This window comes from Pseudomonas sp. Marseille-P9899 (assembly GCF_903166565.1).
Taxonomy (GTDB): Bacteria; Pseudomonadota; Gammaproteobacteria; order Pseudomonadales; family Pseudomonadaceae; genus Aquipseudomonas; species Aquipseudomonas huaxiensis.
This window is the reverse complement of the sequence record NZ_CAESCG010000001.1, coordinates 402,719-460,389: the sequence shown is the minus strand read 5'-3', so window position 1 is coordinate 460,389 and position 57,671 is coordinate 402,719. Positions and strand designations below refer to the sequence as shown.

At 63.9% G+C, this 57,671-nt stretch carries 45 protein-coding genes and 1 pseudogene (1 of these 46 cut by a window edge); 28 read left to right on the top strand and 18 right to left on the bottom strand.

Annotation, left to right across the window (positions count from 1 at the left end):
* The 3 genes from HWV67_RS02115 to HWV67_RS02105 all read left to right on the top strand — a co-directional run.
* Positions 1-211, top strand: the 3' end of a protein-coding gene (locus HWV67_RS02115) for an efflux RND transporter periplasmic adaptor subunit (RefSeq protein ID WP_175649708.1). The gene continues 1,121 nt to the left of window position 1, outside the view; only the last 211 of its 1,332 coding nucleotides appear in the window; the start codon falls outside the window, past its left edge; it ends in the stop codon at positions 209-211.
* Positions 208-2,328: an HlyD family efflux transporter periplasmic adaptor subunit gene (locus HWV67_RS02110; RefSeq protein WP_175649707.1), complete on the top strand. Its 2,121-nt coding sequence runs from the start codon at positions 208-210 to the stop codon at positions 2,326-2,328. Before HWV67_RS02115 ends, HWV67_RS02110 begins: the two co-directional genes overlap by 4 nt.
* Positions 2,329-2,531: 203 nt before the next feature.
* Positions 2,532-3,131 carry a biliverdin-producing heme oxygenase gene (locus tag HWV67_RS02105; RefSeq protein ID WP_175649706.1) on the top strand — a complete coding sequence of 200 codons (600 nt, stop codon included), beginning with the start codon at positions 2,532-2,534 and terminating at the stop codon, positions 3,129-3,131.
* Positions 3,132-3,169: 38 nt separating this feature from the next.
* Here HWV67_RS02105 and glgB read toward each other — a convergent pair whose 3' ends face one another.
* Genes glgB through HWV67_RS02090 form a run of 3 tightly spaced genes read right to left on the bottom strand, consistent with a single transcriptional unit; the run spans position 3,170 to position 10,728 of the window.
* Entirely contained in the window at positions 3,170-5,374 is a 2,205-nt protein-coding gene (gene glgB / locus HWV67_RS02100; protein ID WP_175649705.1) for a 1,4-alpha-glucan branching protein GlgB, read from the bottom strand.
* Entirely contained in the window at positions 5,375-8,686 is a 3,312-nt protein-coding gene (treS, locus tag HWV67_RS02095) for a maltose alpha-D-glucosyltransferase (protein ID WP_175649704.1), read from the bottom strand. It lies immediately after the preceding gene.
* Positions 8,687-8,700: 14 nt separating this feature from the next.
* Positions 8,701-10,728 carry an alpha-1,4-glucan--maltose-1-phosphate maltosyltransferase gene (locus tag HWV67_RS02090; protein ID WP_175649703.1) on the bottom strand — a complete coding sequence of 676 codons (2,028 nt, stop codon included), beginning with the start codon at positions 10,726-10,728 and terminating at the stop codon, positions 8,701-8,703.
* Positions 10,729-10,867: 139 nt separating this feature from the next.
* Here HWV67_RS02090 and HWV67_RS02085 point away from each other — a divergent pair, with 139 nt between their 5' ends.
* Positions 10,868-11,035: a hypothetical protein gene (locus HWV67_RS02085; protein ID WP_175649702.1), complete on the top strand. Its 168-nt coding sequence runs from the start codon at positions 10,868-10,870 to the stop codon at positions 11,033-11,035.
* Positions 11,036-11,519: 484 nt separating this feature from the next.
* Here HWV67_RS02085 and HWV67_RS02080 read toward each other — a convergent pair whose 3' ends face one another.
* Positions 11,520-12,341, bottom strand: a complete 822-nt coding sequence (locus tag HWV67_RS02080) for an AraC family transcriptional regulator (protein ID WP_175649701.1) — start codon at positions 12,339-12,341, stop codon at positions 11,520-11,522.
* A gap of 118 nt (positions 12,342-12,459) precedes the next feature.
* Here HWV67_RS02080 and HWV67_RS02075 point away from each other — a divergent pair, with 118 nt between their 5' ends.
* Entirely contained in the window at positions 12,460-13,677 is a 1,218-nt protein-coding gene (locus HWV67_RS02075; RefSeq protein ID WP_175649700.1) for an MFS transporter, read from the top strand.
* A gap of 54 nt (positions 13,678-13,731) precedes the next feature.
* On the opposite strand, the gene HWV67_RS02070 is transcribed toward HWV67_RS02075, so the two are convergent.
* The 3 genes from HWV67_RS02070 to HWV67_RS02060 all read right to left on the bottom strand — a co-directional run bounded on the left by HWV67_RS02070 (position 13,732) and on the right by HWV67_RS02060 (position 16,720).
* The gene (locus HWV67_RS02070; RefSeq protein WP_175649699.1) at positions 13,732-15,402 is read right to left on the bottom strand and encodes an MFS transporter; all 1,671 of its coding nucleotides are present in this window, start codon (positions 15,400-15,402) and stop codon (positions 13,732-13,734) included.
* A 297-nt stretch (positions 15,403-15,699) separates the two neighbouring features.
* Positions 15,700-16,014, bottom strand: a complete 315-nt coding sequence (locus tag HWV67_RS02065; protein WP_175649698.1) for an AzlD family protein — start codon at positions 16,012-16,014, stop codon at positions 15,700-15,702.
* Positions 16,004-16,720, bottom strand: a complete 717-nt coding sequence (locus tag HWV67_RS02060) for an AzlC family ABC transporter permease (RefSeq protein ID WP_256679992.1) — start codon at positions 16,718-16,720, stop codon at positions 16,004-16,006. The genes HWV67_RS02065 and HWV67_RS02060 overlap by 11 nt, the downstream gene beginning before the upstream one ends.
* Positions 16,721-16,866: 146 nt before the next feature.
* Here HWV67_RS02060 and HWV67_RS02055 point away from each other — a divergent pair, with 146 nt between their 5' ends.
* Positions 16,867-17,730, top strand: coding sequence for a LysR family transcriptional regulator (locus HWV67_RS02055; protein WP_175649697.1), 864 nt, complete (start codon positions 16,867-16,869; stop codon positions 17,728-17,730).
* A 10-nt stretch (positions 17,731-17,740) separates the two neighbouring features.
* Here HWV67_RS02055 and HWV67_RS02050 read toward each other — a convergent pair whose 3' ends face one another.
* On the bottom strand, positions 17,741-18,196 hold the full coding sequence (locus HWV67_RS02050; protein WP_175649696.1) for an NUDIX hydrolase: 456 nt from the start codon (positions 18,194-18,196) through the stop codon (positions 17,741-17,743).
* 134 nt (positions 18,197-18,330) lie between these two features.
* Here HWV67_RS02050 and HWV67_RS02045 point away from each other — a divergent pair.
* Positions 18,331-19,009 (top strand): annotated as a pseudogene (locus HWV67_RS02045) (B3/B4 domain-containing protein).
* A gap of 9 nt (positions 19,010-19,018) precedes the next feature.
* Here HWV67_RS02045 and HWV67_RS02040 read toward each other — a convergent pair.
* Entirely contained in the window at positions 19,019-19,570 is a 552-nt protein-coding gene (locus HWV67_RS02040) for a hypothetical protein (RefSeq protein ID WP_175649694.1), read from the bottom strand.
* Between the two features lie 441 nt (positions 19,571-20,011).
* Here HWV67_RS02040 and HWV67_RS02035 point away from each other — a divergent pair, with 441 nt between their 5' ends.
* Positions 20,012-20,920 carry a DUF2167 domain-containing protein gene (locus HWV67_RS02035; RefSeq protein ID WP_175649693.1) on the top strand — a complete coding sequence of 303 codons (909 nt, stop codon included), beginning with the start codon at positions 20,012-20,014 and terminating at the stop codon, positions 20,918-20,920.
* A gap of 86 nt (positions 20,921-21,006) precedes the next feature.
* On the opposite strand, the gene HWV67_RS02030 is transcribed toward HWV67_RS02035, so the two are convergent.
* Positions 21,007-21,681 (bottom strand): hypothetical protein, encoded by a 675-nt coding sequence (locus tag HWV67_RS02030; protein ID WP_175649692.1) that lies wholly within the window; start codon positions 21,679-21,681, stop codon positions 21,007-21,009.
* 108 nt (positions 21,682-21,789) lie between these two features.
* On the opposite strand from HWV67_RS02030, the gene HWV67_RS02025 reads away from it, so the two are divergent.
* From HWV67_RS02025 to HWV67_RS02020, 3 genes are all read left to right on the top strand, one after another.
* Positions 21,790-22,602, top strand: a complete 813-nt coding sequence (locus HWV67_RS02025) for an NYN domain-containing protein (RefSeq protein ID WP_175649691.1) — start codon at positions 21,790-21,792, stop codon at positions 22,600-22,602.
* Positions 22,603-22,752: 150 nt separating this feature from the next.
* On the top strand, positions 22,753-25,731 hold the full coding sequence (locus HWV67_RS31585; RefSeq protein ID WP_256679991.1) for a dermonecrotic toxin domain-containing protein: 2,979 nt from the start codon (positions 22,753-22,755) through the stop codon (positions 25,729-25,731).
* Positions 25,614-28,376: an NEL domain-containing protein gene (locus HWV67_RS02020; protein ID WP_256680050.1), complete on the top strand. Its 2,763-nt coding sequence runs from the start codon at positions 25,614-25,616 to the stop codon at positions 28,374-28,376. Before HWV67_RS31585 ends, HWV67_RS02020 begins: the two co-directional genes overlap by 118 nt.
* A 7-nt stretch (positions 28,377-28,383) precedes the next feature.
* Here the strand turns inward: HWV67_RS02020 and HWV67_RS02015 are convergent, their stop codons facing one another.
* The gene (locus HWV67_RS02015; RefSeq protein WP_175649689.1) at positions 28,384-29,247 is read right to left on the bottom strand and encodes a TIGR03915 family putative DNA repair protein; all 864 of its coding nucleotides are present in this window, start codon (positions 29,245-29,247) and stop codon (positions 28,384-28,386) included.
* Entirely contained in the window at positions 29,244-30,464 is a 1,221-nt protein-coding gene (locus tag HWV67_RS02010; protein WP_175649688.1) for a putative DNA modification/repair radical SAM protein, read from the bottom strand. The genes HWV67_RS02015 and HWV67_RS02010 overlap by 4 nt, the downstream gene beginning before the upstream one ends.
* Positions 30,465-30,995: 531 nt before the next feature.
* On the opposite strand from HWV67_RS02010, the gene HWV67_RS02005 reads away from it, so the two are divergent.
* The gene (locus HWV67_RS02005) at positions 30,996-32,501 is read left to right on the top strand and encodes a tail fiber protein (protein WP_175649687.1); all 1,506 of its coding nucleotides are present in this window, start codon (positions 30,996-30,998) and stop codon (positions 32,499-32,501) included.
* A 74-nt stretch (positions 32,502-32,575) separates the two neighbouring features.
* On the opposite strand, the gene HWV67_RS02000 is transcribed toward HWV67_RS02005, so the two are convergent.
* Positions 32,576-33,352 carry an IclR family transcriptional regulator gene (locus HWV67_RS02000; protein WP_110970006.1) on the bottom strand — a complete coding sequence of 259 codons (777 nt, stop codon included), beginning with the start codon at positions 33,350-33,352 and terminating at the stop codon, positions 32,576-32,578.
* Between the two features lie 441 nt (positions 33,353-33,793).
* Here HWV67_RS02000 and HWV67_RS01995 point away from each other — a divergent pair, with 441 nt between their 5' ends.
* From HWV67_RS01995 to HWV67_RS01970, 6 genes are all read left to right on the top strand, one after another.
* Complete coding sequence (locus HWV67_RS01995; RefSeq protein ID WP_175649686.1) at positions 33,794-35,164, top strand: aminotransferase; 1,371 nt, start codon at positions 33,794-33,796, stop codon at positions 35,162-35,164.
* Positions 35,161-36,315, top strand: coding sequence for an ABC transporter ATP-binding protein (locus HWV67_RS01990; RefSeq protein WP_175649685.1), 1,155 nt, complete (start codon positions 35,161-35,163; stop codon positions 36,313-36,315). Before HWV67_RS01995 ends, HWV67_RS01990 begins: the two co-directional genes overlap by 4 nt.
* An 89-nt stretch (positions 36,316-36,404) precedes the next feature.
* Positions 36,405-37,454: an ABC transporter substrate-binding protein gene (locus HWV67_RS01985; protein WP_175649684.1), complete on the top strand. Its 1,050-nt coding sequence runs from the start codon at positions 36,405-36,407 to the stop codon at positions 37,452-37,454.
* 18 nt (positions 37,455-37,472) lie between these two features.
* Positions 37,473-38,690: an ABC transporter permease gene (locus tag HWV67_RS01980; protein WP_175649683.1), complete on the top strand. Its 1,218-nt coding sequence runs from the start codon at positions 37,473-37,475 to the stop codon at positions 38,688-38,690.
* Positions 38,690-39,487, top strand: coding sequence for an ABC transporter permease (locus HWV67_RS01975; RefSeq protein WP_371929280.1), 798 nt, complete (start codon positions 38,690-38,692; stop codon positions 39,485-39,487). The genes HWV67_RS01980 and HWV67_RS01975 overlap by 1 nt, the downstream gene beginning before the upstream one ends.
* A 280-nt stretch (positions 39,488-39,767) precedes the next feature.
* A complete protein-coding gene (locus HWV67_RS01970) occupies positions 39,768-40,985 on the top strand; it encodes an OprD family porin (protein ID WP_175649682.1) in 1,218 nt (405 codons plus the stop codon).
* A 189-nt stretch (positions 40,986-41,174) separates the two neighbouring features.
* Here the strand turns inward: HWV67_RS01970 and HWV67_RS01965 are convergent, their stop codons facing one another.
* The 4 genes from HWV67_RS01965 to HWV67_RS01950 all read right to left on the bottom strand — a co-directional run bounded on the left by HWV67_RS01965 (position 41,175) and on the right by HWV67_RS01950 (position 46,543).
* Positions 41,175-41,975, bottom strand: a complete 801-nt coding sequence (locus HWV67_RS01965) for an IclR family transcriptional regulator (protein ID WP_095158811.1) — start codon at positions 41,973-41,975, stop codon at positions 41,175-41,177.
* 74 nt (positions 41,976-42,049) lie between these two features.
* Entirely contained in the window at positions 42,050-43,390 is a 1,341-nt protein-coding gene (locus HWV67_RS01960; RefSeq protein WP_175649681.1) for an MFS transporter, read from the bottom strand.
* 46 nt (positions 43,391-43,436) lie between these two features.
* Complete coding sequence (locus tag HWV67_RS01955; RefSeq protein ID WP_175649680.1) at positions 43,437-45,023, bottom strand: GMC family oxidoreductase; 1,587 nt, start codon at positions 45,021-45,023, stop codon at positions 43,437-43,439.
* Between the two features lie 89 nt (positions 45,024-45,112).
* The gene (locus tag HWV67_RS01950) at positions 45,113-46,543 is read right to left on the bottom strand and encodes an NAD-dependent succinate-semialdehyde dehydrogenase (protein ID WP_175649679.1); all 1,431 of its coding nucleotides are present in this window, start codon (positions 46,541-46,543) and stop codon (positions 45,113-45,115) included.
* A gap of 189 nt (positions 46,544-46,732) precedes the next feature.
* Here HWV67_RS01950 and HWV67_RS01945 point away from each other — a divergent pair, with 189 nt between their 5' ends.
* The 10 genes from HWV67_RS01945 (at position 46,733) to HWV67_RS01900 (ending at position 56,023) form a co-directional block, all read left to right on the top strand.
* Positions 46,733-47,125, top strand: a complete 393-nt coding sequence (locus HWV67_RS01945; protein ID WP_110969996.1) for a cupin domain-containing protein — start codon at positions 46,733-46,735, stop codon at positions 47,123-47,125.
* A complete protein-coding gene (locus HWV67_RS01940) occupies positions 47,122-47,889 on the top strand; it encodes an HpcH/HpaI aldolase family protein (protein ID WP_175649678.1) in 768 nt (255 codons plus the stop codon). Before HWV67_RS01945 ends, HWV67_RS01940 begins: the two co-directional genes overlap by 4 nt.
* A gap of 33 nt (positions 47,890-47,922) precedes the next feature.
* Positions 47,923-48,855: a DUF6282 family protein gene (locus HWV67_RS01935; protein WP_175649677.1), complete on the top strand. Its 933-nt coding sequence runs from the start codon at positions 47,923-47,925 to the stop codon at positions 48,853-48,855.
* 11 nt (positions 48,856-48,866) lie between these two features.
* On the top strand, positions 48,867-49,910 hold the full coding sequence (locus tag HWV67_RS01930; RefSeq protein WP_175649676.1) for a dihydroorotate dehydrogenase: 1,044 nt from the start codon (positions 48,867-48,869) through the stop codon (positions 49,908-49,910).
* 225 nt (positions 49,911-50,135) lie between these two features.
* Positions 50,136-51,635, top strand: a complete 1,500-nt coding sequence (locus HWV67_RS01925; RefSeq protein WP_175649675.1) for an aldehyde dehydrogenase family protein — start codon at positions 50,136-50,138, stop codon at positions 51,633-51,635.
* Positions 51,636-51,637: 2 nt separating this feature from the next.
* On the top strand, positions 51,638-52,048 hold the full coding sequence (locus HWV67_RS01920) for a 5-carboxymethyl-2-hydroxymuconate isomerase (protein WP_175649674.1): 411 nt from the start codon (positions 51,638-51,640) through the stop codon (positions 52,046-52,048).
* 5 nt (positions 52,049-52,053) lie between these two features.
* Entirely contained in the window at positions 52,054-53,037 is a 984-nt protein-coding gene (locus HWV67_RS01915) for a fumarylacetoacetate hydrolase family protein (protein ID WP_175649673.1), read from the top strand.
* Between the two features lie 28 nt (positions 53,038-53,065).
* A complete protein-coding gene (locus tag HWV67_RS01910) occupies positions 53,066-53,617 on the top strand; it encodes a VOC family protein (RefSeq protein WP_175649672.1) in 552 nt (183 codons plus the stop codon).
* Positions 53,618-53,975: 358 nt separating this feature from the next.
* Entirely contained in the window at positions 53,976-55,340 is a 1,365-nt protein-coding gene (locus HWV67_RS01905; protein ID WP_175649671.1) for an aminotransferase class III-fold pyridoxal phosphate-dependent enzyme, read from the top strand.
* A 53-nt stretch (positions 55,341-55,393) separates the two neighbouring features.
* The gene (locus tag HWV67_RS01900) at positions 55,394-56,023 is read left to right on the top strand and encodes a malonic semialdehyde reductase (protein ID WP_256679990.1); all 630 of its coding nucleotides are present in this window, start codon (positions 55,394-55,396) and stop codon (positions 56,021-56,023) included.
* 67 nt (positions 56,024-56,090) lie between these two features.
* Here the strand turns inward: HWV67_RS01900 and HWV67_RS01895 are convergent, their stop codons facing one another.
* Entirely contained in the window at positions 56,091-57,491 is a 1,401-nt protein-coding gene (locus HWV67_RS01895; protein WP_175649670.1) for a purine-cytosine permease family protein, read from the bottom strand.
* Between the last annotated feature and the right edge of the window lie 180 nt (positions 57,492-57,671).

The window sequence follows — 57,671 nt, the reverse complement described above, 5'->3', positions numbered from 1 at the left end:
GCAAGGCAGCCTCAAGCGCCTCGGCTACCGCGCCACGGCCACCGCCGAAGGCGGCATGGCCTATCGGCTGAAAGCCGCGTTCAGCGAGGCCGACCCGCGCATCCGCATCGGCCTCAAAGGCACGGCCAAGGTCTACGGCGAACGCACCACGCTGTTCACCTACCTGTTGCGCCGCCCGCTGGCGACCCTGCGCATCTGGTTCGCCCTGTGACCGCCGCCAGCGCCACCCTCGGCGAACTGCGCGAAGAACTGCGCCTGCACCCCGGCCCGCGTGACGCCAGCGGCGCGCCCGGCTGGACCCTGGAAGACCCGGCCAGCGGGCAGTTCTTCCGCCTTGGCTGGGCTGAACTGGAGATCCTCAAGCGCTGGAGCCTGGGCTGCGCGCAACGCATCGCCGAGCAGGTCAGCGCCAGCACCACCCTGCAACTGGACACGCAAGACGTCGAACGCCTGCGCGCCTTCCTGCGCCACAACCATTTGCTGCAATGCCGCGACGACGAAGACCGCGGGCGCCTGCTCGAAGCCCTGCACAGCCGCAAGACCGGCTGGGCGCGCTGGCTGCTGAAAAACTACCTGTTCGTGCGCGTACCGCTGCTGCGCCCGGACGCCTTTCTGCAACGCACGCTGCCCTGGGTTGCGCCATTCTTCAGTCGCACCTTCCTGTTGCTGACCGTCGCCGCCGGCCTGCTCGGCCTGGCTTTGGTGCTGCGCCAGTGGGACACCTTCACCCACACCTTCCTGCACTTCTTCACCTTCCAGGGCGCGGCATTGGCCGGGCTGACCCTGATCCTCGCCAAGGTGCTCCACGAACTGGGCCACGCCTACACCTGCAAGCGCTACGGTGCGCGGGTGGCAACCATGGGCGTGGCGCTGCTGGTGATGTGGCCGGTGCTCTACACCGACACCTCCGGCGCCTGGCGCCTGGCCCGTCGTCGTCAGCGCCTGGCCATCGGCGCCGCCGGCATGGCCGCGGAACTGGCCCTGGCCTGCTGGGCCACGCTGCTGTGGAGTTTCCTGCAGGACGGCATGCTGCGCAGCGCCGTGTTCACCCTGGCCAGCACCACCTGGATTCTCACCCTGGCGGTCAACCTCAGCCCGTTCATGCGCTTCGACGGCTACTTCCTGTTGTCCGACTTGCTCGGCGTGCCCAACCTGCAACAACGGGCCTTCGCCCTGACCCGCTGGCGCCTGCGCGAAATGCTGTTCGGCTTCGGTGATGCCGCGCCGGAGCCGTTTCCCGCAGGCTTGCGCCGCCTGCTGATCGGCTACTCCATCGGCACCTGGATCTACCGGTTCTTCCTGTTTCTGGGCATCGCCCTGCTGGTCTACCACTTCGCCTTCAAGCTGCTCGGCCTGCTGCTGTTCGCGGTGGAGATCGGCTATTTCATCCTGATGCCATTGGTCAACGAAGCCCGCCAGTGGTACGCCCGCCGCAAGGACTACCGCATGAACCGCAACAGTGTGATCAGCCTGTCCGCCTGCCTGCTGGCGCTGGTGCTGCTGTGCCTGCCGTGGCGCAGCAGCGTCGAAGCCCCGGCGCTGCTCAAGGCCGCGCAGCAGAGCAGCCTGTACACACCGGTGGCCGGACGGCTGGCGCAGGTGCTGGTGCAACCCGGCGACCGGGTGCTGGCCGGGCAGCCGCTGTTCACGCTTGATGCGCCGGACCTGCGGCATGAACTGGACAGCGTCGAACGGCGCATCCTGATCCTGCAATGGCAGACCAGCTTCCAGTTGCTTGATCGTGAAAGCGCTGCAGGATTGGGCGTGGTGCGCCAGGAACTGACTGCCGCGCAACAGCGCCAGCAGGTGCTGCGCCAGCAATGGCAGGAACTCACCGTGCGTGCGGCGTTTGCAGGGGAAGTCCGCGAAGTGGCCGAACCGTTGGCGGTCGGCGAATGGCTGCCGGCGGGGCAATGGTTGGGCACGCTGGTGGGGGGAACTGGCCAACAGGTCGAGGCGTTTGTCGAAGAACACGACCTGCACCGCCTGCCACCGGACAGCCGCGGCTGGTTCTACCCCGAGACCTTCAGCCGCGCCGCGCGGCCGGTGCAACTCGAACACCTGGCGCAGACCGCCAGCCGCCGCCTCGGCTCGGCGCCAGAACTCGCCTCGCCCTACCAGGGCAGCATCGCCGCCAGCCTCGACGGCAACGAACCGCCCAAGCCCGAACAAGCGCTGTACCGGGCGACGTTGCGGGTGAGCGGTGATGCACCGGAGAACGCCATGGTTCTGCGGGGCACGGTGGTGCTGGAGGGAGAGCGGCAGAGTTTGTTGTGGCGGGGGGTGAATAATCTGGTGGCGGTGGTGATTCGGGAGTCGGCGTTCTGAGTTTTCAGTTGAGGGTGTTATGACCGCCTCGCGAGCAAGCTCGCTCCTACAGGGGCCTGAGCCGAGATCCATTGTAGGAGCGAGCTTGCTCGCGAGGCGGACCCAACCATCCGACCTTAAGCGATCTTAATAGAGCCACGATTGTCCCCCTCCCACCCCGCTGCGCATCATTCCCGGCACAGTCACCTTCGATGGAATGCCCGATGAATGCTCCCGCCGTTTCCGCCCCATCCCCCAGCCGTTGCAAGCGCCTGAAAGCCGCCAGCAGTAGCGACCACGACAGCGTTGACGCACTGGTCATGGCCGCGCAACCGTTCGCCAGCCGCGAGCGTTACGCGCTATTCCTGCACCTGCAACACCGTTTTCACGGCAGCCTGCTGGGGCTGTACCGCGACAGCGACCTGAACGCGCAACTGCCCGGCCTGGAACTGCTGTCGCGGTTCGCGGCGGTGGAATCGGACCTGCGTGACCTCGGTCTGGAAACGCCCGCCGCGCCGGCGTTGGTGGAACTGGCGCACCCCGCTGAAGCCCTGGGCTGGTTGTATTGCAGTGAAGGCTCGAACCTGGGTGCAGCGTTTCTGTTCAAAGAAACCCAGCGCCTGGGCCTGGACGGAGAGCAAGGCGCCCGCCACCTGGCCGCCCACCCGGACGGCCGCGCGCCACACTGGCGGCAGTTCGTGGCGCTGGTGGATGCGCTGGAGCTGAGTAGCGAGGAAGAGGCTCATGCGGTGAAGGGTGCGATCAATGCGTTCGATGCCTATCGCGGGCATTTGCGGGCGGTGTTTGGCCAAAACCCTGCCTAGAAAGAAAGCGGGACCGCAAGAGCGGTCCCGCAACGCGGTCAAGCCGGCCGCAAAATCAGCACCGCCAACGGCGGCAGGTTCAACGCCAGCGAAATCGGCTGGCCATGACTCGGCAACGCCTGCCCGACCACCGCCCCTTCATTGCCGTAGTTGGAACCGGCATAGCGCTGCGAATCGCTGTTGAACACCTCATCCCAACGCTCGCCGAACGGCACGCCAATCCGGTAGCCCTCGCGAGGAATCGGGGTGAAGTTGGCGACCACCAGCAGCGGCTCGCCACTGGCACTCCAGCGCAGCCACGCATAGACGCTGTTGTGCGCGTCATCACCAATCAGCCACTGGAAACCCTGGGGTACGCAATCCTGCTGGTGCAGGGCCGGCTCTTCGCGGTACAGGCGGTTGAGGTCACCGACCAGGCGCTGCACCCCAAGGTGCTCGCTGTACTGCAACAGGTACCAGTCCAGTTCGCTGTCGTGGTTCCACTCGCGCCACTGGCCAAACTCGCACCCCATGAACAACAGCTTCTTGCCCGGATGGCACCACATGAACGCCAGGTAGGCGCGCAGGTTGGCGAATTTCTGCCAGCGGTCGCCGGGCATCTTGTCGATCAGCGAGTGCTTGCCGTGCACCACTTCGTCGTGGGAAATCGGCAGGATGAAATGCTCGGAATAGGCATAGATCAGGCCGAAGCTCATTTCGTTGTGGTGGTGCTGGCGATGGATCGGGTCGTTCTGGATGTAGTGCAGCGTGTCGTGCATCCAGCCCATGTTCCATTTGTAGGAAAAGCCCAGCCCGCCCTGCTGCACCGGCTGGCTGACGCCGGGCCACGCAGTGGATTCCTCGGCGATGACCAGCGCACCCGGCACTTCGACCGCCACCACCTCGTTGAGGTGGCGCAGGAAGTCGATGGCTTCGAGGTTCTCGCGGCCGCCGTGGCGGTTCGGCACCCATTCGCCGGCCTTGCGCGAATAATCGCGGTAGAGCATCGAGGCCACCGCATCGACCCGCAGCCCGTCGATATGGAATTCCCGCAGCCAGTGCAGCGCCGAAGCGAGCATGAAGCCATGCACTTCGGTGCGGCCGAGGTTGTAGATCAGGGTGTCCCAGTCCTGGTGGAAGCCTTCCAGCGGGTTTTCGTATTCGTACAGCGCGGTGCCGTCGAAGCGGCTCAGGCCGTGGCTATCGGTGGGGAAATGCGCCGGCACCCAGTCGAGGATCACGCCGATGCTGGCCTGGTGGCAGGCATCGATGAATGCGGCGAAATCCTCCGCCGAGCCGTAACGCGCCGTGGGTGCAAACATCGACAGTGGCTGATAGCCCCACGAGCCGCCAAACGGGTGCTCCATGATCGGCATCAGTTCGATATGGGTGAAGCCCATTTCCTGGATGTAAGGCACCAGGCGCTCAGCCAGCTCACGCCAATTTAAGAACCGGCTGACCTCGCCGAGCTCGCACTGCCAGGAGCCGGCATGCAACTCGTAGATCGACAACGGCGCGTTGCTGCGCTGGCGCGCTTCTCGCTCCTGCAGCCATTGCTGGTCGCGCCATTCGTGCCCCAACGGACCGGCCACTTTCGAGGCGGTGCTGGGCGGCAATTCGGTGGCCCGGGCCAGCGGGTCGGCCTTGAGCGGCAGCACGCCGTCCTGGCCGAGCACTTCGTATTTGTAGGTTTCACCAGCGCCCAGGCGCGGAATGAACAACTCCCAGACCCCGCTGGCATGGCGCAGGCGCATCGGATGACGACGGCCATCCCAGTTGTTGAAGGCGCCCACCACCGAGACGCGCCGGGCATTCGGCGCCCACACCGAGAACCGCACGCCGTGCACGCCATTGGCCTCGATCGGCTGCGCGCCGAGGCGGTTGGCGAGGTCGCGGTGGTTGCCCTCGCTGAACAGGTAAAGGTCCATGTCGCCCAGTTGTGGACCAAAGTTGTAAGGGTCTTCGGTGACCTGCTCGCCCCCGGCCCAGCGGATGCGCCAGAGGTAATCGCCCGGTGGCTGGGTGAAGTGTGCGATGAACAGTCCTGGCACGCTTCCCTTCTCCAGCTCGGCGAGTTCCGCGCCATTGCCGCGGCTCAGCGCATGCACGCTCAGCGCATCGGGCAAATAGGCGCGCAACCAGGTGCCTCCCGCACCATCGCCGTGCGCACCGAGCACCGAAAATGGGTCGCTGTGCCGGGCATTCACCAGGTCATCGACATCGGTACGGCTCAGCCCGCCCTGTTCCCGCTTGTGCACGCTCATCTACTGCTCTCCCCAGGTACTGACAAGCCCGTGCAGACCATGCAAGGGCACGGCCAACCAGCTCGGGCGGTTTTCGGCTTCATAGGCAATTTCGTAGGCAGCCTTCTCCAGGCTGAACAGTTCCAGCGCCGCCTGCTCGCCGCCGTCTCGCGCCCAGGCATGGGGAAGACTGGCGGTGGCCAGGCCGTAGGCCTGGACAAAGGCGTGGCGTGACTGATGCAGGTAGCGGCGGGTGACGCGTTGTCGCGCCTGCAAATTGTCGGGCAGCGCACCGGCTCCCGCCGCGCCGCGCCGCGCCATCGCAGCAGCATAGTCGAAGGAACGCAGCACGCCGCTGACGTCCTTGTACGGGCTGTGCCGGGCCCGACGCTCGTCCAGCGGCCGCGCCGGCTCGCCCTCGAAATCGATCAGGTAGGCATCGCCCTGCACCACCAGCACCTGGCCCAGGTGCAGGTCACCGTGCACGCGCATCACCAGGCCGCCTTCGGCCTGCCTGGCCAGTTCGCCGACTTCGCGCAGCAGGCCTTCGCGCTGCTGTTCGAGGTCGGCGACCAGCGCCTGGCTATCGCCATCGAGCTGATCGCGGTGCTGCACCAGCAGGTCGAGCGCGGTGCGCAGTTGCTCGGCGATCTGCTCGCCCCAGCGCTGGCTGTCCTGAGCATCGCTGATGCGGGTCTGGAACGCCGGATCGTCGCTTGGCAGCGCCAGCGCCTGGTGCATTTCGCCCAGGCGCTGGCCGAGCAACGCGGCGAAGCCGGTGAGGTCTTCCAGCGCGTCGGCGTGGCCTTCACCGCCCAGTTGCGGGGCATCCATTTCATCGCGCACGGCGCGTTCGAGGTTGTTCTGGGTCCAGTCCCAGGCATCGCCCTGGTTGCTCAGGTAACCCTGGGCAATCGCCAGCAGGTGCGGTTCGCCGGACGCATCGACACGGCTCAACCAGCCCAACAACGGCGAGATATTGGCGAAGCCGGCGGCGGTCAGGTAAGCGCCCATTTCCAGTTCCGGGTGGATCCCGCCGTTGACCCGGCGAATCAGCTTGAGCACCAGCTTGCCGCCAACCACCACCGAGCTGTTGGACTGCTCGGCGGACAGGTAGCGCACCTCGGCGTCGGCACCCAGGTTCAGTTCCGCCAGTTGCGGGGTGGATTCGAATTGCAGCTCGCCGTCGCTGCCCGCCAGCCGGGTGTGCTGGGCGAAACCGTCGAGCAGGCCGCGAACGAAGGTCTCCAGGCTGAAGCCATCGGTGATGAAGCCGACCTGACGGCCACGGCGCACCCGCGCCAGCGCCAGTTGTTGCGGCAATGCGGTGTGAATCTGCTCTTCGCCGATCAGGCCGAACGGCAGGAAGTAACGACGCCGCTGACCACCGCGGTCCACCTCGATCTCGCTGAGCAGGACCGGGCTGGTGGGCGAGCCAAAACGCACGCCGTAGGCGATATGCACCTGCTCGATGGCCGCGTCCTTGCCGGCGAACCAGCGCCGTTTGGGCAGGTACTGCGGCAGGATGTTCTGTTCCAAAGTGCCGCGGGCCGGGGCGTCGAGCAGTTCCTCCATGCGTTGCTTCAGCACCAGGGTGGTGAACTCCGGCAGCGGTTGCGCGGCTTCCACGTGCCAACTGGGCATGCTGTCCTTCGGCGCCAGCAGGAACCAGTAGAAGCCGTAAGGCGCCAGGGTCAGCATGAACGGCAAGTGGCCGATCGGCGGGAAGGCACAGCCGCCGAGCATTTCCACCGGCACCCGGTCGACCCACGGTGCCAGGTCCAGCTCCACCGCCTGGGCGGCGCGGGACACGTTGGCCACGCACAGCACGGTTTCGCTGACACCATCGGGCCCGGTGAATTCACGCAGGTAGGCGAGGATGCGGCGGTTGTTCGGCGCGAGCATTTTCAAAGTGCCGCGACCGAAGGCCTTCTGCTGCTTGCGCACCGCCAGCAGGCGACGGTTCCAGTTCAGCAGCGAGTGCGGGTCTTCGATCTGCGATTCGACGTTGATGGTCTGGTAGCCGTACTGCGGGTCCATGATCGGCGGCAATACCAGCCGCGCCGGATCGGCACGGGAGAACCCGCCGTTGCGGTCCAGCGACCACTGCATCGGCGTGCGCACGCCATCGCGGTCGCCGAGGTAGATGTTGTCGCCCATGCCGATTTCGTCGCCGTAGTACAAGGTCGGCGTGCCGGGCATCGACAGCAGCAGGCTGGTCAGCAGTTCGACGCGGCGGCGGTCGCGCTGCATCAGCGGCGCCAGGCGCCGGCGGATGCCGAGGTTGATTCGCGCCCGGCGGTCCTCGGCGTAGTAGTTCCACAGGTAATCGCGCTCGCGGTCGGTGACCATTTCCAGGGTCAGCTCATCATGGTTGCGCAGGAAAATCGCCCACTGGCAGTTCTCCGGGATTTCCGGGGTCTGGCGCAGGATGTCGGTGATCGGGAAGCGGTCTTCCTGGGCCAGCGCCATGTACATGCGCGGCATCAGCGGGAAGTGGAAGGCCATGTGGCATTCATCGCCCTTGCCTTCGCCGAAATACAACTGGGTGTCTTCCGGCCACTGGTTGGCCTCGGCGAGGAGCATGCGGTCGGGGTAGTTGGCGTCGATTTCGGCGCGGATCTGCTTAAGGACCTGATGGGTTTCCGGCAGGTTCTCGTTGTTGGTGCCGTCACGCTCGATCAGGTACGGGATGGCGTCCAGGCGCAGGCCGTCGACACCGAGGTCGAGCCAGAAGCGCATGACGTCGATCACCGCCTTCATCACCTGCGGGTTGTCGAAGTTCAGGTCCGGCTGGTGCGAGTAGAAGCGGTGCCAGAAGTATTGGCCGGCGACCGGGTCCCAGGTCCAGTTGGACTTTTCCGTGTCGAGGAAGATGATCCGCGTGCCGTCGTATTTCTGGTCGCTGTCGGACCACACATAGAAATCCCGCGCCTTGGAGCCGCGCTTGGCATGCCGGGCGCGCTGGAACCACGGGTGCTGATCGGAGGTGTGGTTGATGACCAGCTCGGTGATCACCCGCAAGTTGCGTTTGTGCGCCTCGGCGATGAAGCGGCGCACGTCGGCCAGGGTGCCGTAGTCGCTGTGCACCGCCTTGTAGGCCGCGATGTCGTAACCGTCATCGCGCCGCGGCGAGGGGTAGAACGGCAGCAGCCAGAGGGTGTTCACCCCCAGGTCAGCGATGTAGTCCAGCTTGGCCAACAGGCCGGGAAAATCGCCGATACCGTCGTTGTTGGAGTCAAAAAAGGATTTGATGTGGATCTGGTAGATGATCGCGTCCTTGTACCAGAGGGGATCATCAATGAAGGCCGCGGGACGGTTTTTTCTCGCCATGGTCGGTTCCCTTTCTAGTTCGCTTTGTCCAGACGCCAGATACCGAACGGCAGGTGCCAGGGCTCGATACGCATCCACTGGGTCTTGCCGTGCCAGTTCCAGCGGTGGCCGGTCATCAGGTCTTCGCCGCGGGTGGTGGCGTTGTCATCCAGCCCCAGTTCCCATAGCGGCAATTCGAAGTGGGCTTCCTGGGCGTTGTGCGGATCGAGGCTGACCGCCACCAGAATGAAGCCCTCGCCATCGGGATCGGGCTTGCCGAAATAGACGATGTTGTCGTTCCAGGCGTTGTAGAAGCGCACGCCCAGGTGACTTTGCAGCGCCGGTTGCTGGCGGCGGATGCGGTTGAGCTGGGCGATCTCGGCAATGATGTTGCCGGGCTGGGTGAAGTCGCGCGGACGGATCTCGTATTTCTCCGAGTCCTGGTACTCCTCCTTGCCGGGGATCGGTGTCGCTTCGCACAGTTCAAAGCCCGAATACATGCCCCACACCCCCGAACCCATGGTCGCCAGGGCGGCGCGGATGAGGAAGCCGGCGCGCCCGCTGTGGTGCAGGAAGAACGGGTTGATATCCGGGGTGTTGACGAAGAAGTTGGGCCGGTAGCACAGCGACCACGGCGGCTGGTCGAGGGTCTGGAAATACTCCTCGATCTCGGCCTTGGTGTTGCGCCAGGTGAAATAGGTGTAGCTCTGGCTGAAACCGACCTTGCCCAGCCGCGCCATCATCCCCGGCTTGGTGAAGGCCTCGGCGAGGAAAATCACCTCCGGGTGACGGCCGCGAATATCGGCGATCAGCCATTGCCAGAACGGCAGCGGCTTGGTGTGCGGGTTATCGACGCGAAACTGCTTCACGCCCTCTTCCACCCAGCCCAGCACCACATCGCGCAGCGCCAGCCACAGCGAGGGAATGGCGTCGGGCGCATAGAAATCGACGTTGACGATGTCCTGGTACTTCTTCGGCGGGTTTTCCGCGTAACGAATGCTGCCGTCCGGGCGCCAGGAGAACCAGCCGGGATGCTCCTTGAGCCAGGGGTGGTCCTGGGAGCACTGGATGGCGAAGTCGAGGGCGATTTCCAGGCCATGCTCGGCGGCGGCGGCCACCAGCCGGCGGAAGTCTTCGCGGCTGCCCAGTTGCGGATGGATGGCGTCATGGCCGCCGTCGGCGCTGCCGATGGCATAGGGGCTGCCGGGGTCGTCCGCCCCGGCCTGCAATGCATTGTTGCGGCCCTTGCGAAACTGTTTGCCGATGGGATGGATGGGCGGGAAGTACAGCACGTCGAAGCCCATGTCGCGGATCATCGGCAGGCGTTCGTGCACGTCATTGAAGGTACCGTGGCGCTGCGGATCGTCGGTGATCGAGCGCGGGAACAGCTCGTACCAACTGGCGAACACCGCCCGCTCGCGCTCCACTTCCAGGGGGAATTCCGGGCTGCGGCTGAGGTAACTGCGCGGTTCGGCCTGGGCCATCAGCACCCGGGTCGGGGCGGCCATCAGCAGTTCCACCTGGGCCTGCGCCGGGAGCCCTTTGCGCAGGCGCTTGGCGATCGTCAGCAATTGCTCGCGCAGCGGGCCGGCGCTGCGTTCGGCGCCGTGCTCCAGGTGCAGGCGGCCTTCCTTCAGTTCCAGGGCGATGTCCACGCCGGCGCTGAATTTCTTCTCCAGATCGTGACAAAAGGTGGCATAGCCATCGATCCACGCCTCGATCAGGAACAGGTGCCGGCCCACCTCGTTGATGCTGAATGCCGCCTGCCAGCGGTCATTGCCCAGCGCCGCCATCGGAATGCTGTGCCAGCGCCGGCTGCGGGCCTGACGCCAGTTGAGGGTGACCGCGAGCACGTCATGGCCATCGGCGAACACCGAGCTGTTCACCGTCACCGTCTTGCCCACCTCGGTCTTGACCGGAAACAGCCCGGCGTCGAGCACGGGACTGGTGTTCTCGATCACCACACGCGGCAGCAACAAGGCCTGGGACAGGCTCAGGGGTTCGTCGGCGGGGCTGTCGCCACCGGCCATTCGCTCGGTTTCGAAAGGCTCATTGCGGGTCATCGAACATCGCTCCGTTACGGCTGGCGGTAATGGTTCAGAGCAATGGCTGGCGCGGGGGTTCAATAAAAAGTGAGCGATGCCGGGAGCGTGAGGTCGAAGCCTTGAACGCCGCAATCAACGTCCTTTAGAGGTAAGGCCAATGAATATCCCTATTCCGGCAGAAACGCCCGATCCGAATATCGACGACCCGAACCTGCCACCACCGGATCCGGTGCAGGAGCCCGAAGGCGTGCCGGTCAAGCCGACCGTTCCGCCTACCGTAGGCGACCCGCCCAATGAAGAGCCTCCGGTGAAAGGCCAAGCATAGACGGCTTGCGGGGCTCTGCTTGGGGATTTTGGTGGGAGGTTGGGTGGTTGGATTGGTAGGTTTTGGAGATCAGGGCTCGGTCGTTTTGGGCGTGGGTGTGTGGCTGTCTTTCGGTCATGTGATGGCGGTCATGTGCTAGCCGAGGGTTTTTCAGCGCCCTCGAGATCGAGCGCCGCCCGCGCGGCGCTTCGCGAGCAAGCTCGCTCCCACATTTGTTGCAACGAGCCTATGTCTGTCAGGCCATGGTTGACTGCCTTGTTGGCTCGACTCGATTTAAAGGTTGGCGCCCCCGCCGCCTAAAACGCTCCAGCCATGCACCAAGGCTGGCAACGCCTATCCCACAGGCCATGGCGCGTTGCAGCAAATGTGGGAGCGAGCTTGCTCGCGAAGCGCCGCGCGGGCGGCGCTCGATCTCGAGAGCGCTGAAAAATCGTCGACTAACACCCCGCCGCCGCTACTCGGTCCGTCGCCAAACACATCCCCCCTAACGAAAAAACTGACTCGGCGTCCGCCCGAAATGCTTCCTGAACATCGCCGTAAACGCACTCGGGCTGTCGTAACCCAACTCCCCCGCCACATCGATGATCTTCTCACCCACCGCAATCCGCTCCAGCGCCAGCAGCAACCGCGCTTGCTGCCGCCACTGGCCGAAGGTCATGCCGGTTTCCTTGCGAAACAGGCGCTGGATGGTTTTTTCATCAAGGCCCAGGTGCGCGCTCCAGTCGGCCAGGGTGGAGCTGTCACCGGGCTTGCGCTGCAGCGCCGCGCACACGGTACACAACCGCGGATCGCTGGGTTGCGGCAGGTTCAGCGGCAAGGTCGGGAGGATTTCCAGCTCATCAAGGATCAGGCGCATCACCCGGGCCTCGCGGGAGTTCGCTGCATGGGGATGACGCATGCCCACCGAAACCTTGATCAGCTCACTGAGCAAGGTCGAAACGCTCACCGCGCAGGTCTCGGCAGGCAGGTCGAGGTGCTCGCCGGGCTGGACGAACACGCTGCGCATCTTCACCGCGCCGACGCAGCGAATCGAATGCACCTCGCCCCTGGGCATCCAGATACCCCGGCTCGGCGGCACGGTCCACTGGCTGTGCGCCGAGCGCACCACCATAACGCCTTCGATGGCGTAGATCAGTTGGTGCTTTTCGTGGGCGTGCGGCGGGATCTGCCAGTTCTCCGGGTAATCGGTGGCGCTGCTGCTGACCATCCAGTCGGCCTGGTCGATGGCGCGGAGAAATTCATCCAGTGGTCTGATCATCTTGCCCTTTTCTCGACAGTCGTCTCCCGAATCGCGTGAGACAGGCATTCGCCCGGCGCCTAGCATAGCCCTCGCTCCACTCGATCCTGAACCCCCGTGAGCGCATTTCTTCGCCGGCCGCAGTGCCGGCAGCGAATGCGCCGCGCCTTGCCCCGGAAGGTCCAGCATGTCCACCAGTACCACCGCGTCATCCTTTTCCACCGCGTCGGTCGCGAGCCAGGCCAGCCCCCTGGTCATGCGCGTGATCGGCGCCTGCGCCCTCGCCCACCTGATCAACGACCTGATCCAGGCGGTGCTGCCGTCGATCTACCCGATCCTCAAGGCCAACTACGGCCTGAGCTTCACCCAGATCGGCCTGATCACCCTGACCTTCCAGCTCACCGCCTCGCTACTGCAACCCTGGGTCGGCTACCACACCGACCGCCATCCCAAGCCCTGGCTGCTGCCGACCGGTTCGATCTGCACGCTGATCGGCATCCTGTTGCTGGCCTTCGTCGGCAGTTTCGAGTCGATCCTGCTCGCCTCGGCGCTGGTCGGCATCGGCTCGTCGACCTTCCACCCGGAAGCTTCGCGCATCGCCCGGCTGGCTTCGGGTGGCCGCTACGGCCTGGCGCAGTCGACCTTCCAGGTCGGCGGTAATGCCGGCAGCGCCTTCGGCCCGTTGCTGGCGGCAGCGATCATCATTCCGTATGGCCAGGGCCACACCGCCTGGTTCGGCCTGTTCGCGCTGTTCGCCATCGGCGTGCTCTACGGCCTGAGCCGCTGGTACCGCGAGCACCTGACGCTGTTCAAGCTCAAGGCCGGCAGCCAGGCCACCCACGGCCTGTCGAAAAACCGGGTGACCTTCGCCCTGGTGGTGCTGGCGCTGCTGGTGTTCTCCAAATACTTCTACATGACCAGCTTCACCAGCTACTTCACCTTCTACCTGATCGAGAAATTCGACCTGTCGGTGGCCAGCTCGCAGCTCTATCTGTTCCTGTTCCTCGGCGCAGTCGCGGCGGGCACCTTCTTCGGCGGGCCGATCGGTGACCGCATCGGCCGCAAGGCGGTGATCTGGTTCTCGATCCTCGGCGCCGCGCCGTTCACCCTGGCGCTGCCCTACGTGGACCTGTTCTGGACCAGCGTGCTGAGCGTAGTAATCGGCTTCATCATGGCTTCGGCGTTCTCGGCCATCGTGGTGTATGCGCAGGAACTGGTGCCGGGCAATGTGGGGATGATTGCGGGAATTTTCTTCGGCCTGATGTTCGGCTTTGGCGGGATCGGCGCGGCGCTGCTGGGGTATCTGGCGGATATCCACGGCATCAATGAGGTGTACACCTTGTGCTCGTACCTGCCGTTGCTGGGGATCCTGACGATTCTGTTGCCGTCGACCAAAGGCGTGTGAAGCTTGCGGGCCTTATCGCAGCAGTTCTGCGCGATAAGGCCCGAAAACGTCAGTTCAAAGAATCTCGCGATCCTTGGTTTCCGGCAGGAAGAACGTGCCGAGGATCGCCGTCATCACCGCGATGACGATCGGGTACCACAGCCCGTAGTAGATATCACCGGTCGCCGCGACCATGGCGAAAGCCACGGTCGGCAGGAACCCGCCGAACCAGCCGTTGCCGATGTGGTACGGCAGTGACATCGAGGTGTAGCGGATCCGCGCCGGGAACAGCTCCACCAGCCAGGCGGCAATCGGTCCGTAGACCATGGTCACGTACAGCACCAGGATGGTCAGCAGCAACAGCACCATCGGGTAGTTGGTCTTGGCCGGGTCGGCTTTTTCCGGGTAGCCGGCGTCTTTCAGCGCGGTGCCGAGGGTGGCAGTGAAGGCGTCGTTGGTGGTCTTGAAGTCCGTCGCCGGCATGCCGGTGCCTTCGAAGCTGGAGATCACCTTGTCGCCAATACGGATCTGCGCCACCGTACCCGCCGCGGCTTTCTCGTTCACGTAGGGGATAGCTTTTTTCGCCAGCACGGTCTTGGCCAGGTCGCAGGAACTGGTGAAACGCGCCTTGCCCACCGGGTCGAACTGGAACGAGCACTGCGCGGGATCGGCGATCACCGTCACCGGGTTCTGCGCCTGAGCGCGGTAGATGTCGGGGTTACCGAACTCGGTCAGGCCCTTGAAGATCGGGAAGTAGGTCAGCGCCGCGAGGATGCAGCCGGCCATGATGATTTTCTTGCGGCCGATGCGGTCCGACAGACTGCCGAACAGAATGAAGAACGGCGTGCCGATCAGCAGCGAGCCGGCGATCAGCAGGTTGGCCGTCTGCGGGTCGATCTTGAGCATCTGCAGCAGGAAGAACAGCGCATAGAACTGCCCGGTGTACCAGACCACTGCCTGCCCTGCCGTACCGCCGAGCAGCGACATGATCACTACCTTCAGGTTGTCCCAACGGGCGAAGGATTCGGTCAGCGGCGCCTTGGACGCCTTGCCTTCAGCCTTCATCTTGTTGAACACCGGCGACTCGTGAAGCTGCATGCGGATGTACACCGAGACGATCAGCAGCAGAATCGACAACAGGAACGGAATCCGCCAGCCCCAGTCCTCGAAAGCCTCGGTACCGAGGATGGTGCGACAGGCAAGGATCACCAGCAGCGAGAGAAACAGGCCGAGGGTCGCGGTGGTCTGGATCCACGACGTGAAGAAACCGCGCTTGCCGGGTGGCGCGTGCTCCGCCACGTAGGTCGCCGCCCCACCATACTCGCCACCCAGCGCCAGGCCCTGCAACAGGCGCAGGGTGATCAGAATGATCGGCGCCGCCACGCCGATGGTGGAATAGCTGGGCAACAGCCCCACCACTGCGGTGGAGACGCCCATGATGACGATGGTGATGAGGAAGGTGTGTTTGCGCCCGATCATGTCGCCCAGGCGGCCGAAGAAGATCGCGCCGAACGGTCGCACGGCAAAGCCGGCGGCGAACGCCATCAGGGCGAAGATGAAGGCAGTGGTTTCATTGACGCCGGCGAAGAAATGCTTGGCGATGATCGCCGCGAGGGAGCCATAGAGATAAAAGTCGTACCACTCGAACACCGTACCGAGGGACGAGGCGAAGATCACCTTGCGTTCCTCTTTGGTTATACCGCGCCTGGGTTCGCTGCCAGGGGTCGTACTGTCGACTGCCGCCATGATGTTCTCCGTCTTGTTCTGGTAGGCCGGAGCTTTCCGCGATCCATTCGCACGCACTCTGGCCAAGAGAGGCTGATGACTTCGGATCACGGACTGCGCCGGGCCTTTGGAACAGGCGGCGGCCTCGCTTTTTTGCACGCACGCTTGAAGCATAATCAGGCTTGGCTAGATATCCAGTCGCCAGTATCGATGCGGGGCTTTGACTTGGGTTTGGGGGCTAGGCTTTGCGAGCTTTTCCATTGGATGTGGCGAGGCTGCCGGCCCCTTCCGCCCCGAAATACCGCGAAGAACCCTTTTTCAGCCCGCCAACTGACGAAACAGTGCCGCCGCAACAACCCCGGCAGCAATCGCCGGCAGCGGCTTCTTAACCAGCAGCATCACCAGGGCCGTGCTCGCCAGCGCCACCCGCGCGCCGTTGTCGCCACTCACCGCTAGAGGCGTCAGCACCGCCACCAGCACCGAGCCGGACATCGCGCCGATAAACTGCTGCACGCGGTGGCTGATGGGCACAAAGGACATCACGAACACTCCGCCCCAGCGTGTCGCCAGGGTCACCAGCGCCATGACCAGAATGATCAACAGCGGCCCGTCGCCGCTGGTTTCAATGTTCATTTTTCTTCTCCATCCACAGCGCCCCGACGATCCCGCCGGCCAGCGCACCGACCACCACATGACTGTTTTCCGGCAGATACCAGTAGGCCAACAGCGCAGAACCGGCAGCGATGGCCCAGATCAGCAGCATGCGCAGGTTCTTCTGCCCGCCCACCACCATCGCCAGCAGGAAGCAGCCCATGACCATGTCCAGGCCCCAGCTCACCGGGTCGCTCACCAGATTGCCGAAATACAGGCCCAGCCAGGTGCCGAGAATCCAGGTGCTCCACAGCGCGAGCCCGCCGCCCAGCAGAATGCCCAGTCCCGGTTTGCCGGCGGACAGCGCCTGCATCGACATCGCCCAGTTGGCGTCCGACACCACCAGCATCACCCCGTAGCGCCGCGCGCGCGGCAGTTCGCGCAGCCACGGGTACAGCGTGGCGCCCATCAGCAGGTGGCGGGCGTTGATGGCGAACACGGTGACGATCAACGGCACCAGCGGCACCTTATCGCCCCACAAATCCAGCGCGGCGAATTGCGACGCGCCGGCAAACACCAGGGTGCTCATCCACATGATCGAAACACCATCCAGCCCTGTCTGCGCCGCAGCCAGGCCAAAGGCCAGACCGAACACGACGACGAACATGGAAATGGGCAGCAGTTGTTTAAACCCGCCCCAGACTTCATTCAACCCCAGCTCCGTGGAGCCCTTGGCAACCGACAACACAACTACCTCCTCTGGCGATCTCTTGGATGGAACGCTACGTTCAAGCCTGTACGGACGCCGGCCACTATCCCCCAGACACACGTTCGCGAAAAGCGCATATTATTCGCCGCAGCTATTTGTTAATCGAATACGAGAGGCGGCCTCCCATGCAGGACCTGCAGATCGACTGGCTCAAATGCTTCGTCGCGGTGGTGGATACCGGTTCGCTGTCCAATGCCGCGCCCGAAGTGCACCGCTCGCAGTCGGCGGTGAGCATGCAATTGAAAAAACTCGAAGCCGCAGTGGGCCGACAACTGCTGGTGCGCGATTCGCGCCAGCAGCAACTGACGCCCGACGGCCAGGTGCTGCTGGGCTATGCCCGGCGCATCCTCGACCTGCACAGCGATGCCCAAAACGCTTTCAGCGGCGACGAACTGACCGGCCGGATCCGCCTCGGCGTCCCCGACGACTACGCGGCCAGGTACCTGACCCCGGTGCTCAAACGCTTCGCCCTGCGCTATGGCGCGGTGGACATCGAGCTGGACTGCGAACAGTCCACCGCGCTGATTCCCAGGGTGGAGAGCGGTGAGCTCGACCTCGCGCTGATCTCCCGCGATCACCCCCGCCGCGGCACTTTGTTGTTTCATGAACCGTTGGTGTGGGTCGGCTCGCCGCAATTCGACGTCTGGCGCCGCGATCCGTTGCCCATCGCCACCTACGAGAGCACCAACCTGGCGCGGCGCTGCGCCATTCACTCCCTGGCGTTGCAGGGCCGTGATTACCGGGTGGTCTACAACAGCTCCAACCTCGCCGGGCAGATTGCCGCGGTGGAAAGCGGCCTGGCGGTCGCCGTGCTGACCCGCTGCAGCGCGCCGGAGCACCTGGAAATCCTCGGCGCGGAGCACAACCTCGGACCGCTGGAACCGATGGAAGTGGCGGTGTACCGCAGCCGCAATTCGCAGGGGTCGAAGCCGGTGGACAGTCTTTATGGGCTGTTGATCAAGACGTTGAGGGCGGCGGTGATTGCCTGAGGCTGGCCGCTCAGCCGCCACGTTCCTGCGCCAGCGCCATCATCTCCAGCAATCTTTCCGGATAAACCGTCGCCTGAGTCGTGCGCAACTCTTCCTCCGACCACCAATGATGCTCCGCCATCACCCGTGTCTCATGCTCGGTCCAGCCCGCACGGGACAACTGCTGCGAAGACGCCCGCACGACAAAATACTGCTCCACGGAAATCACGTCCTCGCCACTGGGCAGGCGCATGACGAAGCGCCGATCACCCACCGGTTCGCCAACATCAATGACTTCGATACCGGTTTCTTCGAACAACTCGCGAATCGCCGCCTGCCGGAAGCTCTCGTCCTGCTCCAGGCCACCGCCGGGCGTGGCCCAGTGCTCCTTGCCGGCCAGGGCGTCGTCGGTATGGACGAACCTGAACAGCAGCACTTCCTGACCGGGGCTGATCACCAGCAACCGGGCCGACTTTCTTTCACGCATGACGGAATCTTCCTGAATCGTTATTAGAAAAACTGATTTCGCATTCGCGCTATTCATCATGGCTAATGCCGGCCGGTGGTAGAAATACCGGCCTGCTCTGCCCTATCAAGCGTTGCCCTGGAGAACCGAATTCGATGCTCTGCGTTATCCCTCAGGTGGCCCCCGACGTCACCGCCTCGCCCCGGTTTCCGCGCCCTGAGCATCACCGTCGAGGCTGCGCCGCTGATCAACCCCAACGCCGCCGACGCCGCCATGCAACGCGCCGCGCAAGTACTCGCCGGCAACGGCCCGGTCTGGGCCGACGCTCATCTCGCCGCCTGGGCTGAGGTGTTCCGCAGTTTCGGCGCCAAGCCGCAACGCACACCCTGCTCCGCCGAGGCGCTACGCAAGCGCTTTCAGCGGGACGGCAAACTGCCGAGCATCGACCCGCTTGTCAATCTGTACAACGCCATCAGCCTGGAGTACGCCATTCCCGTCGGCGGCGAGAACCTCGCCGCCTACAACGGTACGCCGCAGTTGGTGATCGCCGATGGCAGCGAGTCGTTCGACACGGTGAAGGACGGCCAGCCGTTCAACGAAGCCCCGGAGCCCGGCGAAGTGGTCTGGCGCGATGACAGCGGCGTCACCTGCCGCCGCTGGAACTGGCGTCAGGGTGTGCGCACGCGCCTGGATGAACAGGCCCGGCACATGTGGTTTATCCTCGAAAGCCTGCCGCAAATGCCGCTCGATGCCCTGCACGAAGCGGGCGAGCGGCTGGAGGAAGGGTTGCGTTCGATGATGCCGGGCGTGGTGATCGAGCGGGTGATGGTCTGAGCGAAGGACTCAACGACCCTTGGTGTGCGCGTCGAAGTCCTCGAGCACTTTGAAATGCTGGCGAACCCACTGCTGGCACTGCTTGCACAGCGGTTTGTACTGCACGGAATTGCCGATGATCTCGTAGGACGCGATGGTGATCACATTCGCCCGCACCCCGTTCATCATCAGGTACAGGGCCAGGTTGCCTTCGGCGCAGTTGTGGGTGGCCCAGGTTTCGGCGGAAACGATCGCAGGTCCGGTGAGCCGGCTGCGGTAGGTCACCAGATGCTGGTTGGCCATGGTGATGAGCCGGGCCTTGACGTCAGGCATGGTCAGGGCGCCGCCGCCGTGCCCTTCGGCGTTGAGCGTGGCGCACAACAGCTTGCGCCCGGTATCGCCGCTGATGCCGATATAGGTCTTGCGCTCCTGAGCGTCGCGGGTCCGCCCACTGGACTCGGTCCTGCCCAACGTAGAGACCCCGATGCAGACACAGGAAGGATTGCCGTGTTCGGCAAAGTTGGCCTTGGCCAGGTCCTTCATTTCCTTGATGACGTTCTTGCCGGTGATCGAGGTTTTCATACTGCGCGGTCCTTGAGGTGGCTATCCGATGCCCAACAGTGACGGCCCGTTCGCACCCGATACCGCAGCGCACCAAAAGCAGCCGCACAAGCGATTGGCAATCTAACCGTATGGCTAATTGCTAGCAATGCTTATCTTGGGGCCTGCTAGTGTGGTGTTTCGCAAGTAACGCTCATATTTTTTCGGCCTATTGCCTCGGCTGCCCGGCCGACGCTCGCCAAGAGGTCCTCGGCCTTTCGATACCAGCGAAGCGGTCGAGGGTTGGCGTTGCAAGTGGACAAGTAGCACTCAATCGAAGGCCCCGAAACCCCGGTGCTCATGAACTCCGTCGACGGCCCGGAGCTGTCGCCGCAGTAGCGCGCTAACACGAGACCCTGGCGATTTACCAGTCCCCTAAGCTATCCTGCGCGACCAAATTAATTCAAATTGTAAGGGATTACGATGAAATATCTGCGCCAGCTGTTGGCGGCAGTGTTGCTCTGCGCAACCACTTTGCCCGCCATCGCCGCCAGCACTCCCGCGTCTGCACCAACCGCCAGCGAACAACCGCAACAGACCGCCGAACAGTGGCTGGCCACGCTCAAGCCACAGCACGGCAACATCACCCTGCCCGGCGGCATCGCCAGCCTGCAACTCAACAACGAGTTCTACTACCTGTCGCCAGACGACACCGAGCGCCTGCTGACCGAAGCCTGGGGCAACCCACGGGGCTTCAAAACCCTCGGCATGATCATCCCGACCGCCGTCAGCCCACTGGAGGCAAACGGCTGGGGCGTGATCATCAGCTACAAGAACGACGGCCACATTTCCGACGATGACGCCGCCAAGATCGACTACGCCGACCTGCTCGAGCAGATGAAGGCCGATGACGAGGAAGATAACAAGGCGCGTCGCAAGGAAGGCTATGCCGGCCTGACACTGCTGGGCTGGGCCGAGCCGCCGAGCTACGACCAGGCTACCCACAAGATGTACTGGGCACGAGAGTTGAAGGCCGACGACGCCGAGCAGACCACGCTGAACTACAGTATCCGCGTGCTGGGCCGCGAAGGCGTGCTGGAACTCAACGCCGTGGCAGCGATGGCCGACCTGCAGACAATCAAGCAGGAAACGCCGAAGATCCTCGCCTTCACCAACTTCACCGACGGCAACCGCTACGCCGACTACGACGCCAAGACCGACAAGCTGGCGCCCTACGGCCTGGCCGCCATGGTCGCCGGTGGCATCGCCGCCAAGGCGGGCCTGTTCGCCAAGATCGGTGTTGCCTTGTTGGCGTTCAAGAAGTTCATCATCCTCGGCTTGGTGGCCATCGCCGGCGTCCTCGGCAAGCTGTTCAAGCGCAAGCAATCCTGATTCTGGTCTGGCTCAGCCTTGATGGGCGGGGCACCTACAACCAACGTGCCCAGGGTCTGTATGAAATGCCTTGCCTGACCTTCGTCTCAAGGCTTTTCATACAGAGCCTGGGGCTTGCAGCGAACCAGCGCCAGATAGATTCCCGAGGGTGCCTTGTCCGGATCGATGAAGTTCGCCGTCGCTGTCTCGCACACCAGTACCGGCTCCATCGCCAGCTCAAGACGTGGAGCACCGCCGTACCAAGGATCTTCGTCGTCCAGCGCTGCCGAGAACGCGCTCAACATGTCTTCGCGGGAATGAAATTCCGGGTGGTAGACGAAAGAGCCCGACTGGCCGTCATAGAAGCGCGAAAACACCAGCATGACGATGCCCCAGCGCTCCACGCTGTCATTGCAGGCAATACGCGGGATGGTCTTGGCAAGGTCGCGGCGAATCTCCAGAACCTTGGTAAAAGCGTTCTTGTTGTTGTGGACCACCTTGAATTCGATGGAAACCGACGGCTCTTCATCGCGCAGGTCCTGCACCCACACATCCACCTTGTAGCGTTCCGCAGCGATCAGCCAACGAGGCACATTGCTCCACTCGCCCAACCGCTCGCCCAGCCCGAACCGCTCGCGATTGATATCAAGCAATGCCGCAGACTCAAGACTGACCCAGAGTTCGGGAGCTACAGTGACAGCCAGCGAAGACAACATCCGCCGCCGCTCATCCTGTTGGAAATGGGTGATCAGGTAATCGAAAAACGCGGGAACGAATGGCATCGGCCAACTCCTGTATGGCAAACATCAAACCGCCACTATACGGCCTCACTCGAGAACAATGCAGGCCAGAATGTTCGGCACTGAAGACACCAGACCCAAGGATGATCCATGGCCATCACCCACGCTTCCCACAACCAAAAGCGTCTCGCCGTCCTGATCGACGCCGACAACGCTGCGGCGAGCATCGTCCAGGGGCTGTTCGAGGAAATCGCCAAATACGGCATTGCCAACGTCAAGCGCATCTACGGCGACTGGACAGGCCCGCAACTGGGAGGCTGGAAAAAGGTCCTGCTCGAACACTCCATCCAGCCCATCCAGCAGTTCGCCTACACTAAGGGCAAGAACGCCACCGACAGTTCGTTGATCATCGACGCCATGGACCTGTTGTACACCCGGCGCTTCGATGGTTTCTGCCTGGTATCCAGCGACAGCGACTTCACCCGCCTCGCCTCGCGCCTGCGTGAGGAAGGCCTGACGGTCTACGGCTTCGGCGAAGAAAAAACGCCGAAGCCGTTCGTGGTCGCCTGCGACAAGTTCATCTACACGGAACTGCTGCACGACAGCGTTCCGGTCGCGGCGGGCAATGGCAACAGCCGCCCCGAGCCAGAAGCGGTCGCCGCCCCGGAAACGCCGAAAAACGACAGCAAACCCGCCACCCGAAAACCACCCAAGGCCCCGGTGGGCTTCATCGCGAAGATTCTGGATGACATCGCCGACGAGGATGGCTGGATTCAACTCGGCGCGCTGGGCACCAACATCAGCAAGTTGCGACCCGACTTCGACCCGCGCACCCACGGCTACAAGAAACTCAGCGACCTGATCAAGGGCCACCCGGAGCACTTTGAATTACAAACGCGGACAACCACGGGAACAGGCGGCTCGGTCATCTATGCCAGGCATCGGCAGCCTGATAAAGCCTGAGCCGGCGTCGGTCTGGCGGCTTCGCCGTCGACCTTCGACGCTGGTGGTGACGTGCGGGGCCGCCCTCTGCGGGTAAATACTCCTGTATTCCTTCTTGCCCGATCGTTGTCGCTAGGCTCGGTTGCCTATTGATCAATCGAGGCAGCCCCCATGTCGAACCCGATCGAGTCTGTCACCGTGCCGGGCGAAACCCCGGCAGCCGGACCCACGCCTTACGAGGTGGTCAAACGCATCGTTCCGCCCTGGCTGGCGGCGGCCCCCCGCGCAGTGCACCGAAACCTACGCGCAGCGGGGCCTGACGCGGCGCCCTGGTTCGTGAAAGCCATGACCGAGCACCCGCCACTTGCCAGGTTATTGCAGCGGACCTACCTGGAACATCGCCACCTGGAGAGCGCGCTGACAACCCTGCTGGCGCGGATTCCCGACATTGAGGCGTTTGCCGAACCCCTGCTCAACGCCGCAATCCAGCAGCAGTTCAACCTGAGTCTGGATGTCCGCAGCACCTGGCTGTTCAATGCCAGTCGCGTGCAGGCCGACAGCTCGTTCATTGCCATCTCCCGGGACCCGCTTGTTGAAAGTTCCAGGGCCATGCGCGGCGCAACCCAGACGCTGCTGCGCGCCGCGCTGCAAAATTTCGAGTCCTGGGAAGCCGAGCCCGGTGGCATGCAGCAGGCCAGGCTGAAATCGAGCATTTACATCAAGGATCCGACCACACACCACAGCCTGGTCGTCGAGATTCAGCCTGAAGCATTCGCCGCCCTCGCCCGCAACCTGGACCTGGGCGGGCAATACCTGAAGCTGATCGATTCGGTGCTTGATCACGCTGCAGCGGATACCGACAGAAAACAGATTGTCTTCAAGCGCTTCGAAGAATCGGCGCTGGTGCTTCAGGCGCATACGGCGTACTTCAAAAATGACATTGGCCAGCCGCTGTACAACAGGCTATTGAGGCGCCTGTCTCAAGGTGAAGCCCAGCAGCTGAGCTCATCGCTGCGCTGCAGTTTTCTGACGCTATGGAACATCGAGCTGACGGGCATTGTGATTGCGGAGGAATGCCGGCAGCACACCCGCAGGGTACTGGGCCAACCGGACTGGGTACGTGATGTCTGCAAGAAGGCCGTCATCGTCTATATACCGGATGACCCGGCCCACCCACTCAAAGAGTACGCGTCGCTCCAGCAGTTTCATGATGCCCTGCACGACAACCTGCGCCAGCCGAAATACCTGAAGTTCTTCGAGCGTTTCGTGCCCGCGCGGCATCGCAGTGAGGTGTTTGCCAAGATCCGCTCGGCCTTCTACCCGAAGGTCTGGAACAGCCTCGGCTACTACGAAGAACGCGAGGACAGCCATGCCCGCCTCGACCTGCAACCCCGGCCGTTTTCTGGCGCGGTGCCCACGGCGATCGCGAAACAGAAGATCGCCGTGCTCCGGGACGATGCCGTGTTTCACGCGGTGCCAACCGCGAACGAAGACCAGAAGACCCGCCAGGACAGGCTGCGCTACTTCGCCGAAGTGAGCGTCGATGTGCTCAATCTTGCCGCCTTTGTCATGCCGGGGCTGGGGTGGGCGATGATGGCGGTCACCGCCGCGCAACTGGCCGATGAAATCTACGAAGGTTTTCATAGCCTGGGCCGGGGTGATCGCGAGCAGGCGTTCAGTTACCTGATGGATGTGGTCGACAATCTGGCCCAGATTGCCGCGCTCGGGGCGGTCGCCGGCGCGGGGCGCGGGGTGCCCGCGCTGGAAGTGCCCGTGGCAGTCGAGCAGATGCGGGCGGTGCGCCTGGAGGACGGCAGTCACCGGCTGTGGCAACCCGACCTGCGGCCCTTCGCCCACGATATCGTCCTGCCAGCCGGGCTCAAGCCCAACGCTCTCGGGCTCTACAACTACCAGGACAAACAGTGGCTGGCTCTGGAGGGGCGCACCTTTCGCGTCAATTCCAACGAACACAATTCCGCGCATTCGCTGGAACATCCGGCCCGCGCCAATGCTTATCGACCGGTGTTACGCAGCAATGGCGCCGGCGCCTGGTTGCATGAGGCAGACCGGCCGCTGGAGTGGGAGGGGCTAGCCCTGTTCCAGCGCCTGGGGCCGTTGGCGGGCGGACTGTCGGAACAGACCGCCCGCCATCTGCTTATCGCCAGCGATACCCACCCCGCGCAATTGCGTCGTGCCCTGACAGACAGTGAACGGACACCGGCGCTGCTCATCGATGCACTTCAGCGCCTGCGACTTGACGAGGAACTGGACGCGGCCAGCGAGGGTTTGAATTACGCGGCGCGGGCGGCGTTGTTCGCGTCCTGGTATGACGTGCTGCAGACGGGGGTGTCCGTCGAAGCACGGTTGCTGATGGAAACGTTCACCGGCTTGCCGGTAGCGGTGGCCGAAGAACTGCTGGCCCATGCCGAGCCGGGTGAATGGGCGCAACTGAGGGACCAGCACAAGGTGGCACTGCGCCTGACCGAAGAGGCCCGGGCTTATCAGCAGAAAGTCCGTCTGGCGCGGGCGTACGAGGGGCTTTACCTGAACTCGGCAAGCACCGCCGACAGCGACAGGCTGGTGTTGCACAGTCTTGAAGCCCTGCCGGGATGGTCGCCGGACGTTCGCCTCGAAATCCGCTCCCGCCCCCTCGACGGCCCGTTGCTCGACAACCTGGGCCCGGCAGAAGCCGCGATTCGCCGGGTGCTGCTCAAGGACGCCGAAGGCTATCGGGTCGCCAGCCAGGACGGCTCGTCCGCCGAAGCGCTGCCGGATGATCTGCTTGCCGCGGTGTTCGAGGCGCTCCCCCTGGCGCAACGCGAAGCGCTGGGCATCACGTCGGTCGACAAGACGGCGCTTCGTCGCCACCTGCGGGAGCAACCACCGCTGCCCCGGCAGCGGGCACGGCAGGTGTTGCAGATGCAACCCGCCCAGCCCGATGCCCGCTCACCGATGCGCCTTGCCGATGGCCGGCTCGGCTACCTGCTGAGCGGACGTGGCGCCCTGGCGGCTATATCAGCGAAGACAGCTTGCTGGACAAAATCCGCCAGCTCGAATTCCAGCACGCCTTTGCCGAGGACATCCTTCGTGAGTTCAACAGCGCAGGCTTCGGCCGGGCCGCCATCAGCGAACGGCTGGATCAATTGTTGAGTGAACAACAGGCGTTACGTTATTGCCTGGTCCAGTGGCGACAGGCCCTGACGACTGCGAGTCCGCCCGGCACCCGCGCCAGAAGCCGGGAGCGCATTGCCGAGGCGTTGTGGACGCACTGGCGTGGCAACAACCTGCCGGAGATTGGTCGGACCGGACAGGCGCTACGGCTAGGGTCGATATCGCTGGCGGACTTTCCCGAACAGTTGCCGTCGTTCGTCTACGACCGCGTCCAGGAACTGGTGCTGCGCAGCTTCACCGTGGAGGGGCCTAGGCTGATGACCGAGCCGGACGGCCGGCTCAGGTTCGAAGAAATGCTGCCACAGTTTCTCCAGCGTTTTACCGAGGTTCGCACCCTGGAAATCAGTCAGGGCACCGGCTGGCCGGTGGCGACCCTGCCTCGGGTAGTGGCAATGAGTTGCCCACGCGTCAGGCGCCTGCACCTGAATGACCTGCAATTGAGCCTCAACCAGCATCTGCTGCGGGAACTAAGTGGCCTGAGCGAATTGCAGCATCTGGACCTCAGCGGCAATCTGTGCGTCGATGCACCGACCCTCAACTTCCCGGGCATAAGCCCGCACTTCCTGGGCCCGAACCTGAACTACCTGGCGCTGGACCGCGTTGGCATGACCCGTTGGCCGCAATGGCTCGACAGTCAGGCGCTCAGTCAGATCAGCATGCTGTCGCTAGCCGACAACCACCTTGCCGAACTGCCAACGCATATCCTGGAAAACCAAGCCAATGCGCTGAGTCACACCCGCATCGGCCTGCGCGGCAATGTGTTCTCCCGCCAGGCGATGCTCAATGCCCGATTGAGCGAGGGCCGGGGCCATCGCTTCAGCTTCGAGCTGAACCTGCCCACGATGGTCCAGGCCGAACTGGACCTGCACCTGTACGAGCGCGGCTTGTTGAGCGAAGCGCTTGAGATGTGGCGCGATACTTCAAGTTCTACGCGACCGCTGACTGCGCAGCGGATAGCCGAGCGCCAGCGAGTGGCTGCGGCCCTTCTGGATTTCTGGCAAGAGACCCTGCAAGGCTACACCCCCCCGATGCTGCACCTGGATTCGTTCGCGCTCGATGATTTCCCGCAACGCTTGCCGGCGTTTTTCTATCCGCGTGTGCGCCATATGGAAATGCTTTGCCCCATCGGCACACCCGAGGCGCTCAATGGCTTCCTTCTACGATTTCCGCAACTGGAACAGTTGATCCTCAGCGGCCACGAACACCCTATGACCGAACTCCCTGACGCATTGCGAGCAATGCCGGGCCTGACCAGCCTGGCCCTGACCGACCTCGGCCTGCACGTCAACCAGGCCGTGATGGACATGCTCACCGGGATGCCGCGACTCACCTCCCTCGAACTCGACGGCAATACCCTCGGCACAATCAGCAACGTGGCAGGCTTCACTGGCCGTGAACTCAACCTGCTGAGCCTGAGCGCAATGGGCATCGACACCTGGCCGGCGTGGCTCGACTCACTGCTGCCAGGGCGGATCGATTTCCTCAGCCTGGATGACAACGGGATCACCGAGCTGCCTGAATACCTGCTGGAAAATCATCGCAATCCCTACGCGTTCACGGAAATCTCCCTGTTCAACAATCCGTTGAACCACGAGACGCTGCGCCGCGCCTATACCTCGATCGCCGACAACCGGCCCTTTTTGTTCGAAATGGATTTTCCCGAGGACATCCGGCAGCTCCGCGTCGAGTCACACTCGTCGGATTCGGACGAGATGACCGCAAGCCCAGGGCACTCCCACAGCACCGGGATAAGTTCCGACGACGAGGAACACACGGTCAGTTACTGGCTGACTGACAACGTGGACGAAAACGAAGCGCGCCGTGCCACCTGGCAGCAGCTTGACCTGGCCGGCGATGCCGTCGACCTGCTGCAGATGATCGGACGTCTGCGCCACACCGCCGACTATCGCAGCGTCGGCTCGCGGCCTGAACTGGTCGCACGTGTGTGGCGCGTCCTCGATGCCACGGCTCAGGATATCGAGCTGCGCCAGACCCTCAATGGCATGGCGGAGGAGCCACTGCGTCAACTCAGAAGCTACGACACCTGCCCCGACGGTATCCACCTGGAGTTCAACCAGATGGAAATCCAGGTCTTCATCCGCCAGTCATTGCTGGAGGTGCCGGAGAACCAGCGCGGACCGATGCTCTATCGACTGACGCGGCGTCTGTACCGCTTGCAGGAGCTGGACCGGATTGCCCGCGAGCAAGCCGGAACCCGGGACGAAGCCGAAGTGCGCCTGGCCTATCGTTTGCACTGGGCGGAAGAACTTGAGCTGCCGCTGCCGCCTGGACGGATGCTGTACCGCACCGCCGCCAATGTCCGACAGGCAGAGCTGGGGCGGGCGCTGGAAATGGTCCGCCAAGGTGAGAGCGGACAGACATTTCTGGCTTACGCCGCGCAGCGGGACTTTTGGGTGGCGTACCTGCGTGAGGTCAATGCCGATCGCTTCAAGGTGCTCAAAGAGGCATTCGAGTCGCGCGTGCTGGCACTGCTCGACCTGTATCCGGAAGACACGCCGCAGCGTTCGAGCGAGCGGATCCAGGCGCTGGAAACACAGCTACAGCAGGATGAACGCAACCTTCTCGACGAACTGACCAACCGCGAAGGCCTGGCAGGTGACTAGGCGCTGTTCACTCGCTGCCTGGAGTCGGTTGAGGCGAGACGACCCCGCGGGCAATCCGCTTGCCACCCTGCGCCGCCACTTCCTGCGCCTGGCCGTCGCGCTGCTTGCCCTGCCGCGCTTGCCCCACCAACCGTGGAATCAGGTCACCTTCCGGCAGGTTGCGCCAGAAGCGTCCGGGCATGTGCTGGCGCAGGGCATCGGGGTTGACCCGGGCCGGGTTGAAGGTGTGTCGGTAGTAGGTGCGCCACAACTCGGCGTCGGGGTCCTCGGCATGCTGCGCCCACTGCCGCCAGTCGTCGGGGCACTGACGGCGATAATCCAACGCCTCGCCATCGAAGCGGATACCGTCACGCGGCGTCGCGATCAACCAGCGCTGGCGACCCAGGCGGTCGGCGAAGTGACTGCTGGCGCTTTCGAGGATGTCGTGGGCCGGCTCGTGCCAGGCTACCAGATCCAGTTGCAGGTGCTCGGCCAGGGCTGCGGGAAGCGGCACGAACCTAACGAACGCATGCAGATGATGGGCCTCGCGGGTGACCTGCTTGATCCGTCGTTGCAGCTCGCTGCCCAGTCGATCTCCGGCCAGCATCGCGGTGCGATCACCATGGGCCACGCGCCAGAGCACCTCGTACAGCAGACTCCAGCGTTGTTCGCCCTGGTAGCGGGCCGCCAGTTGCAACTGCGCGAGCAACTCCGCCGGCACCCGCGCCCGGAACGGCCCGGACCCGGCGGGCAGCGCCTCGGGAGTGGCCAGCAGGTCCTGCATCGGGCCCTGGCTCCAGGTCACCTCGGCGGGATCGATGCCATGGCCGAGCAGATTGCGCGCCTGCTCGCGCCAGGTGTCGAAGTGGTCGTCGCAATCCAGCGCGATCATCCCCACAACCCCATCTGCACCGGCGCCTGCGGTTCGCGCAAACGGGCGCGCAGCAGGCCGCTGCGCATCTCTGCCACGGCCGGGCGATAGTCGCTGGTGACGATAAAGGGCCGGGCCTTGTCGAGCACGCAACGCAACTGGATCAGATCGTCGTAGCGCACCCGCCGCTCGCGTCGCAGCGCCACCAACCGCTGCACGCTGCGCAGGCCGATCCCGGGAATGCGCGCCAGCAGCGCCGGCTCGGCGCGGTTGATGTCCACCGGGAACACCTCGCGGTTGGACAGCGCCCAGGCCAGCTTGGGGTCGATGTCCAGGGCCAGGTTGCTCGACTCGCTGAGCAGCTCGCCGGCCTTGTAGCCGTAGCCACGCATAAGGAAATCGGCCTGGTACAGACGGTGCTCGCGCAACAGCGGCGGCGCGGCCAGCGGCACGCTGTCGGGGCTGTCGGGGATCGGGCTGAACGCCGAATAATAGACGCGCCGCAGGCCATAGCCCTGATACAGCGACTCGGCGTTGCTCAGGATGGTGCGGTCGTCCGAGGCGTCGGCACCGACGATCATCTGGGTGCTTTGCCCTGCCGGGGTGAAGCGTGGCGCCTTCGCCTCGCCCGCCACCGCCAGTTGCCCCTGGTGAATGGTGCCCATGGCCTGGCGAATGGTGGCGATCTGTTTTTCCGGCGCCAGGCGCTTGAGGCTGGCGTCGCTGGGCAGCTCGATATTGACGCTGAGCCGGTCGGCCAGGCGCCCGGCTTCCTCGATCAACAGCGGGTCGGCGTCGGGGATGGTCTTGAGGTGGATATAGCCGCGAAAGTTGTGCTCTTCCCGCAGCAGCCGCGCCACCCGCACCAGTTGCTCCATGGTGTAGTCCGCCGAGCGGATGATCCCGGAACTGAGAAACAGCCCGCTGACGCAGTTGCGCCGGTAGAAATCCAGGGTCAGGCGCACCACCTCCTCGGGTGTGAAACGCGCCCGCGGCACATTGCTGGAGCGGCGGTTGATGCAGTATTGGCAGTCGTAGAGACAGAAGTTGGTCAGCAGCACCTTGAGCAGCGATACGCAGCGCCCGTCCGGCGTGTAGCTGTGACAGATGCCCATGCCGTCGGTGGCGCCGATACCGTCGCGGCCCTTCGAACTGCGCTTGGGCGCACCGCTGCTGGCACAGGAGGCGTCGTACTTGGCGGCGTCGGCGAGGATGCCGAGCTTGGCGATGAGTTGCATGGGACCGCTCTCGAAATACTGAATATCCATACAGTATTTCGAGGCCGGCCGAGATGCAAGCGTCACCTGACGATTCAGCGGTTTTGGGTATCGATATACCTGATTTTGGTGATATTCAAACGCCACTACCGCGTGCCAGACTGACCTTGTTCAATCAGGCGATGGAGTGCCAATACATCAAATCAGGCAGAGCACGGCATTACTCGACAGTGTCGTTATTACCACGACGTTTGAACAAGTAACCGTATTCAGCAAAAGCGAGCACTTGGACACGTTGAACTCAAGTAGTCAACACACAATCCTGTTGGCCTGAACGTTGGGCGATAAATACGTTATCGGTTGTACCCAAGACATTACTTCTCCATTTATCGCGCATACGCCAAGCGTTATTTTTTATTGAATCTGCATGATCCGGAAAAACTAGCTTTCAACAGCTCGGTATTCATCAGGCGCGCCCACTCGAACTTGAAACTTCAAGTGTCTCGCTTTGACGCAACGGATGGCCAATGCCGTCCTCAATAGGAGAAACGCATGAACAACCAGGGACTTTCCGTGCCGGTCGGCGCAGTTTTGCCGTATGCAGGCAACTTGAACAACACTCAACTCCTCTCGGCAGGCTGGTCAATTTGCGATGGCAGTGAGCTAGCAATTTCACTCTATTCCGATCTGTTTTCGGTGATCGGTACTTGCAATGGCGGAGATGGTAACAGCTACTTCAATATCCCGGACTATCAGGGGTATTTTCTGCGCGGTGTCGATCAAAGCGGCACGGTCGACAAGAACGCTGCCACCCGGACAGCGCCTCGCAGTGGCGCAGCAACGGGCGCGCGCGTCGGTAGTGTCCAGGCGTTTGCCACGGCCACACCGACCGTTCCGTTCAATGCCCTGATACCCCACGTTCCAACGGATGACCACTGTGCCTACAGCGGCACCAACGCGGATATGCTCGAACCGAGCAGCGCCCAGATGTTTTCGTCAACCGGAGGTGGAGACGCCGAAACCCGTCCGCTCAATGCCTACGTCAATTACATTATCAAGCTCGTTGGCACTGCTGCCCTGCCTACCGGGGCTATTGCAGCCTTCGCAGGTCCGAACCAGTCGGGCAGCGCCAATCTCGCATCATCATTCCTTTTATGTAATGGACAGCTCTTGTTCAATTCCATGTATGCGGAACTGTACAACGCTATCGGGACTACTCACGGAGGCGATGCAAGAGGGTTTAACGTACCTGATTATCGGGGGCGCTTCCTGCGAGGCGTAGACAACGGAACAGGGCGCGACCCGGATGCGCAATCGCGAATTGCAATGGCCGAAGGAGGTGCAACAGGCAACTCCGTGGGATCGGTGCAGGATTGGGCGACGGCGGCGCCGGTCAATCCTTTCACGGTAGCTGTGAATATTGGCGATTCGGAAAAGACCTCGGATCACTGTTCAGGACACGACAACTCCGAATGGAGCCAGAACTCCAGCAGTGTATCGTTCACCGCCAGTGGCGGTGATGAGGAGTCGCGTCCGGTCAACGTCGCCGTAGACTTCTATGTGCTGAGCGTTGAAGACTCAGACACCTGCGACTTGTTCCCTATTGGCGCAATCATCGGATTCCCGGGGAATGTGCCACCCTCTGCTTCGCAGTGGCTTCTGTGTGACGGGTCCACTTACCCGAGCTCTGGTCAATATCAAGAACTCGAACTTGCCATCACCGGAGGCCTGAATGACACGTTCACTATTCCTGATTACCGGGGTTATTTCCTCAGGGGCACCGATCACAATGCGAACCGAGACCCGGAGGGCGGCTCGCGCACGGTAGGCTCACTGCAGGATGACGCCACCGGCCGACCCAAGTCCGGCGATATTACCGGCCCTATCAATCACATGCCGACGGACGATGCGGATAACGCCGCGGCCATCTGCTGCAGCAGCGTGGCGGAATGGGATGGTGCCCAGGCGCCCACGGTAGGCGGCGGAGATGCCGAAACGCGGCCAATCAACGCGAACATTCTGTACTACATCAAGTACGCGCCAACGCCTTCGGCCTGATCCTTCCCCGAACCTGGCATCGGACCGTGGCGGACTTCGCCGCTGTCCGATGCCATATCCCAACCCATCCTGTATCAGAACTCGCCTTTGAAGCCCATGTTCCACGAGGTCCGTAGCGCAGCCTTCTTCAGCGCCCGCACCTGCTCCGGATCGATTTCGCGATGGATGTCCTGCACCGTGGCCACCAGCGCGAGGGTGCCGATCAGTTCGCCATTGATGCCCATGATCGGTGCGGCGATTGCCGAGATGCCCCGGGTTTCTTCCTCGATCGCTGCCGCCCAGCCCTGATTGCGGGCCTGTTCCACCTGTTGGATCAGGGTCGGCAGGTCGGTGATGGTGAAGGGTGTGACGGCCGGTAATTGCGCGCCGAGCTGTTCCACCTTCAAGTGCCGGGCAAAGGCCAGCGCCACCTTGCCCTGGGCATTGCAATGCAACTGCAGTTCGGTGCCATGGCGCACGCCGATTTCCAGGGTGGATTTGCCCAACTGGGTTTCCACCACCATCAGCCGACGCCCCTGCAGCACCGACAGCACCACCGACAGCCCGAGTTCGTCGCGCAGATCACGGATCGCGTCGGCCGAGGCGCTGAGCACATCGACTCCGCTTGCCGCCACCCGGCCCAGCACATACGCCTGGATGCCCAGCCGATACCGCGAGTTCTGCGGGTTCTGGCTCAGGTAGCCACGATCGACCAGGGTTTTCAGGTGACGGAACACCGAGCCCTTGGTGGTCCCCAATTGCACGGCCAACTCGCTGACGCCGATTTCGCCATCGGCCCCGGCCACCCGTTCGAGCACGTCGAGGGCCAGTTGCACCGACCTGACGCCACCTTGTTTCGCTTCTTCGCTCATCGAAGATCCTTGCTGCCTGGTTCAAGTGCATGAGAGTAGCGGTAAGCGGTGCGGAGATAAAGTAGCTGTTCGCACAGGCGAAACGACTTTATGAAAAGGCTTGGTTCTTGCAGGTTTTGGTTTTTTAGCGTTTTTGCATTTTTGAAATCGAGTTGCCGCATCGCGAGCAAGCTCGCTCCTACGTTGGTGGCAACGTGTATATATCTGCCAGGCCATACATGCCGCATCGCAAACCGCCGTAGGAGCGAGCTTGCTCGCGATGCGCCGTGACAACGGCGCTCGATCTCATGGGCACTGCAACTCAAACGGCATACCCGAGAACGATACAAAGAAACACTGTTCCTCTGAACGAAACACAAAACATTTGACGCCGACAAAAAATGCTCGTAAAAATGAAACCACGTAACGCATACGCATACAGCTAAACAAGAGGATGACGTCATGACTGCTCGTGGTTCGGATCTGGCACAACGAGATATCGCCCACCATCTCCACCCCCAGACCAACCTTCGCCTGCACGAACAGGTGGGCCCACTGGTAATGGAACGTGGCGAGGGGATTTATGTGTTCGATGAGCACGGCCAGCGTTTCATCGAGGGGATGTCGGGCCTGTGGTGCGCGACGCTGGGCTTCAGCCAGCCGCGCCTGGCGCAGGCGGGCTACGAGCAGTTGCTCAAGCTGCCCTATCAGCAGACCTTCGCCCACCGCAGCCACGGCCCGGCCGCGGACCTGGCGCAAGCGCTGGCCGAACGCGCCCCGGCCGGCCTGAACAAGGTGGTGTTCCAGAGCTCCGGCTCGGAAGCCGTCGATACCGCGATCAAGTTCGTGCGCTACTACCACACGGCGATCGGCAAACCCGGCAAAACCCGCTTGATCGCCCGCCAGCGCAGCTACCACGGCACCACCCTGGCCGCCGCCAGCCTGACCGGCCTGCCGAACATGCACACCGGCTGGGGCGAGCCGCTGGCCGACGTGATTCATGTCCGTTGCCCACATCTGTATCGCCAGGGCCTGCCCGGCGAAAGCGAAGAAGCCTTCGCCACGCGCCTGGCCGAAGAACTGGAGCAGAGCATTCTCGAAGCCGGCCCGGAGACCATCGGCGCGTTCTTCGCCGAACCGGTGATGGGCACCGGCGGCGTCATCCTTCCGCCAGCGGGCTATTTCGCCAAGGTCCAGGCGGTACTGCGCAAGTACGACATCCTGATGGTCGCCGACGAAGTGATCTGCGGCTTCGGTCGCACCGGCCATTACTGGGGTTGCCAGGCCATGGGCATCGAGCCGGATATGCTGACCTGCGCCAAGGGCCTGTCCGCCGCGTTCCAGCCGATTTCGGCGCTGCTGATCAGCGACCGCATTTATCAGGTGATCGCCGACCAGAGCCAGGCCCTCGGCGGCCTCGGCCATGGCTACACCTACGGCGGTCATCCGGTGGCGGCGGCGGTGGCGCTGGAGACCCTGCGTCTATATGACGACCTGGACATCATCGCCCACGTTCGCGAAGTCGCCCCGGCGTTCCAGGCCGGTATTCAAGCGCTGGCCAGTCACCCGCTGGTGGGCGAGGCCCGCGGCATCGGCCTGATGGCGGCGCTGGAGTTCGTCGCCGACAAGGACACCCGCCAGCCCTTCGCGCCTGCGCTGAAGATCGCCCAGCAGGTGAGCAACGTCCTGCAACGCAACGGCATCCTGCTGCGGGCCCTGGGCGACACCCTGGTCATGGCGCCGCCGCTGATCGTCGATGCCGACCAGATCCAGACTATTCTCAAAGCGCTGTCCCAGGCGCTGGACGAAGTGCTGGCAGGTATTCGTCCATGAACCTCCAGACCCTTCGTCCATTGCCCAAGGCCGATATGCCCCCACCACCCACCGTTGAATCCGCCCTGTCCAACGCCCCGGTGCTGGTGCGTTTCGAGCAGGTACACAAGACCTACGACGAGCGCTCCTGGGTGGTCAACGACCTGCACCTGGACATCCGCCAGGGTGAGTTTCTCTCCCTGCTCGGCCCCAGCGGTTCAGGCAAGACCACCACGCTGATGATGCTGGCCGGGTTCGATGCCCCGGATCGCGGGCGCATCCTCATGGACGGCAACGACATCAGCAAGCTGCCGGCCTACAAACGCGACATGGGCGTGGTGTTCCAGAGCTACGCGCTGTTCCCGCACATGAGCGTGGCGCAGAACGTCGCCTTCCCGCTGAACCTGCGCAAGGTGTCGGCCGCCGAATCCCGCACCCGGGTCGAGGAAGCCCTGGCCCTGGCGCGCCTCGAAGGTTTCGAGGACCGCCGCCCCGGCCAGTTGTCCGGCGGCCAGCAACAGCGCGTGGCACTGGCTCGCGCCCTGGTCTATCGGCCGCGCATTCTGCTGATGGACGAACCGCTGGGCGCGCTGGACAAAGCCCTGCGCGAGCACATGCAACTGGAACTCAAGGCCATCCATAAACAGTTGGGCATCACCTTCGTCTACGTCACCCATGACCAGGACGAAGCAATGACCATGTCCGACCGGGTGGCAGTGTTCAACGAAGGCAAGATCGCCCAGATCGACCGCCCCGAAACCCTCTACAGCCGTCCGGCCACGCGCTTTGTCGCCAACTTCCTGGGCGAGACCAACCTGCTCGAAGGCACGCTGGTATCCCGTTCCGGCAACCTGGCTCAGGTGCGCCTCGAAGAAAGCGGCACGCTGCACGAAGCCCATTGCAGTGACGAGGGCCTGGCCGTTGGTGACGCCGCCGCGCTGGCGATCCGCCCGGAAAACCTGCGCCTGGCAGCGCCGGGTGAGCCGGCGATCAACGCCTTCGTGATCGACAGCATCTTCCACGGCGCGCACTGCAAGTTGCGCCTGCGCATGGGCCGCGGCACGGAGCTGGCGATGACCTACAACCCCGGCAGCCTCGGGCGCGCCGCGCCGCTGCCGGGCGAGAAGGTCGCCCTGGCCCTGCCCTCGTCTCAGGCAATGATCCTGCGTTAACGCCAAACCATAAAAACAAGCGCATCGAGACGATGAGTTTCTCTTTCACTGCCAACGAACAATCATTCCAAAAGGCTGGGAGTCACATCATGAATACACCCCGTACCGTCCGCAGCTTCACCCTTGCACTGTGCGGTCTGGCCCTGCTCGCCGGCACTGCGCAAGCCCGTGACCTGACCGTCGCCTCCTGGGGCGGCGCCTATCAGGATGTACAACGCAAAATCTTCTTCCAGCCCTACAGCCAGGCCAGCGGCAGCAAGGTGGTTGAGGACAGTTGGGAAGGCGGCATCGGCCTGCTGCGCACCCGCGCCGAGGGCGCCGACAGCGGCTGGGACCTGGTCCAGGTCGAGGCCGAAGACCTGCAACTGGGCTGCGGCGAAGGGCTGTTCGTCGCCCTGGACTACAAACGCATCGGCGGCAAGGACAACTACATTCCCAGCGCGGTGAGCGAGTGCGGGGTCGGTAATGCGGTCTACAACTTCGTCCTCGGCTACGACACCAGCAAAGTCTCCCGCGCCCCCAGCGACTGGGCCGATTTCTTCGACACCAAGACCTTCCCCGGCAAGCGCGCCCTGCGCCAGGGCCCCAAGGGCAACCTGGAAATCGCCCTGATGGCCGACGGCGTCGCCCCCGCCGACGTCTACAAAACCCTCAACACGCCGGGCGGCGTGGAACGCGCCTTCAAGAAACTCGACAGCCTCAAGGGCCAGTTGCTGTTCTGGAAAGCTGGCGGCCAGCCCATGCAGTTGCTGGCCTCGGGCGAAGTCGCAATGACCACCTCGTACAACGGCCGGGTGACCAACGCCATCCGCCAGGACCACAAACCGTTCGGGCTGGTCTGGAACCAGTCGCTGCAGACTATGGACAGTTGGGTGATCCTGGCCAACTCGCCCAACGTCGACCAGGCCTACGCGCTGCTCGACGTGATGGGTAAAGGCGAGCACCAGAAAGCCTGGCCGGCACTGCAACCCACCGGCATCACCTCGGTTCAGGGCATCGCCGACACCGATCCCGCCGCCATGGTCGACTCGCCGAGCGCGCCGCAGAACAGCGCCAACGTGCTGGTGCTCAACGACGGCTTCTGGGTGGACCGCATCGACGAACTGAACGCCAAGTGGACCGCCTGGTCCGCCCGCTGATCCGATCGAGGATTCGACATGAGTGCAATCGCCCTCGACACCGTCCCGCCCGTGGTCGCGCGCAAGGACCGCGCCGCCCTGTGGCGGGCCTACGGCCTGTTGGCGCCGCTGGTGGTGTTTCTCCTGCTGACGTTCGTCGGCCCCATCGGCACGTTGCTGTGGCGGGCCGTCGCCGACGGCGAACTGCCCCAGGCCCTGCCGGCGACCGCGCAAGCGGTTGCCGACTGGGATGGCACCTCGGCGCCGGACGAGCGCCTGTTCAAGCCGCTGGTTGAAGACCTGCGTGCGGTGAGCCCGCGTGACCTGGCAGCGGCGGCCCGGCGCCTGGCCTACGAGGCACCGGCCTTGCGCGCCCTGTTGATGACCGCCAAGCGCGAAGCCGAGCGGCTGGACGGCAGCGCCGCGTCACTCCAGGCCCTGGACCCGCGCTGGCTGGAAAACAGCACCTGGCAGACCTTCAAGCGCGCCGCCGGACCTGTCGGCAGCTATCACCTGTTGTCGGCGGTAGACGTCAAGTACGACTACCAGCAGGGGTTGGTGGCCAAGGATGAAGCCGGCCTGTACCGCTCGATCCTCGGCCGCACCTTCGGCATCGCCGCGATGACCACGCTGTTCTGCGTGCTGCTGGCCTTCCCGCTGTGCGCCTTCCTTGACCGGCGCACGCCGCGCACCCGCAATGTGTTGCTGCTGATGATTTTGCTGCCGTTCTGGACCTCGATCCTGGTGCGCACCACCGCCTGGATGGTGCTGCTGCAGGACGAAGGCATCGTCAACGCGCTGCTGCTGCGCCTCGGCCTGATCGACAGCCCGGTGCACCTGCTCTACAACCGCTTCGGGGTGATCCTGGCGCTGGTTCATGTGATGTTGCCGTTCATGGTGTTCCCGCTGCTCGCGGCCATGGCCGGCTGCAACCGGCTGCTGGTCCAGGCTGCCTATTCGATGGGCGCGCGGCCGTTGCGGGTGTTCTTCCAGGTCTACCTGCCTCAGGTGTTGCCGGGGCTGGCGGCGGGTGCGCTGATGGTGTTTATCGTCACCCTCGGCTTCTACATCACGCCCGCGCTGCTGGGCGGCCCGGCCGACCAGATGATCAGCTTCTACATCGCCCAGTTCACCACCGGCACCCTCAACTGGGGCCTGGCTTCGGCCCTGGGCCTGGTGTTGTTGGTGGCGACCACCCTGCTCTACCTGATCCAGGCCTGGCTGGCCCGCCGCGGAAGCGAAGGAGTGAACCGATGATTCGCAATCCCAATAGCGGGCCGCTGGCCTGGTTCGGCAACCTTGGCCTGTCCCTGAGCGGTTGGCTGGTGCTGGCGTTCCTGTTGCTACCGATCCTGGTGGTGCTGCCGCTGTCGTTCAGCGACAGCCGTTACATGTCGCTGCCGCTGGGGCAGTTCACCCTGCACTGGTACGAGGAGTTCTTCGCCTCGCCGCAATGGCTCGGCGCGCTGTTCAACAGCTTCGCCATCGCCCTGACCAGCACCGTGCTCGCAGTGGTCCTCGGCGGGCTGGCAGCGCTGGGGCTGCGTCACCCGGCGATGCCCGGCAAACGGGTGATCGAAGTGCTGCTGATCGCACCGATGATCGTGCCCGCGGTCATCGTCGGGGTGGGCATGTACTTCGTGTTCTCCAGCGCGGGCATCACCCGCACCTTCGCCGGCCTGGTGCTGGCGCATACCACCCTGGCGGTGCCGTTCGTGGTGGTCAACGTCGGTTCGGCGCTGGGCGGCCTCAACCAGCGCCTGCTGTGGGCGGCGGCGAGCATGGGCGCGACGCCGTGGATGACCCTGCGCAAAGTGACCTTGCCACTGATCTCGCCGGGGCTGATTTCCGGTGGGTTGTTCGCCTTCGCCACGTCCCTCGACGAGGTGGTGGTCACCCTGTTCCTAGCCGGCCCCGACCAGCGCACCCTTCCGCGGGAGATGTTCACCACCGCCCGCGAAGCGCTGAGCCCGGTGCTACTGTCGGCAGCAACGATCATGGTGGTGTTCGCCTCGCTGCTGTTGCTGCTGTCCCGCTCCCTCACCCGTCGCTGATCGCAACTACCAAGGCCCCGGCCGCATGACCCGCATTGCGGGTCGTGCGGTCGGGGCTTTCGCATGCCTGCGATTCCTGCCCTGAAGAAAAGCCGAAAGCACCGCTCAAGCGGCTTGACAGCACGCCGGCAGGATCAATAGCATCAGCCATCCAGAGAAACAGTGTTTCTATCAAAAGAACAAATAGCTGATTCTTCGGATACCCATGGTCACGCCCTTGAAGCCACGTCCTCGTTTCGCAACAGGGCTGTGACTCGCGCACCTGCATGGAAAAACAATAATGAAAATCAAAAACCTGCTTGCACTGGCTTGTGCTGTTCCGTTCACCGCTCAGGCCGACACGGGGGGCTTTGTCGAAGACGCACACCTTTCAATAAAAGCGCGCAACTTTTATATGAACCGCAACTTCCTCGATGACCGCACGGCGCAGAACTACTCCGAAGAATGGGCGCAGGGTTTTATCGCCACCTTCGAGTCGGGCTTCACCCAGGGCACGGTCGGCTTCGGTGTCGATGCCATCGGCCTGCTCGGGATCAAGCTGGACACCGGCAATGGCCGCAAGGGCGGCGGCACCCTGCTGCTGGAAGAAGACAGCGACGGCGCCAAGGACAGCTATTCGAAAGGCGGCGCGGCGCTCAAGGTGCGGCTGTCGAAAACCGAACTGAAGTTCGGCGAGCAATTGGTCAACCTGCCGGTGCTGGCCACCACCGACAACCGCCTGCTGCCCGAGACCACCCAAGGCTGGCTGCTGACCAGCAAGGAGCTGGACGGCCTGACGATGCATGCCGGCCACTTCACCGCCATGCGCAGCCGTGACCAGAGCGAGCACGACAGCGGCCGGCTGTCTTCGCTGGACCTGATCGGCGCGGACTACCAGCTCAACCGCAACCTCAACCTGCGGGCCTACCACTCGGATGTCGATGACTACTGGCGCAAGTACTACGTCGGCGCCACCGCCGTGCTGCCGCTGTCCGACGGCTACGCCTTCAAGCTCGACTTCAACGGCTACGACACCCGCAGCCAGGGCCAGGCCCGCGCCGGCGAACTGGACAACCGCATCTGGAGCCTGGCGGCCTCGCTGACGGCCGGCCCGCACGGCTTCCTGATCGCTCATCAACGGGTCAGCGGGACCGGCAACTACACCTACGGCGTGGACGGCAACAGCACGGTGTTCCTGGCCAACTCGGTGCAGTACTCGGACTTCAACTACGAGAACGAACGCTCGTGGCAGGCGCGCTACGACTTCAACTTCGCGGCGCTGGGCGTGCCGGGGCTGACCTTCATGACCCGCTATCTGCGTGGCACTGATTTCCATACCGCACGGACCGACAATGGCCGGGCGTGGGAACGGGATATCGATGTGAAGTACGTGGTGCAGTCGGGCAGCGCGAAAGACCTGTCGTTCCGCGTACGGCAGGCGAGCTTCAGAAGCCCGGACCGGGGGGTGAATTTCAATGAGGTGCGGTTGATTACCGAGTATCCGTTGAATCTGTTCTGATCCTGAAAACCTGTAGGGGTGAGCTTGCTCGCGATGTGTCTGCCGTATTGGGGCCGCTTTGCGGCCCTTCGCGAGCGAGCTCGCTCCCACAGTAATCGGTGTCGTACCCAAAGCTGCAGTTCTACGCCCGACTCATGTGGGAGCGAGCTCGCTCGCGAAGGCCTGCAAAGCAGGCCCAAGGCTCCCCAGCTACAACCGCTGATAAGTCCCCGCATGCAGCCGCTCGCTGATCTCCGCCGCCGCCGATTGCAACTCCCGCAACATCGCCGCAGGCGGTGGTGACGGGATTGCCGCGCTCGGACCCACAATGCCGATAGTCCCCACGATCTGATCGTTTTCCCTGAACAGCGGACAGCACAACGCATTGATACCCAGGGTCACTTCGCCGTCCGCATCGTCGTACAGACGCTGGCGGATCAGCTCCAGGCGCTGTGCCAATTGCTCGGGGTCGTGCAGGGTGTTGGGGGTCAGTTGCGGCATCTTGCGGCGCATTACCCGTTGCTGACTGGCAGCATCGGCGAAGGCCAGAACCGTGCGGCCCTGGGCCGAGCAATACGGCAACACGCGGTTGCCCGGCTTGACCGAGATGCACACGTTGGCCTTGGATTCGACGCACGACACCACCAGCGCGGTGTCATGGGTGGCGACCGCCAGCAAGGCCGTCTGGCCAGTGGCGTCGCGAATACGGGTGAGATAGGGATCGGCGATGGCGCGCAGGTCGAACTGCTCGCCAGCGGCTTCGCCATAGGCCACCAGCCGTGCGCCGAGCATGTATTTCTCGGTGGCCGGGTCCTGTTCGAGGATGCCCAACTGGCGCATCGACGCAAGGTGGCGGTAGGTGCGCGGCTTGGCCGTCTGCAGTTGCTGGGCCAGCTCCGTCACCCCCAGCGGGCGACGGGCTGCGGTGAGTTCATCGAGGAGACGAAAGACCATCTCCACCGATTCCAGCAGCGCCGGGCCGCTGCTGGGTTTTTCGTCTTCCTGGTCCAAGCGATCACCTCATGTCGAGCTGTGGAAAGCCCCGATTGTATCGCTCGACGAAACGCTTGTATTGCTCCACGACATCAGGCGTTGGCAGTTTTCGCCAGAATCTGCGGCTGCCGCGCGCTCGGTGGCTTGACCGAGAACATCGCCCAGGCGCCCAGCACGGTCATCACCGCCAGCACATACAGGCCATATTCCAGGTGCCCGCTGCTCTGCTTGATCCAGCCCATCATGAACGGACTGGCATAGCCGCCGAGGTTACCCACGGTGGCGATCAACGCGATGCCCGCCGCAGCGGCCGTGCCGGTCAGCAGCACGCCGGGCAGCGCCCAGAGCACGCAGAAACCCGCCAGCCCGCCCGACATCGCCAAACTCAGGCCCGCTAGCGACATCACCGGCTGATCGTGGAAAAACGCCGCGATCGCCAGGCCCAGCGCGGACGCCAGGTTGCACAGGGTCCCGTGCCAGCGCCGTTCGCGGGTGCGGTCGGAATGACGGCTGACCCACAGCATGCACACCGACGCCACGGCGAACGGAATAGCCGCCACCAGACCGGTCTGCGCCAGGCTCTTGACCCCCAGGCTCTGGACAATCTGCGGCAACCAGAACGACACGCCGTAGGTGCCGCACAGCAAGGCGAAGTTCACATAGATCAGCAACCACAGGTCCTTGTTGACGAAGGCCGCGCGGAAGTTGTGCCCGGCCCCCGCCTGCTCCTGCGCCTCGCGCTGCGCCGCGAGTTGCTTGACCACCCGCGCATTCTGCTCCGGCGTCAACCAGTGCACTTTGCCGGGACGGTCATCCAGGTAGAAGAACACCACCACGCCGAGGATCACCGCCGGCATGCCCTCGATCAGGAACAGCCATTGCCAGCCGGCCATGCCGTGAACGCCGGCGAAGGTCTGCATGATCCAGCCCGACAGCGGGCTGCCGATCACCCCGGCCATGGCGATACCAAGGTTGAACCAGGCCATACCCTGGGAACGGGCATACGACGGGAACCAGTACGTCATGTACAGCACCACGCCGGGGTAGAACCCGGCCTCAGCCATGCCCAGCAAAAAGCGCAGCACGTAGAACTGGTTGGGTGTGGTGACGAACAGCATCGACACCGAGAGGATGCCCCACACCACCATGATCCGGGCGATCCAGAACCGCGCCCCGACCCGCTGCAGCATCATGTTGCTGGGGATCTCGCACAGGCAGTAGCCGATGAAGAACACCCCGGCGCCGAAGCCGAAGGCCATGTCGCTGAGGCCGATATCCGCCGCCATCTGCAGCTTGGCGAAGCCGACGTTGACCCGGTCGAGAAACGCCACGATGTAAAGCACGAACAGAAACGGCAACAGACGCCAGGCAATGCGGTTGTAGAGGGTGCTGTCCTGCTCGTTGTCGAAGGTACTACGGGCTATGAGATTCATCGCTGCACTCTTGTAATTGTTGTATTGGCGAAGATTCGATGAGCGGTCAGCCGGCGGCGAGGATGAAGTCCGCGCAGCGCTCACCGATCATGATGCTGGGTGCGTTGGTATTGCCACTGACAATCGTCGGCATGATCGACGCGTCGGCCACCCGCAGGCCTTCCACTCCATGCACTTTCAGGTCCGGGCCGACCACGGCGCCGGGGTCCTGGCCCATCCGGCAGGTGCCGGCCGGGTGGAACACGGTCTTGGCCACGGTGCGCACATAGTCCTCGAACACCGAGTCCGGCACATCGTCGTGGTCGGGCAGCAGGAGCATTTTCTCGACCACGCTGGCCAGCGCTGGCGAGCGCAGGATGCGCCGCGCCACTTTCACCCCGGCGACCATGGTGCGCATGTCCTCGGGGTCACTCAGGTAATTGGCATTTATCGCTACCTCCTGCATCGGGTCGGCGCTCTTCAGGCGCAGCCGGCCACGGGAGCGCGGGCGCAAGGCGCACGGGTTGATGGAAATACCGTGGCCGCTGGGCGGCAGCCGGTCCATGTCGCCCACCAGCGCCGGCACGACGTGGAACTGCACGTCCGGCCGGCCGCAGCCGGTGGCATCGACGAACGCCCCGCTCTCCACCACGTTGGAACTGAGCAGGCCCCGCCGCGTGGCCAGGTACTTGAGCCCGTGACCGATCGCCCGCAGGCCGCGGTCATGCCCCAGCAGGCTGGCCGGTTGGCGGGTCTGGGCGTAGACCGAGGCGCTGAGGTGATCCTGGAAATTCTCGCCGACGCCCGGCGCATCGACCCGGGTAGGGATGCCGAGCGACTGCAGATGCTCGCCCGGGCCAATGCCCGACAGCATCAACAGTTTCGGCGAGGCGATCGCCCCGGCGCTGACGATCACTTCGGCGCGGGCCTTGAACTGCAGTTCGTCGCCCTGCTGCCCCGTGGCCCGCACGCCGACTACGCGCTGGCCCTCGAACAGCAGTTCGGTGACATGGGTGTTGCTCAGCACCTTGAGGCGCGGGTCATGGCGCAGCGGGCGCAGGTACGACACCGCAGAACTGGCGCGGCGGCCCTCGGCGGTGGTGGTCTGGTAGAAGCCGGCGCCCTCCTGTTTCGCACCGTTGAAATCGTCGTTGGCCGGCACACCCGCCTCCACCGCCGCCTGCACAAAGGCCTCGCTCAAGGCATGACGGTGACGCGGATCGCTGACTTTCAGCGGACCGTCCTGACCGTGCAACTGGCCGCCCAGACGGGCGTTGGCCTCGCAGCGGCGAAACACCGGCAGCACATCCGCCCAGCCCCAGCCGGGGCAGCCGTTGGCTTGCCACTCGTCGTAGTCCTCGGCCTGGCCGCGGATATAGATCATCGCGTTGACCGAGCTACCGCCGCCGAGGGTGCGACCCTGGGGGATGAAGACCTGGCGCTGATTGACGAACGGCTCGGGTTCGGTACGGTACATCCAGGTGCGCTGGGTGCCATGGCCACGAATGAAAGTGCCGGGGATATGAATATAGGGATGGTTGTCGGCGGGACCGGCTTCCAGCAGCAATACCTGCTTGCCGGCCGCCGCCAGCCGCGCGCTGAGCGCACAGCCAGCCGAACCCGCTCCGATGACGATGTAGTCGAAACTCTGCATTGTTTTTATTCTCGACGCTGGCCCCGTGGGAGATGGCCGAACGGCACTCCCACAGGGCCTCTGCTCAATTCAATGAGGGGTGTGCTGGATCAGCCGATCTGGCTGACGAACTTGGTGGTGAAGTAGGCATCCAGCCCTTCACTGCCACCCTCACTGCCGTAACCGCTGTCCTTCACCCCGCCAAACGGCGTTTCCGGCGCTGCCAGGCCGAAGTGGTTGATCGACACCATCCCCGACTCCAGCTCGTCGGCCAGCAGCGTGGCGCGCTGGATCGAACGGGTGAAGGCAAACGCCGCCAGGCCGAACGGCAGGCTGTTGGCTTTCTCGATCACTTCATCAAGGCTGTCGAACCGCACGATCGAGGCGATCGGGCCGAAGGGTTCTTCGCTCATCACCCGGGCGTTTTCCGGTACGTCGGTCAGCACCGTGGCCGGATAGAAGAAGCCGCTTCCGTCGACCCCTTCGCCGCCCAGCACCAGTTGCGCGCCCACCGCGAGGGCGTCGTCCACGTATTCCTGCACCGCCGCCACCCGACGCGGGTTGGCCAGCGGGCCAAGCTGGCTGGACGGGTCCTGGCCATCGCCCATCTTCAGGCTGGCGCCGGCCCGGCAGAAGGCCGCGACAAACTGCTCGTACACCGCCGACTGCACGTAGAAGCGGGTCGGCGAGGCGCAGATCTGCCCGCCGTTGCGGAATTTCAAACCAGCGCCCAACGCCGCCACAGCCTCGACATCGACGTCGTCACAAACAATAAAGGGTGCGTGCCCGCCCAGTTCCAGAGTGCAACGCTTGAGGTACTGGCCGGCCAACGCACCGAGGGCGCGACCGACCGGCACGGAGCCGGTGAACGACACCTTGCGGATCACTTCGGAGCGGATCAGGTAATCGGATACCTCCGCTGGCACGCCGAACACCAGGTTCAACACCCCGGCCGGTACGCCGGCATCCTGGAACGCGCGGCACAGTTCGATGCACGAGGACGGCGTTTCTTCCGGACCCTTGGCGATGATCGAACAGCCCGCCGCCAGCGCGCCGGCGATCTTGCGCACCAACTGGCTGACCGGGAAGTTCCACGGGCTGAACGCCGCCACCGGACCGATCGGCTCGCGCAGCACGGTTTGCCGAACACCGCGGGCACGCGGCGGGATCACCCGGCCATAGGCGCGACGACCTTCTTCGGCGTACCAGTCGATATGGTCACCGGCACCAAAGGCTTCCATCTTGGCTTCCGCCAGCGGCTTGCCCTGCTCCAGGGTAATCAGCGCGGCGATCTCGTCCGAGCGCTCGCGCACCAGATCGGCCGCCTTGCGCAGGACTTTCGAGCGATCGTAGGCCGAGGTCTTGCGCCACACCTGGAAGCCCCGCTGAGCGGCGGCCAGGGCGCGGTCCAGGTCGGCTGTCGAGGCCAGGCCGAGATGAGCGATCAGCTCGCCAGTGGCGGGGTTGAAGACATCCGCCTGGCGCTCATGGGTGCCAGCCGACCACTGGCCGTCAATCAGAAGAGACTCGATTACACGCATCTGTGGATTCCTTGAGGCTAATATTTCTTACAACGAAATGTTGTTCTTTTGAACGACACAATCCTAGGGCCGATCAAAAGCTGCTGTCAAGGTTGAAAAAGGGGCTTGACCGCCTGGATACGGCAGGCGTAGGTTTATCTCACAGCGAAACACTGTTCCCCTAAAAGAAAACAAAAAGGAGATTCGCCGATGAGCCTCGCCCAGGCACTGCTGCATAACTGGAATGACCTGCCACGGGAAGTCGTGCGCAAGGGAGTGGAACGGGTGGCCTTTCGTGGCGACGACACCTTGTGCGTCATGAACTGGCTGAGCCCCGGCATGGATGTCTTCCCCCACAGTCACACCTTTGAACAACTGGTGATCATCGTTCAGGGCCGCGTGCGTTTTCACCTCGGCGACGAAGTGGTCGAAGGCGGCCCCGGCAGCATGATCCGCATCCCGCCGCACGTGGTGCATTACGCCGAACCGCTCGGCACTGAAGTGGTGATGAACCTGGATGTGTTCTCGCCGATCCGTGACGACTACCGCCACCTGATCGAATACCAGGCCGGCGAGTTCGCCGACGCAGCGGTCCCAGCATGAGCACCGCCACCTTCGCCACCCGGCTGCGCGCCGGCGAGCCGCTGCTCAGCAGTTTCATCAAGACACCCAGCCATGCCGTGGTGGAGATCGCCGGAGACGCCGGCCTCGACGCGGTGGTGCTCGATGCCGAGCACGCGCCCTTCGACCAGGGCAGCCTCGACCTCGGTCTGCTGGCCTGTCGCGCGGCGTCCGTCAGTGGCTTGGTGCGGGTCGCCGACGCGCGTCCGGCGACCTTGCTGCAAGCCCTCGATCTCGGTGCCGACGGGCTGGTGCTGCCGCACATCATCGACGCCGGCCAGGCCCGGCAAATACTGCAAGGCACCCGCTATCGCGACGGCAATCGCGGCTTCTCCAATTCGCCCCGAGCCGGCGGCTACGGCCGCGCCAACCTGGCCGAACACCTCGCCGCCGAAGACGGCCGCCACGCGATCGTCGCCCAGATCGAAGACCGCGAAGCGCTGGACAACCTCGCCGCCATCGCCAGTGTCGAGCAGATCGATTGCCTGCTGGTGGGGCGCGCCGACCTCGCCGTGTCACTGGGCGCCGAGCGCCTTGACGATCCCCGGGTCGAGGCCGCCGTCAACCGCGTGCTCGACGCCGCCGCGCGCGCCGGCAAGGCCAGCGGCATCTTCGTCGCCAGCCTCGAAGACCTCGACCGCTTCGCCGCTCGCGGCGTGAGCTTTTTCATTCTCGGCTCGGACCAGGCGCTGCTGCGCGCCGGCTGGAGCCAGCACGCCCGACATTTCCGCGGTTCCGCTCACTGAGCCACCACCTGACAAGAACAAAGAGGTTGCCCCATGAACGCCATTCTCACCCCCACCGCCAACGACGAACGCCAGGCCCGCATCAATGAGCTGCTGGTCGGCGCCATCGACCTGCACTGCCACAGCGGCCCGTCGGTGATGCCGCGCTATTGCGACCACATCGAAGCCATGCGCGAAGCCTCCGAAGCCGGCCTGAAAGCGGTGCTGCTCAAGGACCACTATTACAGCTGCACGCCGGTCACCACCCTGCTCAACAAGCACTTCAGCGAACTGAACGTGCACATGCTGTCGGGGGTTCCGCTGAACAACTCGGTGGGCGGCCTCAACGTCCACGCGGTGGAGCACGGCCTGAACCTCGGCGCCAAGCTGGTGTGGATGCCGACCTTCTCCTCGGCCAACCACATCGCCCATCACCACCAGGACGTGAAGTTCGTCGACAAATTCCCGCAGACCACCCAGCGCATGCTGCAGCCCATTCCGCTGACCGTGCTCGACGATGACGGCAAGCTCAAGGAAGAGGTCAAGGCCATCCTCGACCTGATTGCCGCCCAGGACGTGGTGCTTTCCGCCGGCCACCTGAACATCCGCGAAATCTGGCCGCTGTTCGAGGAAGCGCGCAATCGCGGGGTCAAGCGTTTGCTGGTCAACCACCCGACCTACGTGGTCGATGCCACCCTCGACGACATGCGCCAACTGGCCCGCGAAGGCGTGTTCATGGAGCACTCGATGTGCATGTGGGTGCCGGGTTCGAAGTTCAAATTCTATGACGACACCTTCCTGCGCGAAGTGATCGAGGCCGGCACCATCGACCTCACCATCCTCGGCTCCGACCTCGGCCAGCAAGGCAACCCGAGCATCGCCGACGGTTTCCGCAACGTTATCGGCCAGCTTCTGGACCTGGAATACAGCGACGCCGACATCCGCAAAATGATCTCGGGCAACGCCGCCCGCCTGATGAACCTGTGAGTAGCGCGCCCATGACCCGACTGACCACCACCCTCGGCCAGCTCACCCTGAAAAACCCGGTGATCTGCGGCGCGGGTGAACAGACCATGACCGCCGCGGCGATCCGTGCCGCGCTGGACACCGGCGCCGGCGCGGTGGTGGCCAAGTCCACCAACGAATCTGCGGCGGCCAAGGCGCAACTGGACAAGACCGACTACGTGCTGCTCGACGCCCAGTGGAATCCCCTGCCCTGGGACTTCAACCCGCCAGCCGACGCCAGCCTGTTCGGCCGTTCGGGCCTGGTCCAGCGCGACTTCGGCGAATGGCTCGACGAACTGGTCCAGCTCGACCACTACGCCCGCACCCTCGACGCGTATGTGATACCGAGCCTGATCCTCAGCGACCTGGAGCAATGCGCGGATTACGCCCGACAGATCGAACAGGCCGGGCTGCGGGTACTGGAACTGAACATCGGCGCGCCCCACGGCGAAGAAGCGGCCAAGGGCGCAATCGTCCTGGAACGCGGTGCCGAGCGTATCGAAGCGATCGTCCGGCGCATCCGTCAGGCGACTACCTTGCCGTTGTGGATCAAACTCACCGGCCAGAGCGAAGACGTGGTCGGCCTGGCCCAGGCGGCGCGGCGTGGTGGCGCCGACAGCGTGGTGATGATGGGCCGTTTCATGGGATTCCTGCCGGACCTGGACAGCGGTCTGCCGCTGCTCGGCACCAGCGCCGCGATTGGCGGCTCTTGGGCGCTACCGCTGACGGCGCGCTGGCTGATGCTGACCCGCAAGGCCATGGCCGACGACTACCCGCTGATCGCCACCAACGGCGCCCGCACCGGGCTGGACGTCGCGCGTTTCCTGCTGGCCGGTGCCAGCGCTACGGAGATGACCTCGGCGGTGTTTACCGGTGGTTATGGGGTGCTGGAAAAGGCCATCGCCGAACTGGATGACTACGTTGCCAAACGCGGCTCGACCGTCGCGCAACTGCTGGGCAGCGCGGCCGAGCAGGTGCAGACCTATCAACAGCAAACCAGCCGGCCCGGCTGGTGGGAGCGGTTCGCCCCAAAGTGAGTGAGGGTTCCCAGCTGCGGCGATTGGGTCGGGAGCTCACGGAGAGTTGGCGGATGTTGGCGCCTTGAGACCGGGCGCCGCGCGAGCGGCGCTCGGTCTGAATCACACGGCAACGCCCCAGACATGCCCACAGGGGTCACCCTGCACGGGTATGGGTCAGCCTCCCCGTCCGATCTAGCATCAGCTCGTATTCAACGAGCCGCTAGCGGCCAGGGAGCCACACCCATGACGATTTCCGCCAACGACTACAGCCGGCTGGGCAGCACGACCCGCGCGTTCATCGAGCGCAGCCACGGTCACTTCATCGACGGCCAGTGGAACGCTGCCTCCGCCACCCTCGCGGTGATCGATCCCGCCAGCGCCCAACCCTTCAGCGCCATCGGTGCCGGAAGCGAAGCGGACATCGACGCGGCGGTCCAGGCCGCTCACCGCGCCTTTCACCACGGTGCCGGGGGTGACCTCACCCCTTTGGCCCGCGAAGCACTGCTGCTGCGCCTGGCCGGACTTATCGAACGGGACGCCGACCTCCTTGCCGAACTGGAAAGCCTCGACAACGGCATGCCGCTGGATTTTGCCCGGATCAATGTGTTCGGCGCCGCAGGCGTGATGCGCTACATGGCCGGCTGGCCTTCGCGGATCTGCGGCGAAACCCCGGAAGTGAAAATGCCGTTCCCCGGCAGCCAGTTCTTCGGCTACACCCGTCGCGAGCCGGTTGGCGTGGTCGGTGCCATCGTGCCGTGGAACGTGCCGCTGATGATGGCCGTGTGGAAGCTGGCGCCCGCGCTGGCGGCGGGCTGCACCCTGGTGCTCAAGCCCGCCGAGGACGCATCGCTCACCGCCCTGGCCCTGGCCGGGCTGGTCGCCGAAGCCGGTATTCCCGCCGGGGTGGTGAATATCGTCACAGGCCTGGGGCGTGACGCGGGCCAGGCGCTGGTGGCCCACCCGCTGGTGGCGAAGATTTCCTTCACCGGCTCCACCGCCACCGGCAAGCAGATCAACCGGCTGGCCACCGAGACGCTGAAGAAAGTCACCCTGGAACTGGGCGGCAAATCCCCCACCCTGGTGTTCGCCGACGCCGACCTGCCCAAGGCAATCACCGGCGCCGCCAATGCGATCTTCACCAACTCGGGACAAATCTGCGTCGCCGGCTCGCGCCTGTATGTACAGCGCAAGTGCTTCGAACAAGTGGCCGAAGGCGTCGCCCGGCACGCCGACAGCCTGCGCCTCGGCGCCGGCCTGGATCCGGCCAGCCAGCTTGGCCCGCTGATCAATGCCCGGCAGCGCGAGCTGGTGCAAGGCTATGTCGACCGGGCCCGGGCCAGCGGCGCGACCCTCCTGACCCGCCGCGCGAGCCCCGACAGCGAGGGTTACTTCGTCGCGCCGGCGGTGCTGGTCGACGTGCGCCAGAGCGATCCCCTGGTCCAGGAAGAAATCTTCGGCCCGGTACTGGCGGTGCTGCCCTTCGACGACCAGGAAGAAGCCATCGCCCTGGCCAACGACAGCCGCTACGGCCTCGCCGCCAGCCTGTGGAGCGAGAGCCTGAGCCGGGTGCACCAAGTCCTGCCGCGGCTGAAGTGCGGCAAGGTGTCGGTGAACACCGCAGGCTTCCCCTACCCGGCGCTGCCGGAAGGTGGCACGCGTCAGTCCGGCTTTGGCCGCGACCTGGGCCGGGAAGGACTGGACGGCTACCTGGAAACCAAGACCGTACTGATCCAGGCGTCCTGAGCGTGCCGCATTTCATCGTCGAGTACAGCGCCAACCTTGAAGGCGAGCTGGTCCTGGCACCGCTGTTCGCGGAAGTCCACGACTACTTGATCGGCCTGCAACTGTTCCCCACCGGCGGTATCCGCAGCCGCGGGCGGCGCATCGAGCACTACCGCTTCGCCGATGGACGGGAGGCCTTCGCCGGCGTGCATGCGCAACTCAAGCTCAGCGCCGCGCGACCGCCGCAACTGCGAAGGGAGATCGCTGCAGGTGTATTCGAGGTGCTCAAGCAGCACCTGGCGCCGCTCCAGCAACGGCGCTACGTGGCGCTGTCACTGGAAGTCGGGCTGTTCGACCCCGAGACATTCTTCAACCACAACAACCTGCACCCACTGTTCCCGGCTCCGGGAACCCTTGCGCGCACTACGGAGTAGAACTCATGAAACTTGCCTCACGCCGATCCGGCCGCGATGGCGCACTGTTGGTGGTCAGCCGCGACCTCAGCCGCGCCGTGGAAGCCGGTGCCATCGCCCCGACCCTGCAAAACGCCCTGGACAACTGGGCGACGGTCCAGCCTGCACTCGATGCGCTGTATCAGGCCCTGAACCAGGGCCTGGCGGCGAACGCATTCGACCTCGAGCTGAACAGCCTCGCCGCGCCGCTGCCGCGCAGCTATCAATACCTGGACGGTGCCTGCTACCTCAGTCATATCCGCCGCAACCGCCAGGCGCGGGGTGAAAGCCTGCCGGACGACCTGCTCCAGGCGCCGCTGGTGTACCAGGGCATCTCCCACGGTTTCATGGCCTGGAACGATCCGATCCGCCTGCCGAGCGAAGCCCTGGGCATCGACTTCGAGGCCGAAATTGCTGCCATCACCGGCGATGTGCCAATGGGTGTCGATGCCGAACAGGCGACACGCCACGTGCACCTGTTCGTCCTGCTCAACGATGTCTCGCTGCGCGCGCTGATTCCTGCCGAACTCAAGCGCACCTTTGGTTTCCTCACCGGCAAACCTGCCTCCAGCCTCGGTCCGATCGCGGTCACGCCGGACGAGCTGGGCGAGTTGTGGGATGGCCGGCTGGTGTCCGGAAAGATGAAGTGCTGGGTACGGGGCACGCTGTTCGGCGCGATAGAAACGGGCATCGACACGCCCTTCCACTACGGCCACATGATCGCCCACGTCGCCCGTACCCGCGCGTTCGAGCCCGGCACCCTGGTGGGCCTGGGCACCGTTTCCAACGAGGACGACAGCGTCGGCTGCGGCTGCATCGGCGAGCAACGAGCCCTGGAAACCATCCGCGATGGCCAGCCTGCCACGCCGCTACTCAAGTTCGGCGATCGGGTGCGTATCGAGCATTTCGACCGCCAGGGCCATTCGGTCTTCGGCCCCATCGACCAGGAAGTCGCCCCGAGCAACGCCTGACCTCCCAGCCCCGCAAAGGAGCAAGCCCATGTTGTGCAAAAGCCTTCATCACGCCGCATTTCGCTGCAAAGACGCCAAGGAGACGGTGGACTTCTACACCAACATCCTCGGCCTCGACTTCATCCACGCGATGGGCGAGGACCATGTGCCCTCGACCGGCGCCTACAGCCCGCACATCCATATTTTCTTCCAGATGGAAGACGGCAGTTGCATCGCCTTCTTCGAACTGCCGAACGATCCTGGCGCGGTCAGCGGACGCGATCCCGAGACGCCCGGCTGGGTCCAGCACTTCGCGTTCCGTGTGAAAGACATGGACACCCTGCTGGCGGCCCGGGATGACCTGCTGGCCAAGGGCGTCAAGGTGATCGGACCAATCAATCACGACGATTTCCTGCAGTCGATCTACTTCTTCGACCCGTCCGGGCACCGCCTGGAGCTGAGCGTGCACACCTCCACCGCAGAGATGGACCGGCAGTTCAAACAGGAGGCGATGGACGTTCTGCAGCATTGGGATGCCCGGCACAACTGGTCCGAACGGGAACAACTGTTCGGGTCTGCGCACGGTTATCAGCGTACCTGAGTCCGTTCTTGCCACTGTTTTTTACCGCTGACGCAGGTAGTAGTGTCAGCGGTTTTTTTATGGGGTTTGGCTTGGGTTTTGAGTTGGGCGCGGTGGGCTTATCCATTCGATGTGGCGAGGCTGACGGCCCCTGCAGCGTCGCCAGATCAAATGGATAAGCCAACAGCACCACAGCACCAAAGCCCACGCCCAAACCCACTACCCCCGCCACTCCGTAAAGAACCTCTGGGCCTGGGTTCAAGCGCCAGCACCTCACCCGTTGAGGGTAGATACGCCCACGTCGGCACTGCCTAGAGTCGCAGTCAGGGCCGCACAAACGCGGCACCTCTGCCTTTTTCGCATGAACCTGGAGTCGACCATGACAAGCCCTTCGAGCGCGTGGCTCAAAGAACACAACACCGTGCACGTGATGCACCCGATGCAAGACCCCAAAGCGCTGCACGACAACCCGCCGTTGATCATCGAGTCGGGCGACGGCGTACACATCACCGATATCGACGGCCGCCGCTTCATCGATTGCCAGGGCGGCCTGTGGTGCGTCAACGCGGGCTACGGCCGGCGCGAAATCATCGAGGCGGTGACCCGGCAAATGGAGCAACTGCCCTATTACTCGCTGTTCCCCGGCAGCACAAACGCGCCCGCCATCGCGTTGGCCGCCCGCCTGGCGGAAATTGCCGCGCCGGAAGGCATGGTCAAAGCCTCTTTCGGCCTCGGTGGCTCCGACGCGGTGGAGACCGCACTGAAAATCGCTCGCCAGTACTGGAAGCTGGAAGGCCAGCCGCAGAAGTTCAAGTTCGTCTCCCTGTACAACGGCTACCATGGCCTGAATTTCGGCGGCATGTCGGCCTGCGGCGGCGTGGCCTGGAAAAGCAGCTACGAGCCGCTGATGCCTGGCTTCTTCCAGGTCGAAGGCCCGCACCTGTACCGCAACCCCTTCACCGAAGACCCCGAAGAGCTGGCGCAGATTTGCGCGCAACTCATGGAGCGGCAGATCGAAATCCAGGGCCCGGACACCGTGGCGGCGATCATCGCCGAGCCGATCCAGGGCGCTGGCGGGGTCATCGTGCCGCCGGCCTCGTACTGGCCTCGCCTGCGCCAGATCGCCGACAAGTACAACCTGCTGCTGATCGCCGACGAAGTCATTACCGGGCTTGGCCGCAGCGGCTCGCTGTTCGGCGCCCGTGGCTGGGGCGTGAAGCCGGACATCATGTGCCTGGCCAAGGGCATTTCCAGCGGCTATGTGCCACTGAGCGCCACCCTGGTCAATGCTCGGGTGGCCAGCGCCTGGGACCGCGACGCCGGATTCACCTCGGTGTACATGCACGGCTACACCTACTCCGGGCACCCGGTCGCCTGCGCCGCGGGCCTGGCAGCCATCGATATCGTGATGCGGGAGAACCTGGCGGAAAATGCCCGGGTCGTGGGTGACTACTTCCTGCAACGCCTGAACGAGCTGAAAGACCGGCACCGGGCTATCGGCGACGTGCGCGGCAAGGGCCTGATGCTGGCGATCGAACTGGTCCGCGATCGCCAGACCCGCGAGCCGTTCGGCCCGCAGGATGCCTACCCGCAGGCGATCTCCGAAGGCTGCGTGAGCCAGGGCGTGATGATCCGCACCATCGTCAACAAGCTGATCATTTCGCCGCCGCTGACCTTCACCAAAGACCATGTGGACGAGGTGGTCAGCGTCCTCGATCGCACCTTCGGCGCCAACCCCTGGTGAGACGCCCTGGCCGGCCCGCACCGGGTCGGCCACTCAACCGAGCGAGGCCCAAGATGAATTCGACGATGGAAACCGCCGGGCAACTGCATCGGCACTTGCAAACCCTGGACGACCAGGGACTCGACTTGTTGTTCCGCCAGGGTCGCAGCCACAACGGCTGGCTGGCCCGGGAAGTGGGCGAGCCGCTGCTGCGCCAGCTCTGGGAACTGGTGCGCTACGCACCGACGGCCGTCAACGGGATGCCGGCGCGGCTGGTGTTCGTGACCTCGGCGCAAGGCAAGCAACGCCTGGAGCCGTGCCTGAGCCCTGGCAACGTGGAGAAAGTCATGGCTGCGCCGGTGACGGCGATCATCGGCTACGACGTGGCGTTCTGGGAGCGGCTGCCCATGCTGTTTCCCCACGCCGATGTGCGGGCGATGTTCAGCGAGGATCCCCAGATCGCCGAACTGACCGCCTTTCGCAACAGCAGCCTGCAAGGCGCCTGGCTGATGCTGGCGGCCCGTGCGCTGGGACTGGACTGCGGACCGATGTCGGGCTTCGATGGCGAGCGCCTGGACCAGACGTTCTTCGCCGGGACCGGAGTACGCGCCAACTTCCTGTGCAATCTTGGCTATGGCGACCCCGCCCGCTTGTATCTGCGGTTGCCACGCCTGAGCTTTGAGCAGGCCTGCTCCTTCGCCTGACGCTTCGCCCATGCAAAAGCCCCTGGGCCGTCGCCGGTCCAGGGGCTTTTTGCGCAGCAGCGTTTATTTATTGAGTCCGCCAGGCGGCAACCTGCACCTGTTCCCGCCCACGAGTCGCCAGGCAGTAATACAGCGGAATGGTCACCAGCAATCCCACCAGCCACGACAGGTCCGCGCCTTCCACCAGGTTGGCGTACGGCCCGACATACAGCGCCGTGTTGGCAAACGGCAACTGTACGAGGATGCCGCAGGCATAGGCGATGATCGCGTGCGGATTGCAGCGCCCGTAAATGCCCCCGTCGGCGGCGAAGATCGAGGCGATGTCGTAGTTGCCGCGCTTGATCAGGTAGAAGTCGATCAGGTTGATCGACGCCCACGGCACCAGCACCAGCAGCAGCGCCAGAATCAAACCGATGAAGTGCGAGATGAAGTCGGCCGTGGCACCCAGCGCCGTCAAGCAGCAACCGAACAGGATCACCCCGGAGAGCACCACACGCACCTTGATGCTGGGCGTCCAGGTGCTGGCGAACGTCTGGATCGCGGTGACGATGGAAAGTACCGCGCCGTACAGGTTCAGGGCGTTGTGGCTGATGATGTTGAGCAGGAACAGCACCATCAGGATCGGCCCCATCCAGCCGGTGGCCTGTTTCACCGCGTCCATCGCCTCGGTGCCTTCCGGCACCAGCAGCACCGCAATGGCGCCAAAGCTGAAGCAGAGGATGGTGCCCAGAGTCGCGCCGAAGTACGTTGCCCAGAACGGCCGGGCAATCCCCACTTCACGCGGCAGGTAGCGTGAATAGTCGGAGGTGTACGGCGAGAAGCTGATCTGCCAGATCACCCCGAGCGATACCGTGGCGATCCAGCCTGACAGGTTGAAGCTGCCGCGGGTGAGGAAGTCTGCCGGCAGGTCCTGGGCGAACATCATGATGAAGCCGGCCAGCAGCGCCGAGCCCATGACCCAGGTGCCGATACGGTTGAGGGTGTGAATGAAGCGGTAGCCGATGACCCCGATGGCGGTGGCGCTCAGCGCACCGAGGATGATCGCCGCCGGCATTGGCACGGCAGGTGCAATGCCATGGATTGACTTGCCCGCCAGAACGATGTTGGAAATAAAGAAGCCGACATAGATCAGCGCCGCAAAGAACACGATCAGCAGCGCACCGTAGCGCCCGAACTGACCGCGGCTCTGGACCATCTGCGGAATCCCCATCTGCGGCCCCTGGGCCGAGGCCAGGGCGATCACGATGCCGCCGAGCAGGTGCCCGAGGACAATGGCGATCAGCCCCCAGAACAGATTGAGGTGAAAGACCTGGACCACCATGGCCCCGGTAACGATTGGCAACGGTGCGATATTGGTGCTGAACCACAGCGTGAACAAATCCCGCGCCTTCCCGTGGCGCTCTGCTGGCGGTACGTAATCGACCGTATGGTTTTCGATCAACTGGTGTTGCGAAGACGGCTGGGACATGGGCAATAAGCTCGAAAGGTTCCGTTTTTATCTTTGTAGGAAACCACTTGCGGCACGCGGCAAGCGGTGTCGAAGCTGAAGACCATATTATGGTATTCCAACATTTTGACAACACTGATTCGCCTTTTTACCGACCAACTGATCTGCTTTTTGCCTGCTCCCCTTCCTCCCTTATTAGCA

What these genes read in the sequence shown, in the direction of transcription:
- glgB (WP_175649705.1), bottom strand. Translation starts at nt 5,374, where the DNA reads ATGAGCGTGCACAAGCGGGAACAGGGCGGGCTGAGCCGTACCGATGTC.
- HWV67_RS01980 (WP_175649683.1), top strand. Translation starts at nt 37,473, where the DNA reads ATGAGTGCAATCGCCCTCGACACCGTCCCGCCCGTGGTCGCGCGCAAG.
- HWV67_RS01935 (WP_175649677.1), top strand. Translation starts at nt 47,923, where the DNA reads ATGAACGCCATTCTCACCCCCACCGCCAACGACGAACGCCAGGCCCGC.
- HWV67_RS01910 (WP_175649672.1), top strand. Translation starts at nt 53,066, where the DNA reads ATGTTGTGCAAAAGCCTTCATCACGCCGCATTTCGCTGCAAAGACGCC.
- HWV67_RS02050 (WP_175649696.1), bottom strand. Translation starts at nt 18,196, where the DNA reads ATGCGTGAAAGAAAGTCGGCCCGGTTGCTGGTGATCAGCCCCGGTCAG.
- HWV67_RS01955 (WP_175649680.1), bottom strand. Translation starts at nt 45,023, where the DNA reads ATGCAGAGTTTCGACTACATCGTCATCGGAGCGGGTTCGGCTGGCTGT.
- HWV67_RS02080 (WP_175649701.1), bottom strand. Translation starts at nt 12,341, where the DNA reads ATGCCTGTCTCACGCGATTCGGGAGACGACTGTCGAGAAAAGGGCAAG.
- HWV67_RS01940 (WP_175649678.1), top strand. Translation starts at nt 47,122, where the DNA reads ATGAGCACCGCCACCTTCGCCACCCGGCTGCGCGCCGGCGAGCCGCTG.
- HWV67_RS02040 (WP_175649694.1), bottom strand. Translation starts at nt 19,570, where the DNA reads ATGAAAACCTCGATCACCGGCAAGAACGTCATCAAGGAAATGAAGGAC.
- HWV67_RS01945 (WP_110969996.1), top strand. Translation starts at nt 46,733, where the DNA reads ATGAGCCTCGCCCAGGCACTGCTGCATAACTGGAATGACCTGCCACGG.
- HWV67_RS01970 (WP_175649682.1), top strand. Translation starts at nt 39,768, where the DNA reads ATGAAAATCAAAAACCTGCTTGCACTGGCTTGTGCTGTTCCGTTCACC.
- HWV67_RS02065 (WP_175649698.1), bottom strand. Translation starts at nt 16,014, where the DNA reads ATGAACATTGAAACCAGCGGCGACGGGCCGCTGTTGATCATTCTGGTC.
- HWV67_RS01950 (WP_175649679.1), bottom strand. Translation starts at nt 46,543, where the DNA reads ATGCGTGTAATCGAGTCTCTTCTGATTGACGGCCAGTGGTCGGCTGGC.
- HWV67_RS02010 (WP_175649688.1), bottom strand. Translation starts at nt 30,464, where the DNA reads ATGCAACTCATCGCCAAGCTCGGCATCCTCGCCGACGCCGCCAAGTAC.
- HWV67_RS02055 (WP_175649697.1), top strand. Translation starts at nt 16,867, where the DNA reads ATGCAGGACCTGCAGATCGACTGGCTCAAATGCTTCGTCGCGGTGGTG.
- HWV67_RS02075 (WP_175649700.1), top strand. Translation starts at nt 12,460, where the DNA reads ATGTCCACCAGTACCACCGCGTCATCCTTTTCCACCGCGTCGGTCGCG.
- HWV67_RS02005 (WP_175649687.1), top strand. Translation starts at nt 30,996, where the DNA reads ATGAACAACCAGGGACTTTCCGTGCCGGTCGGCGCAGTTTTGCCGTAT.
- HWV67_RS02015 (WP_175649689.1), bottom strand. Translation starts at nt 29,247, where the DNA reads ATGATCGCGCTGGATTGCGACGACCACTTCGACACCTGGCGCGAGCAG.
- HWV67_RS01895 (WP_175649670.1), bottom strand. Translation starts at nt 57,491, where the DNA reads ATGTCCCAGCCGTCTTCGCAACACCAGTTGATCGAAAACCATACGGTC.
- HWV67_RS01985 (WP_175649684.1), top strand. Translation starts at nt 36,405, where the DNA reads ATGAATACACCCCGTACCGTCCGCAGCTTCACCCTTGCACTGTGCGGT.
- HWV67_RS02035 (WP_175649693.1), top strand. Translation starts at nt 20,012, where the DNA reads ATGAAATATCTGCGCCAGCTGTTGGCGGCAGTGTTGCTCTGCGCAACC.
- HWV67_RS02105 (WP_175649706.1), top strand. Translation starts at nt 2,532, where the DNA reads ATGAATGCTCCCGCCGTTTCCGCCCCATCCCCCAGCCGTTGCAAGCGC.
- treS (WP_175649704.1), bottom strand. Translation starts at nt 8,686, where the DNA reads ATGGCGAGAAAAAACCGTCCCGCGGCCTTCATTGATGATCCCCTCTGG.
- HWV67_RS01925 (WP_175649675.1), top strand. Translation starts at nt 50,136, where the DNA reads ATGACGATTTCCGCCAACGACTACAGCCGGCTGGGCAGCACGACCCGC.
- HWV67_RS01990 (WP_175649685.1), top strand. Translation starts at nt 35,161, where the DNA reads ATGAACCTCCAGACCCTTCGTCCATTGCCCAAGGCCGATATGCCCCCA.
- HWV67_RS02090 (WP_175649703.1), bottom strand. Translation starts at nt 10,728, where the DNA reads ATGACCCGCAATGAGCCTTTCGAAACCGAGCGAATGGCCGGTGGCGAC.
- HWV67_RS01960 (WP_175649681.1), bottom strand. Translation starts at nt 43,390, where the DNA reads ATGAATCTCATAGCCCGTAGTACCTTCGACAACGAGCAGGACAGCACC.
- HWV67_RS01915 (WP_175649673.1), top strand. Translation starts at nt 52,054, where the DNA reads ATGAAACTTGCCTCACGCCGATCCGGCCGCGATGGCGCACTGTTGGTG.
- HWV67_RS02025 (WP_175649691.1), top strand. Translation starts at nt 21,790, where the DNA reads ATGGCCATCACCCACGCTTCCCACAACCAAAAGCGTCTCGCCGTCCTG.
- HWV67_RS02070 (WP_175649699.1), bottom strand. Translation starts at nt 15,402, where the DNA reads ATGGCGGCAGTCGACAGTACGACCCCTGGCAGCGAACCCAGGCGCGGT.
- HWV67_RS02000 (WP_110970006.1), bottom strand. Translation starts at nt 33,352, where the DNA reads ATGAGCGAAGAAGCGAAACAAGGTGGCGTCAGGTCGGTGCAACTGGCC.
- HWV67_RS02030 (WP_175649692.1), bottom strand. Translation starts at nt 21,681, where the DNA reads ATGCCATTCGTTCCCGCGTTTTTCGATTACCTGATCACCCATTTCCAA.
- HWV67_RS31585 (WP_256679991.1), top strand. Translation starts at nt 22,753, where the DNA reads ATGTCGAACCCGATCGAGTCTGTCACCGTGCCGGGCGAAACCCCGGCA.
- HWV67_RS01905 (WP_175649671.1), top strand. Translation starts at nt 53,976, where the DNA reads ATGACAAGCCCTTCGAGCGCGTGGCTCAAAGAACACAACACCGTGCAC.
- HWV67_RS01930 (WP_175649676.1), top strand. Translation starts at nt 48,867, where the DNA reads ATGACCCGACTGACCACCACCCTCGGCCAGCTCACCCTGAAAAACCCG.
- HWV67_RS02085 (WP_175649702.1), top strand. Translation starts at nt 10,868, where the DNA reads ATGAATATCCCTATTCCGGCAGAAACGCCCGATCCGAATATCGACGAC.
- HWV67_RS01995 (WP_175649686.1), top strand. Translation starts at nt 33,794, where the DNA reads ATGACTGCTCGTGGTTCGGATCTGGCACAACGAGATATCGCCCACCAT.
- HWV67_RS01900 (WP_256679990.1), top strand. Translation starts at nt 55,394, where the DNA reads ATGAATTCGACGATGGAAACCGCCGGGCAACTGCATCGGCACTTGCAA.